At 63.2% G+C, this 57223-nt stretch carries 52 protein-coding genes, 5 tRNA genes and 1 pseudogene (1 of these 58 cut by a window edge); 29 read left to right on the top strand and 29 right to left on the bottom strand.

Annotated features, from left to right (window positions below):
• The first annotated feature begins 156 nt into the window (after positions 1-156).
• Genes J5J83_RS05885 through J5J83_RS05905 form a run of 5 tightly spaced genes read left to right on the top strand, consistent with a single transcriptional unit; the run spans position 157 to position 5487 of the window.
• On the top strand, positions 157-576 hold the full coding sequence (locus J5J83_RS05885) for a hypothetical protein (protein WP_212346552.1): 420 nt from the start codon (positions 157-159) through the stop codon (positions 574-576).
• A gap of 14 nt (positions 577-590) precedes the next feature.
• Positions 591-2537: a DEAD/DEAH box helicase gene (locus J5J83_RS05890; protein ID WP_249115899.1), complete on the top strand. Its 1947-nt coding sequence runs from the start codon at positions 591-593 to the stop codon at positions 2535-2537.
• Positions 2534-2962: an EcoRII N-terminal effector-binding domain-containing protein gene (locus J5J83_RS05895; protein ID WP_212346558.1), complete on the top strand. Its 429-nt coding sequence runs from the start codon at positions 2534-2536 to the stop codon at positions 2960-2962. Before J5J83_RS05890 ends, J5J83_RS05895 begins: the two co-directional genes overlap by 4 nt.
• Positions 2963-2982: 20 nt before the next feature.
• Positions 2983-4602, top strand: a complete 1620-nt coding sequence (locus J5J83_RS05900) for an ATP-binding protein (RefSeq protein WP_212346560.1) — start codon at positions 2983-2985, stop codon at positions 4600-4602.
• Between the two features lie 15 nt (positions 4603-4617).
• Positions 4618-5487 (top strand): HNH endonuclease, encoded by an 870-nt coding sequence (locus tag J5J83_RS05905; protein WP_212346562.1) that lies wholly within the window; start codon positions 4618-4620, stop codon positions 5485-5487.
• Here J5J83_RS05905 and J5J83_RS05910 read toward each other — a convergent pair whose 3' ends face one another.
• The 7 genes and pseudogenes from J5J83_RS05910 to J5J83_RS05940 form a co-directional block, all read right to left on the bottom strand.
• Entirely contained in the window at positions 5488-6690 is a 1203-nt protein-coding gene (locus J5J83_RS05910; RefSeq protein WP_212346564.1) for a type II restriction endonuclease, read from the bottom strand. It abuts the gene before it with no gap.
• A complete protein-coding gene (locus tag J5J83_RS05915) occupies positions 6687-7106 on the bottom strand; it encodes a very short patch repair endonuclease (RefSeq protein ID WP_249115631.1) in 420 nt (139 codons plus the stop codon). Before J5J83_RS05915 ends, J5J83_RS05910 begins: the two co-directional genes overlap by 4 nt.
• Before the next feature lie 28 nt (positions 7107-7134).
• Complete coding sequence (locus J5J83_RS05920) at positions 7135-7413, bottom strand: hypothetical protein (protein WP_212346567.1); 279 nt, start codon at positions 7411-7413, stop codon at positions 7135-7137.
• A gap of 9 nt (positions 7414-7422) precedes the next feature.
• Positions 7423-8700: a DNA (cytosine-5-)-methyltransferase gene (dcm, locus tag J5J83_RS05925; RefSeq protein WP_212346569.1), complete on the bottom strand. Its 1278-nt coding sequence runs from the start codon at positions 8698-8700 to the stop codon at positions 7423-7425.
• Positions 8701-9159: 459 nt separating this feature from the next.
• Positions 9160-9502 (bottom strand): annotated as a pseudogene (locus J5J83_RS05930) (recombinase family protein); the annotation flags it as partial.
• 160 nt (positions 9503-9662) lie between these two features.
• Positions 9663-10037, bottom strand: coding sequence for a DUF86 domain-containing protein (locus tag J5J83_RS05935; protein ID WP_212346571.1), 375 nt, complete (start codon positions 10035-10037; stop codon positions 9663-9665).
• Entirely contained in the window at positions 10034-10324 is a 291-nt protein-coding gene (locus tag J5J83_RS05940) for a nucleotidyltransferase family protein (RefSeq protein WP_212346574.1), read from the bottom strand. The genes J5J83_RS05935 and J5J83_RS05940 overlap by 4 nt, the downstream gene beginning before the upstream one ends.
• 546 nt (positions 10325-10870) lie before the next feature.
• Between J5J83_RS05940 and J5J83_RS05945 the strand changes: the two genes are divergently transcribed.
• The 6 genes from J5J83_RS05945 (at position 10871) to J5J83_RS05970 (ending at position 16725) form a co-directional block, all read left to right on the top strand.
• Positions 10871-11533: a pseudouridine synthase gene (locus J5J83_RS05945; protein WP_212352842.1), complete on the top strand. Its 663-nt coding sequence runs from the start codon at positions 10871-10873 to the stop codon at positions 11531-11533.
• A gap of 256 nt (positions 11534-11789) precedes the next feature.
• Complete coding sequence (locus tag J5J83_RS05950) at positions 11790-12218, top strand: hypothetical protein (RefSeq protein WP_212346576.1); 429 nt, start codon at positions 11790-11792, stop codon at positions 12216-12218.
• A gap of 266 nt (positions 12219-12484) precedes the next feature.
• Positions 12485-13648, top strand: a complete 1164-nt coding sequence (locus J5J83_RS05955) for a diguanylate cyclase (RefSeq protein ID WP_212346579.1) — start codon at positions 12485-12487, stop codon at positions 13646-13648.
• Between the two features lie 15 nt (positions 13649-13663).
• Positions 13664-14536: a helix-turn-helix domain-containing protein gene (locus tag J5J83_RS05960; RefSeq protein ID WP_212346581.1), complete on the top strand. Its 873-nt coding sequence runs from the start codon at positions 13664-13666 to the stop codon at positions 14534-14536.
• Between the two features lie 105 nt (positions 14537-14641).
• Positions 14642-16081, top strand: a complete 1440-nt coding sequence (locus tag J5J83_RS05965; RefSeq protein ID WP_212346583.1) for an ATP-binding protein — start codon at positions 14642-14644, stop codon at positions 16079-16081.
• Positions 16078-16725, top strand: coding sequence for a response regulator (locus tag J5J83_RS05970; RefSeq protein WP_212346586.1), 648 nt, complete (start codon positions 16078-16080; stop codon positions 16723-16725). The genes J5J83_RS05965 and J5J83_RS05970 overlap by 4 nt, the downstream gene beginning before the upstream one ends.
• A 546-nt stretch (positions 16726-17271) precedes the next feature.
• Here J5J83_RS05970 and J5J83_RS05975 read toward each other — a convergent pair.
• The 8 genes from J5J83_RS05975 to J5J83_RS06010 form a co-directional block, all read right to left on the bottom strand.
• The gene (locus tag J5J83_RS05975; RefSeq protein ID WP_212346588.1) at positions 17272-17712 is read right to left on the bottom strand and encodes an Hsp20/alpha crystallin family protein; all 441 of its coding nucleotides are present in this window, start codon (positions 17710-17712) and stop codon (positions 17272-17274) included.
• Between the two features lie 189 nt (positions 17713-17901).
• Entirely contained in the window at positions 17902-18429 is a 528-nt protein-coding gene (locus J5J83_RS05980) for a GNAT family N-acetyltransferase (protein WP_212346590.1), read from the bottom strand.
• A 5-nt stretch (positions 18430-18434) separates the two neighbouring features.
• Positions 18435-18692: an acyl carrier protein gene (locus J5J83_RS05985; RefSeq protein ID WP_212346593.1), complete on the bottom strand. Its 258-nt coding sequence runs from the start codon at positions 18690-18692 to the stop codon at positions 18435-18437.
• Positions 18682-20412 (bottom strand): AMP-binding protein, encoded by a 1731-nt coding sequence (locus J5J83_RS05990; RefSeq protein ID WP_212346594.1) that lies wholly within the window; start codon positions 20410-20412, stop codon positions 18682-18684. Before J5J83_RS05990 ends, J5J83_RS05985 begins: the two co-directional genes overlap by 11 nt.
• Before the next feature lie 79 nt (positions 20413-20491).
• A complete protein-coding gene (locus J5J83_RS05995; RefSeq protein ID WP_212346597.1) occupies positions 20492-23221 on the bottom strand; it encodes a cation-transporting P-type ATPase in 2730 nt (909 codons plus the stop codon).
• A gap of 37 nt (positions 23222-23258) precedes the next feature.
• On the bottom strand, positions 23259-23624 hold the full coding sequence (locus tag J5J83_RS06000) for a response regulator (protein WP_212346600.1): 366 nt from the start codon (positions 23622-23624) through the stop codon (positions 23259-23261).
• Entirely contained in the window at positions 23621-25636 is a 2016-nt protein-coding gene (locus J5J83_RS06005) for an MASE4 domain-containing protein (protein WP_212346603.1), read from the bottom strand. Before J5J83_RS06005 ends, J5J83_RS06000 begins: the two co-directional genes overlap by 4 nt.
• 408 nt (positions 25637-26044) lie before the next feature.
• Positions 26045-26129, bottom strand: a tRNA-Leu gene (locus J5J83_RS06010).
• A 365-nt stretch (positions 26130-26494) separates the two neighbouring features.
• Between J5J83_RS06010 and J5J83_RS06015 the strand changes: the two genes are divergently transcribed.
• Positions 26495-27340, top strand: coding sequence for an ABC transporter substrate binding protein (locus tag J5J83_RS06015; RefSeq protein ID WP_212346606.1), 846 nt, complete (start codon positions 26495-26497; stop codon positions 27338-27340).
• Positions 27341-27345: 5 nt separating this feature from the next.
• Positions 27346-29436, top strand: coding sequence for a diguanylate cyclase (locus J5J83_RS06020; protein WP_212346609.1), 2091 nt, complete (start codon positions 27346-27348; stop codon positions 29434-29436).
• Here the strand turns inward: J5J83_RS06020 and J5J83_RS06025 are convergent.
• Genes J5J83_RS06025 through J5J83_RS06035 form a run of 3 tightly spaced genes read right to left on the bottom strand, consistent with a single transcriptional unit; the run spans position 29412 to position 33741 of the window.
• Positions 29412-30554, bottom strand: coding sequence for a carotenoid 1,2-hydratase (locus J5J83_RS06025; protein ID WP_212346612.1), 1143 nt, complete (start codon positions 30552-30554; stop codon positions 29412-29414). The genes J5J83_RS06020 and J5J83_RS06025 overlap by 25 nt on opposite strands.
• Complete coding sequence (locus tag J5J83_RS06030) at positions 30554-33064, bottom strand: ABC transporter permease (protein ID WP_212346615.1); 2511 nt, start codon at positions 33062-33064, stop codon at positions 30554-30556. The genes J5J83_RS06025 and J5J83_RS06030 overlap by 1 nt, the downstream gene beginning before the upstream one ends.
• Positions 33061-33741 (bottom strand): ABC transporter ATP-binding protein, encoded by a 681-nt coding sequence (locus tag J5J83_RS06035; RefSeq protein ID WP_212346618.1) that lies wholly within the window; start codon positions 33739-33741, stop codon positions 33061-33063. The genes J5J83_RS06030 and J5J83_RS06035 overlap by 4 nt, the downstream gene beginning before the upstream one ends.
• Positions 33742-33842: 101 nt before the next feature.
• Between J5J83_RS06035 and hpnC the strand changes: the two genes are divergently transcribed.
• The 3 genes from hpnC to hpnE are packed head-to-tail and all read left to right on the top strand — an operon-like array spanning position 33843 to position 36824.
• The gene (gene hpnC / locus J5J83_RS06040; RefSeq protein WP_212346621.1) at positions 33843-34676 is read left to right on the top strand and encodes a squalene synthase HpnC; all 834 of its coding nucleotides are present in this window, start codon (positions 33843-33845) and stop codon (positions 34674-34676) included.
• Positions 34673-35506, top strand: a complete 834-nt coding sequence (hpnD, locus tag J5J83_RS06045) for a presqualene diphosphate synthase HpnD (protein WP_212346625.1) — start codon at positions 34673-34675, stop codon at positions 35504-35506. The genes hpnC and hpnD overlap by 4 nt, the downstream gene beginning before the upstream one ends.
• A 1-nt stretch (position 35507) precedes the next feature.
• Positions 35508-36824, top strand: coding sequence for a hydroxysqualene dehydroxylase HpnE (gene hpnE, locus J5J83_RS06050; RefSeq protein WP_212346628.1), 1317 nt, complete (start codon positions 35508-35510; stop codon positions 36822-36824).
• Here hpnE and J5J83_RS06055 read toward each other — a convergent pair.
• A complete protein-coding gene (locus tag J5J83_RS06055; protein ID WP_212346629.1) occupies positions 36821-37546 on the bottom strand; it encodes an ABC transporter ATP-binding protein in 726 nt (241 codons plus the stop codon). The genes hpnE and J5J83_RS06055 overlap by 4 nt on opposite strands.
• Between J5J83_RS06055 and J5J83_RS06060 the strand changes: the two genes are divergently transcribed.
• Positions 37530-38153, top strand: coding sequence for an arylesterase (locus tag J5J83_RS06060; RefSeq protein ID WP_212346632.1), 624 nt, complete (start codon positions 37530-37532; stop codon positions 38151-38153). The two genes, J5J83_RS06055 and J5J83_RS06060, sit on opposite strands and share 17 nt — an antisense overlap.
• Before the next feature lie 5 nt (positions 38154-38158).
• Here J5J83_RS06060 and selD read toward each other — a convergent pair whose 3' ends face one another.
• Entirely contained in the window at positions 38159-39199 is a 1041-nt protein-coding gene (gene selD, locus J5J83_RS06065; RefSeq protein WP_212346635.1) for a selenide, water dikinase SelD, read from the bottom strand.
• A 55-nt stretch (positions 39200-39254) separates the two neighbouring features.
• Between selD and mnmH the strand changes: the two genes are divergently transcribed.
• Positions 39255-40352, top strand: a complete 1098-nt coding sequence (mnmH, locus tag J5J83_RS06070; RefSeq protein ID WP_212346638.1) for a tRNA 2-selenouridine(34) synthase MnmH — start codon at positions 39255-39257, stop codon at positions 40350-40352.
• Here mnmH and J5J83_RS06075 read toward each other — a convergent pair.
• The gene (locus J5J83_RS06075) at positions 40301-40864 is read right to left on the bottom strand and encodes a class I SAM-dependent methyltransferase (RefSeq protein WP_212352843.1); all 564 of its coding nucleotides are present in this window, start codon (positions 40862-40864) and stop codon (positions 40301-40303) included. The two genes, mnmH and J5J83_RS06075, sit on opposite strands and share 52 nt — an antisense overlap.
• 215 nt (positions 40865-41079) lie before the next feature.
• Here J5J83_RS06075 and J5J83_RS06080 point away from each other — a divergent pair, with 215 nt between their 5' ends.
• The 9 genes from J5J83_RS06080 (at position 41080) to minE (ending at position 52081) form a co-directional block, all read left to right on the top strand.
• On the top strand, positions 41080-42681 hold the full coding sequence (locus J5J83_RS06080; protein ID WP_349251866.1) for a PAS domain S-box protein: 1602 nt from the start codon (positions 41080-41082) through the stop codon (positions 42679-42681).
• 171 nt (positions 42682-42852) lie between these two features.
• Positions 42853-45540 (top strand): bifunctional acetate--CoA ligase family protein/GNAT family N-acetyltransferase, encoded by a 2688-nt coding sequence (locus J5J83_RS06085; protein ID WP_212346641.1) that lies wholly within the window; start codon positions 42853-42855, stop codon positions 45538-45540.
• Between the two features lie 4 nt (positions 45541-45544).
• Positions 45545-46390 (top strand): D-hexose-6-phosphate mutarotase, encoded by an 846-nt coding sequence (locus tag J5J83_RS06090; RefSeq protein ID WP_212346644.1) that lies wholly within the window; start codon positions 45545-45547, stop codon positions 46388-46390.
• A gap of 108 nt (positions 46391-46498) precedes the next feature.
• Positions 46499-48832 (top strand): Tex family protein, encoded by a 2334-nt coding sequence (locus tag J5J83_RS06095; RefSeq protein ID WP_212346647.1) that lies wholly within the window; start codon positions 46499-46501, stop codon positions 48830-48832.
• A gap of 31 nt (positions 48833-48863) precedes the next feature.
• Positions 48864-49241, top strand: coding sequence for an ArsC family reductase (locus J5J83_RS06100; protein ID WP_212346650.1), 378 nt, complete (start codon positions 48864-48866; stop codon positions 49239-49241).
• Entirely contained in the window at positions 49238-50098 is an 861-nt protein-coding gene (locus J5J83_RS06105; protein WP_212346653.1) for an Hsp33 family molecular chaperone HslO, read from the top strand. Before J5J83_RS06100 ends, J5J83_RS06105 begins: the two co-directional genes overlap by 4 nt.
• Positions 50099-50201: 103 nt before the next feature.
• Entirely contained in the window at positions 50202-50978 is a 777-nt protein-coding gene (minC, locus tag J5J83_RS06110) for a septum site-determining protein MinC (protein ID WP_212346655.1), read from the top strand.
• Positions 50979-51003: 25 nt separating this feature from the next.
• Positions 51004-51819 carry a septum site-determining protein MinD gene (minD, locus tag J5J83_RS06115; RefSeq protein WP_349251941.1) on the top strand — a complete coding sequence of 272 codons (816 nt, stop codon included), beginning with the start codon at positions 51004-51006 and terminating at the stop codon, positions 51817-51819.
• Between the two features lies 1 nt (position 51820).
• Entirely contained in the window at positions 51821-52081 is a 261-nt protein-coding gene (gene minE, locus J5J83_RS06120) for a cell division topological specificity factor MinE (protein ID WP_108948226.1), read from the top strand.
• A gap of 35 nt (positions 52082-52116) precedes the next feature.
• Here minE and J5J83_RS06125 read toward each other — a convergent pair.
• Positions 52117-52201, bottom strand: a tRNA-Leu gene (locus J5J83_RS06125).
• A gap of 105 nt (positions 52202-52306) precedes the next feature.
• Here J5J83_RS06125 and J5J83_RS06130 point away from each other — a divergent pair.
• A complete protein-coding gene (locus J5J83_RS06130; protein ID WP_212346661.1) occupies positions 52307-53305 on the top strand; it encodes a J domain-containing protein in 999 nt (332 codons plus the stop codon).
• An 86-nt stretch (positions 53306-53391) separates the two neighbouring features.
• A complete protein-coding gene (locus J5J83_RS06135; protein ID WP_212346663.1) occupies positions 53392-53826 on the top strand; it encodes a DUF1178 family protein in 435 nt (144 codons plus the stop codon).
• Here the strand turns inward: J5J83_RS06135 and J5J83_RS06140 are convergent.
• The 7 genes from J5J83_RS06140 to uvrC all read right to left on the bottom strand — a co-directional run.
• Positions 53786-53998 (bottom strand): hypothetical protein, encoded by a 213-nt coding sequence (locus J5J83_RS06140; protein ID WP_212346665.1) that lies wholly within the window; start codon positions 53996-53998, stop codon positions 53786-53788. The two genes, J5J83_RS06135 and J5J83_RS06140, sit on opposite strands and share 41 nt — an antisense overlap.
• Positions 53999-54077: 79 nt before the next feature.
• On the bottom strand, positions 54078-55253 hold the full coding sequence (locus J5J83_RS06145; RefSeq protein ID WP_212346667.1) for an alkaline phosphatase family protein: 1176 nt from the start codon (positions 55251-55253) through the stop codon (positions 54078-54080).
• Positions 55254-55314: 61 nt separating this feature from the next.
• A tRNA-Gly gene (locus tag J5J83_RS06150) sits at positions 55315-55390 on the bottom strand.
• Between the two features lie 18 nt (positions 55391-55408).
• Positions 55409-55482 (bottom strand) — tRNA-Cys (locus J5J83_RS06155).
• Positions 55483-55594: 112 nt separating this feature from the next.
• Positions 55595-55670 (bottom strand) — tRNA-Gly (locus J5J83_RS06160).
• Positions 55671-55720: 50 nt separating this feature from the next.
• Positions 55721-56296 carry a CDP-diacylglycerol--glycerol-3-phosphate 3-phosphatidyltransferase gene (gene pgsA / locus J5J83_RS06165; protein WP_212346669.1) on the bottom strand — a complete coding sequence of 192 codons (576 nt, stop codon included), beginning with the start codon at positions 56294-56296 and terminating at the stop codon, positions 55721-55723.
• Positions 56297-56322: 26 nt separating this feature from the next.
• Positions 56323-57223: the 3' portion of an excinuclease ABC subunit UvrC gene (uvrC, locus tag J5J83_RS06170; protein ID WP_212346671.1), read on the bottom strand. The gene runs 917 nt beyond the window's last position; the window shows 901 of its 1818 coding nt (coding positions 918-1818); its start codon lies off the right edge, out of view — the gene reads right to left on this strand; its stop codon occupies positions 56323-56325.

The raw sequence follows: 57223 nt of genomic DNA on the forward strand, positions 1-57223 counted from the left end.
GCCCCCCCCTGCGCGCACAAGTAATTCCCCTCGCATGTGACTTTCTACCATCCACCCCCACCATCCGCATATGTACCATTCATCAAAATCAAACGAATGAGCATGTCGAAGGGGTGAATCGTTCATTCCGATGGCGTGCCGAAGGTGCGCATACGAATGGCTCGGCAGCGTTACAGGAAGCGGGACGACGGTCTCCTCGCAATCGCGGTTCGTTCGGACTGCAAGGTATCCGCAGCACGTTCCGCAGGCAGCCGCACCAACTCCATCGTCAAGTGCAAGGTCCAGTGCAAGCCTGTCCGTGTCAAGGAATTGCGCGAGTTTCATAGTGTGGCGGGAACCTTCGTCATAGTCCCCAACGGCCACACCGGCGACGCCCGCACCTTCGCCACCGAATGCCGCATCGCACCACTCGGTGGCAGGCTCTTCCTGACGATGCTGCAGCGTTTGCTGGAGATTACTACCGGGGAATGGACGACGCCGACTGTTCCCAATTTCGGTGTGAAGATGATGGCGGAAGTTGGTATGCAGGGGCCGATCCGGGGGTGCCCTGCGTCATTTCAAGCACGACGAACATGAGATAAGGTGTGCTGATGCCGGGAGAGCAACTGAAGGAAGACCAAGATCACGGAGCCTCAGACCATGGAGGTACTCCATGGAGAGTCGCGAACGGCAGGCTGCTGAACCTACGTGATGGTGTCGGCTGGGTGAAGGTCTCAGCTACTGAAGTCTGGAATGCCGTTTTCGGTAGTACCAGCGATGTACACGCTGCGCAGTCACCAGCCGACTTACTGCCTCAATTCACGTTTTCGCGGTTCCCAGCCGAACTTGCCATCGAAATTTCCGGCAACGCGCCGGACGATATCCAGATCAGGCTGATTGGCATCGGAGCAAATGGCGGCCAAGCTCCGCTGGTCGCTCATGAGAACGATCAGGTCTTCATTGGAAATGTCTGGTATCCGATCCGGATGGCTGATTACGCTGAATCGTTGGCCACACTCTCGGCACAGCGCATTACCAACGGGGCAAAAATATCCGTCGGGCAGCTGATTTGGCTCAGAACCCGTGCTCAAAGCCTAGAACTCGGGCTTATCGACTTGCTTCAGGCGTCCGATCCGGCGGAGGTGCGCGCGCCCTCGGCCATGGACACGGCAGCTTGGGGACTACAGGCGGATCTATACCCCTACCAAAAGGATGGAGTCCATTTCCTGAAACTCATCGCCGGGCAGGGGCTGGGCTGCATCCTTGGCGACGAAATGGGGCTGGGAAAGACCATCCAGGTCATCACGCTGATGCTCGCGGAAAAAACAGCGGACCGAGGGCCATCACTGGTCATTTCGCCGGCAACGCTTCTCGAGAACTGGCGGCGGGAACTCCGACTTTTCGCGCCATCTCTTGCCGTCCGGATCCATGCCGGCCCCGACAGGGCCGGCGTCGCCTCGCGCCTCACCGGCTTCGACGTTGTCGTGACCTCCTACGATACGGCGCTCCGGGATGAACCGCTGCTGTCGTCCGTCACATGGAACCTGCTCGCTCTGGACGAGGCCCAGAACATCCGGAATCCGGATGCCCGCAGGACGGTGGCGGTCAAAAGCCTGCCCCGGCGGATCTCCCTCGCCATCACGGGAACACCGGTCGAAAACCGGCTGACGGACCTCTGGTCACTGTCCGACTTCGCGCTGCCCAGGCTGCTCGGAAACCGGGACGAATTCGAGCGGCTGTTCGCCGATACGGAGGCCGGTGCGGCAGGCCTCGCACCGATCGTCGCCCCCATCCTGCTGCGCAGAAGGGTCCGCGATGTCGCCCGGGACCTGCCAGAGAGAATCGACGTGGCCCAGCCACTGTCCATGTCCCGCGCCATGGCCGAAGACTATGAACGGACGCGCCTCGAAGCCCTCGCGGGACACGGAAAATCCAGCTCGCTGGTGGCCCTGCAGCGCCTGCGGATGTTCTGCACCCATCCCGCCCTCATCGGGACCTGGCGGGACGACCCCGCAGACGGCATGCCGAAGTACCAGCGGCTGCTCGAACTGCTCGAGGAGATTTTCCAGCAGGGCGAGAAGTGCCTGATTTTCACTAGCTACACCGGCATGACGGACATCTTCCGTGCTGACCTGCCGCAACGCTTTCCGGGCTGTTTCTTCAGCTTCATCGACGGACGGGTACCGGTCCCGGCGCGCCAGCAGACGGTTGACGATTTCTCCGCGGCCACCACCGGAGGGGCCCTGTTCCTGAACCCGAAGGCGGCCGGCGTCGGACTCAACATCACCGCGGCGAACCACGTGATCCACTACAACCCCGAGTGGAATCCGGCCCTCGAAGACCAGGCGTCCGCCAGGGCCTACCGCCGCAGGCAGCAGCGCCCCGTGACCATCCACCAGATGTTCTTTGCGGACAGCGTCGAGGAACTGGTGGTCGGGCGCCTTGCCCTGAAGCGCGGCCTCGCCGAACACGCGGCGACCGGCCACGAAGGGGATGCGACCGTCAGCGAAGTCCTGCAGGCGCTGCAGATCTCACCACTTTCCGGAATCCTTGAATGACGCATACGGCAAGAATCACCAAGACACTCAGCGCCAACGACATCGGAGAAACGGGTGCGCACCAGGCAGGCATCCTCGTGCCGAAGGAGCCGGCCATCCTCTCGTTCTTCCCGTTTCTCGATCCCGACGCGAAGAATCCGCGCGTGAGCCTGACATTCCGCGAACCGGACGGAATCACCCGCTGGAATTTCAATTTCATCTACTACAACAACCGTTTTTTCGGCGGCACCCGCAACGAATACCGGCTCACCTGCATGACCCGGTACCTGAGGGCCCGCAATGCGGCCGTCGGTGACCAGGTCGTGCTTTCCAAGGATGGCGACGGCCGTCTCCACGTTGATGTGGAGCGCCCCGGTGCCCCCGCAGCAGGCGGTGATGATGACGTGCTGGTGCTCTCGGGCGGCTGGAAAGTCATCCGGATCTGAACAGGTACAGGAAACCCCACATGTCTTCCAGAAATCCAGCAGAACCCCCCTACCTCGACGTACCCCCGGATCCGGAACGGATCATCGAAGGACTAAGGGATACGGGCTACGAATTCAACACCGCCATGGCTGATGTGATCGACAACTCGATCGCAGCCGGCGCTGGCAACATCGACATCACGATCGCCATGGACTTCAGTGGCGCGGTCGCGGTTTCCGTCGCCGATGACGGCTGCGGCATGGACCGTGACGGTCTGGTCAATGCCATGCGCTACGGCTCCAGGCAGCGGGCCAACCAAGCCAGCCTCGGGAAATTCGGACTGGGCCTGAAGACGGCCTCCACCGCTTTCTGCCGGCGGCTGTCAGCCGTCAGTCGCGGCAGTGATGGCGGCGGGGTCATGAAGGCGACCTGGGACCTTGACCACATTGCCAAGGTCGGGCGCTGGGAACTGCAGCTGGTGGAGGCAGGCCGCAACGAAACCACGCTCCTGGACGCGGTTGCGAAGGGGAAGACGGGCACGCTCATCCTGTGGGAGAACATCGACCGCCTGCTCAAGACCTATGCAAAACCCGACGGAAAGGCCGCCAAAACCGCGCTCAAACGCTACGAGGACGAGCTCCGCTTCCACGTTGCCATGGTCTACCAGCGCTTCCTCGACAGCAATGATGCCCGTGCACAGGACGTCAGCATCCGCATTAACGGCAGGCCGGTCGCTCCGTGGGACCCGTACTGCCTGCCACTCACGGAAAAACCCGCCGCCGAAAAGGTCACGAAGGTGGAGACCGGGGACGGTGCCAGCGCGGCGTTCACCGTCCGGGTCTTCATCCTCCCCCGGAAAAGCGAATTCCCGGACGAGGAAACCCTGAAGGAAGCGCGTCTGACCAATGACAAGCAGGGGATATACGTCTACCGTGAGAATCGGCTGATCCACGGCCCGGACTGGCTCGACATGTACAGCAAGGAACCGCACATGACCCTGTGCCGGGTCGAGCTATCGTTTGACCACAAGCTGGATGACGCCTTCCAGGTGGACATCAAGAAGTCCAGGATTCTGCTCGATGAAGTCCTGTACGACTGGCTGCGAAACAAATTCCTTCCGGGACCACGCCGCGAGGCGTCCGAGCGCTACCGGAAGGGCGTTGACGCAGTGGTCAGCGGTACGGCGGCCCTGCTGCATGCGGTATCGAACAACGCCATCCACGCCCAGGCCGACAACCTGAAGACAGCCGAACTGGAAGGGGTGGATGGCGCCACCGGAAACGTGACCGTCTCCAACAAGAATGGTGTCACGAAGCTCCGGATCAAGCTGGTCGAGGAAAAGAACAGCGGGGAATGCCACGTCCAGCCGGTCGACAGTCTCCAGGACGGTCTGCTGTGGGAACCGGCCTTCATCAATGGCAACCAGGCCGTCCGGATCAACACGGGCCATTCCTACTATCAGAGGGTTTACATTCCGAACAGGCGATCCGGGGTGACCGTGCAGGGGCTGGACTCCCTGATGTGGGGACTCTGCGCGGCTGAACTCGGCAATGTCAGCGAAAGCAACCGGCAGAATTTCGAGGAGATGCGCTACGAGGTCTCCCGGATCCTGCGCAGGCTTGCGGATGACCTGCCAGAACCTTCCGAAGACGACCTCTGATGAGCGGTGACCTGCATGCCATTCAGTGAAGAGGCACTGGCCGGAGTCTTGGGCGTCCGCTTCCGGCTGTCCCTTTCCGGCTGTGTCGCAAACACCCCTGACGGACCACGGCAGGGTGTGCGGGCAACCGACATTCCCGAACCCAACGGGTTTGCCGTACTGGTATCCAGTGGCTGGAAAAGCCTGGAGGCCGGTTTCTTTCCCGACACCTATGCCGGCGATCTGGTGCGGGCGATGGGGCGCAGGGCCACCACGTCGCACCATCCCTTCCTTTCGCTCGCGAGTACATTCGAGGCTGCCGGCAAACGGATCAGCATGAAGGTGAACGGTTCGGTGGTCCTGCCTGAAAACGGTCTTCCGCCCCCGCCTTGGAACCAGCTGGAACTCAGGGTCCGCAAGCTGACGGACGCGACATCCGGCAATGACGGGGACCTTCAGGCCGGCGCGGAAACCGTTGCATCGGCCTGCCTGGCGCTGCTGCTGCTCCTGCTGCCCCTCGAGGAAGAGGAGCCGGCCGGACAGCCGCTGTTCGAGGCCGGCCTGCCGGAAGGCGCGTGCAGCACGGTGACGGTGAATCGTTATGAGCGCAACCCTGCCAACCGGGCCGCCTGCATTGCGGCCCACGGCGCAAGGTGCGGCATCTGCGGCTTTGATTTCGGCACGGTGTATGGCTCGCTGGCCCACGGATACATCGAGGTACACCACCGGACCCCAGTATCACGCATGGGGGGCAGCTACCAGATCGACCCCGTACGAGACCTGATTCCGCTTTGTGCAAACTGCCATGTGGCCGTCCACCGGGTGGATCCGCCCATGCCGCCCGAAACGCTCAGGGAAATATTTTCCTCCAACGGGCGACGTTCACCCACGGGCGCCGGAAAGTGATTACTGCCGCTCTTCCACCAGCTCGATGAACCCCGCCACATCCATCAGCCAAGTCTGCTGCTCTGGCAGGTAGCTGTCGTGGATAGCGCGCGGCAGCACTAGGCGGACGCCCTTGGCCTGCATCTCGTCGGTCTGGTTGCGGCTAATGCCGGGCTCCAGGGTCAGCAGGTGCTTGTCCGGGATGCGGTCGGCCTCGGCGAGGATCTGCCGCCAGCGATCCTTGCAGGAGGACTTGACTCCCAGCATGGTCAGCCGGACGGCGGACCACGCCGGATCATGATATTCAGCATGTCCTGGGAACAGGAAATCTGGTCTTGCCTTTCCTTCAGTAATCGCAGTGCGGCTATGGCGGATGCCACGTGCAGTGAATAGAAATTCGAGGTGGTTCTCCAGGGCGCTGCCGGCTCGGGATTTGCGCCGGTTCTGGACGCTAAGAGAGAAGGTGATGAAGGCGTCCACATCATCGGCGAAGCCCTGCTTCAGCCGGTCACCGATTAGATGGCGTTCGAGGGTGCGGAACAGGATTTCCTCCTGCTCCATCCAGGCCATCAGGATCCTGTCCGGATCGTCGCCCAGAGCCACGTCCCGGAGGGTTTCCCTCGAGAATGCGGAGAATTCGCGGGTTTTCGGTAAGACCCCGCCAAATCTATCCAGCATCAGCCCGAGGAAATCAGGGGCCTGCTCCTCCACCTCGACCCCGATCAGCTCCAGCACTTGGCGGGATGCAAAAACCAACCGCATCCGGTCGGCCTCTTTCTCCGTCTTGACGGCGTAGCCCCCGAAATCCAAGTCGGTGACGCCGAACAGCCACGCCACCTGGTTCTCTGCGGTGGAACCGGCCGCGGCGATTATCACCACCAGGCTGTCGTCCGGCCGGCGCCCGATGACTAACAGGTCACGCTCGTCCGCCCGTTCCGACACCTTCGTGTCGGGGTAGTACAGCCGGTATTCCGAGCGGACTGGATGCGCCTCGCGGGCGTCGTACCAAGTCAGGAAACCCGCTTCCATAACGGCCCCGGCCTCATTATCGGACAGGTATATGAACATGGCGGGAAATTCCCGGCGCGCAGTTCCCAGCATCCGCTTCAGGCCGCCGACTCCGTCAAATTCGTGCTGGTTTGAACGGTGGCGCAAGGCTTCCACTGCGCTCAGGCGCTTGTATGCAACGTCGGTGAAATATTCGGACAGGTATCCCTTCTTCATAAGCCTCCCTGGATCGTGATTTCTCCCCGGTCTCCCGGTAGCCAGTCGTCCAACTGGCGGGTAACCTCTTCCAGACCCGGCTTCCCGCGGCCCCGCAAGGCACACTCCCAGACTACCGCCACACGCCAGCCCTTGACCCGGAGGGCAAGGACAGTCCGGGCGTCGCGTACCCGATTAGCCCCGATCTTGGCTTCCCAGAATTCCCGGTTGTTCGACGGCAGGCGAAATAGGGCGCAGTCATGGCCGTGCCAATAGCAGCCATGCACGAACACCACAGCCCGGTGTTTTGGAAAAACCATGTCGGGTTTTCCAGGAAGCCGCCCGTCATTGAGAAGATATCGGAACCCGCGCGCGAACAGCGCTTTCCTGACGGCCACCTCGATTCTCGTATCCTTCCCGCGGATGCCGGACATCATCCGGCTTCGCGTGGCACGGTCTACTACGTCAGCCATCAAGTTCGTTGCCGCAGGCCTTCATGTATATCGGGTAGGCCGCTTCGTATACCCGGTCGCCGAGCAAGGAGAATAGCTTTCCCAATATAGAACGGACCTCCTCGGCTTCAACTTCCGAGAACAGCGGGTGCCAATCACGCACACGGTAAACCTCTGCCGGGTCATCGTCGGGGTGAAAGAGAAGGGCGCCTGTATATAGGTCGGAAAACCACGCTAGCGCGCCATCAAACGAAGCCTCCCGCAAAGCGGGAATTCTGGAGACCGGACCCATGTTTGCACCTCATGCGGTTGCATAGATTAACCGGAGCTCGGGCTCCTGATAGTCGGCAACAATGCTTGGCTGCATCAACTTCGCGACGTGCGTCATCACGTCAACAACGACTGAATTGCCGAATTGCTTGTAGGCCCGGGTATCAGATACGGGGATCCGGAAGGTGTCGGGGAAGCCCATCAGGCGTGCGCATTCCCTAGGAGTCAGTCTTCGCGGGTTGAGGCCCTCCTGATGAACGAGGATCTCTGACCCGTCCTTATAGTAGCGCGCAGATAGCGTACGCGTGACGCTATCCGGAAAAACAAGGCCGAAGCCGAAGCCGTTGCCCTTTGCCCGATGCTTCTGGGCATAATCCTGCAGGTACTGCCAGAGCTTTGTCGTCAGCGTGTACTTGTCCTGAACCTTCCTGTTTTCATGATCGAAGTATTTCTCGCCATCCCATTCCAGACGGGGCTCAGTGCCATCGCCGCGATGGAGAATATCCTTCAGGGTCCGGTGGCCTTTGGGCGGGAGCAGCTGAGCGTCCCAGTCGAAATTGGCCCCGAGGTCGCGGCGGAACCCCACGATGAGGATACGTTCGCGGTGCTGGGGTACGAAGTGGGCGCCGTCAACGATTTTGGGGGAAATGTCATAACCCAAGCCTTCCAGAGAACGCTTAATAACATCAAAGGTTCGCCCCCTGTCATGTGACGTCAGATTCTTCACATTTTCGAGGAGGAAGGCGCGCGGCTTTTTCGCCTCGATGATGCGGCAAATATCAAAGAAGAGCGTGCCCTGTGTTTCGCAGGCGAATCCATGCGCGCGTCCGAGAGCATTTTTCTTCGACACTCCCGCTATGGAGAATGGCTGGCAGGGAAAACCCGCAAGCAGCACATCGTGGTCTGGGACTTCATGGGCAGGTATTTGCGTGATATCGCCATTGATCGGGTGTGCGTCTCCACGGAAATTCTCGGCGTACGTCTTCTGCGCGTAACTGTCCCATTCGCTCGTAAAAACGCATCGACCGTCAATCTGCTCAAAGGCCTTACGAATGCCCCCGATTCCGGCAAACAGGTCGATGAAACGGAAGGCTCCTTCTCGTTCGACAGTTTGGTCAAATGGTAGCAACCGCTGCAACGCATGAACGATGTAGCCCGGGGGCTGGGCCTGCCGCGCCTCCCAGCGCCGGATAGTTCGGGTGGTAACGCCCAAATGAAGGGCAATAGCTGCCTGCGAATGGTGGCGGCGAGCTGCGGTGAGGTAGTCGAAGGCGGCATCGTGATCCGCGGTGATGAGGAAGGTGGTCATGGGCTGCCCTGGGAATTTTTGCGGACATTACGCCCTTTTTTTGCCCCAGTAAATAGAGAATCAGGAAGAGCGAGGTCGATCCATTGGCAAGGAAACCTCGTGGTTGTCCCGTCGCACCAAGACCATGGTAATCGTAATTCTGTCGCAGCAAGGAACTCCCCCGACAAGCTGTGAAGGCCTGCGGTAAATGCCTTGGGCGCGGTCAACGCTGCCGGAGGAGGAGAAGGGGCCGTTCCGTCACGATGGACTGCGCGCCAGGTCGAAATGGACAGGCGCCATTCCGTGGGTTACGACAACGTTGCACCTATCGGAGCGATTCAAGTTTCAAGTGTGTCGTCATGGGTGGCGGGAGTATCCCATATGACGTGCCGCGGCTGCGTGAAGGTTTACCGAACTTGTGCCCGACATCTTTTATCGGAGTTAACATAATACACATTATGGTTGTTTTAGCAGCTTGGTTGCCTCGATCTTACTTTCGGTCATCTTCGGCTTGCGACCGCCCTTGCGGCCGAGCCGCCTCGCGACTTCCAGGCCAGTACGGGTGCGCTCGACAGTCAGTTCGCGCTCCATCTCAGCGAGGCTCGCCATGACGTGGAAGAAGAACCGGCCAAGTCGCCGTCCGGGCAACAAGTGTGTCGCCCTCGCGCAGCATTTCGAGCGTCTTGTCCAAGCCGGGCCGATCTGCTCGCGTGCCACTCACCTTGTCCTCGAAGACCATTTTACATCCGGCCCTGATCAAGGCTTCGCGTTGCAGCTCCAGGTTCCGACCCTGCGTCGAAACGCGCACATAGCCGATCAACATGGCTTTTCACGCGCCCGGCCGATGTGCCCAAGAACTGTCTGCATGACTTCTTCATGGGCATACGACCTGACGTTGGAGTCGTCCGTACGTCCAATCCATCCTGTTCGACAAAGCAACGGCTTGCCATGACGCATGAGAATGATTTTCGTCAAGGCGCCGCTCACCCGAAATCGGCCGCCTCGTCGTCGTCGGCCTGGCGCACGATAGGCAGTTGCTCGAGCAATGTCGGCAGCCATTGCTGCACCGTATCCCACACTACATCGAGGTTTATGTCGAAATAGCCGTGAGCCATGCGGTTACGCATGTTGCGCATGCTGCGCCACGGCACGTCGGCGTGCATCTGGGTGAATTCAGCATAACCGTCCATCACCTTTGCGGCGGCTTCGCCGATGATAATGAGGTTCATGATGACGGCTTGCTGGGTGCGCTTGTCACCCAGGAATTCGTCCTTAGCCATTCCTTCCACGAAGCTGCACGCATCGATTGCGGCTTGCTGGATGTGGTCAAGGTAATCGGGCAGGCGATTCTCGCTCATACCGGCAGTGCCTCCGCGAGCACCTTGGCCCTGAACTTTGGCGGCAGATCGCCGGGTGTCAGTAAATCGACGTCCACGCCGAGCAGCGACTTCAGCTCTTCCTCCAAATCGCCCAGGTCCAACAGCGTCGCACCAGGCAGCGCATCGACCAGCAGATCAAGATCGCTGCCATCCCGGTCGGTGCCATGCAGAACCGAACCGAAGACGCGCGGGTTGGCGGTGCGGAAGCGACCAACCACTTCACGCACTGCGCTTCGCTTCATGTCAAGCACAACAGACGGTCGCATGGATACCCAATCTTATCGAAACTCACAGAGATAATATGCAATCAAGAATAGCGCTTCAAGAACTATTATCGAGGATCAAAATACTCTGATTCCCAGTTTCGCGCCCGTTGCCTTGGCGGGTTTTCTTGGGGCGATCGCCAAGGAACATGTTCGCGTGCTGCACGTCACGATGGCCGCCGGCAAGTCCCCGCCCCCCTTCGACTTCATCGGCCAAATCGGCTTCGGCAAGTCTGTGGCCATCCCGCTTGCCTGAGCGCCATCCAGAGGCGTGAGCATGAAGACCCGTATTCAGGCGCTCGTCTCCTTCCGGGCCGCGCACGATAAGCGCATCCGCCCCGAAGCCGCGCTGCCGCTCTACCACCTTTTTCTCGCCGGCCCGACCTCACGCGCGGAGTTTCAGCAGATGGCCGGCCTGGGCGAACGTACTGCCCGCGCGCTTCTATCGCACCTCATCGAAACCGGCTTGTCTGGCGCCGCCCGGAATTGCTTGAGAACGCACTTACGGGGACAATCCGCGTCCGAACAAGTCGACTCCAACCGCGCTGGATGCACGCCCAAGCCTACACGCCACCGCCACACGCGCCGTTGAACTACCTCTACAGCGACAGCGACCTCGTCGTGACGGAAAAACCGTCGGGTCTGTTGTCGGTGCCCGGGCGCGGTGCGGACAAGTCCGACTGCCTGATCTCGCGGGTGCAGCTCGACTATCCCGACGCCCAGATCGTGCATCGCCTCGACATGGAGACGTCCGGCCTCATGGTGCTGGCCCGCCACGCCGAGGCGCATCGCCGGCTCAGCATCCTGTTCCAGGACCGCATCGTGAAAAAGCGCTACGTCGCCGTGGTGGATGGATTGCTGGCGGCCGATCGAGGCACGGTCGAACTTCCCCTCATCACCGACTGGCCAAACCGGCCGCTGCAGAAGGTGGACTTCTCGATCGGCAAGCCTTCCACCACGCATTATCGCGTGATGTCGCGTGACTTTAGGCTGGAGGCGACGCGGGTCGAACTGTCGCCGTTCACCGGGCGCAGTCACCAGTTGAGGGTGCATTTGCTGGCGCTGGGCCATCCGATCCTGGGAGATGCGTTATATGCAACGGCGCCGGCAAGGGCAAAAGCAGGCCGCCTGCTCCTGCACGCAACACGTCTTGAATTTCCCCATCCACTCGGCGGCGATCGCCTGAGCTTCGACTGCCCCGCATCTTTCTGACGTCCCGGACCCGGATGTCGGAGTCCGTGACCGCACCCCGCGCCAGCGACAACGCACCCGTAAGTCGTGATCTTCGGTCGTCAATTTGACAGAGACCCTGCCCCCCCGTGTGCGCACGAGTATGAAGTCAGTTCCTCCGCGGATAACTTATGTATTTCTGGCACGCCGCGTAATCGATGCGTCGCATTGAGCTTCAGGGATTTTATTGGTGTTTCCGCATCGAACACCGGACGAATCACATCGAGGAGGAAGAACTGTGGACAGGACCGAAACCAAGGTGCGTCACCCGATCATTCAGCAGATGGCGCTAACTCAGGCACTGGCCCGAGCCGAATGGGATGCGGCCCAACGCATTCTGAACATCCACCACGCCGGGGTGCGCCGACTGATGAACCTGCCCAGTGGCCTGGGAAAAAATGAGAAATACACCGCGCGTGGTGACATCGCAGAGCTGACGGGCTGGTGGGCCGATCTGTATCGGCAATCGATCGCAAACACGATGGAAGTCTCGGCTATCTCGATGAGTACCCTGAGCGAGATACAGACCGTAATCATCAAGAGTAGCCACGAGATCATTCCCCTGCTCCAGGGAGAATGGCGCGACGAGGTCGAGCATCTGAGTCGGGCCATGGCCTCCACGATGCCGGCCGGATTCATGCCGGCACATCACGCCAAGGCCGCCTGACCTCCGCCAACGAGCCCGGAGGAAGAGCAATGAACCAACTTCGATCGAGTGCGATCAATGTGTCGCATTCGCCCTCAGGCATATCCGACAGGGCGCAGGCATGCGCTGGCGACAATTTTCCCCCGCTCACAGATCAGGCCGTGCTGCTAGCCAGATCGTGCGGCACGATCGAATTTTGCACCGGGCCGGCCCGGCAACTTCTCAAGTCAACCGAGCAACTCGAAGGCAGGAATCTGGCCGACCTACTGCCGGGTATGCCCCTCCAAGTGAAGACTCCCGGGTACAACTGCGCCTACCTCGCCTTCAATCATCCACCGGGCAGCTGGCATGGCCTCACGGTGAGTGGCACGCGCGGGGAAACGATCCGCCTCGCAGCGTCCTTTCTCATCATCCCTGTGGGCCAGAGCAGCTGCATCCTGATTGGCCTGCGTCCGGCGGAATGCGCGTCGCCCGCCGAAGAGCACTTCCAGCGCTTCCTGACCTTACTGGAAGGCAGCGGCGAAGCCGTCATGGTGACCGACACGCAGGGGATCGTAGAGTACGTCAATCCGACCTACGAACGTATCAGCGGCTGGCAGCGCCACGAACTCGTCGGCCGTCGACCTCCGCACGCAGCATTCGCGGCGACAACCGGTGGGTCCGACACTGGCAACCCGATTGGCGATTCCCTGCGCACAGGGAGGGTGCGCAATGGCCGCATCCGGTACCTCGACGAGCGAGTGCGCCCCTTCAGCGACCGCGCCGGCCGCGTGACGCATTACGTGCGCACCGTACGCGACGTGAGCCGTCGAATCGCCCACGAGCTTGCACTACAGCGCCGCGCGAACTTCGATAACCTGACTGGGATCGCCAACCGCCACCTGCTGATCCAGCGCCTGAACCAGGAAATCTCACGCGCGGGCCGCACAAACGGCGCCTTTGCCTTGATCTGCGCCGACATGGACCGGCTCAAGGCCATCAACGATACTTTTGGACATGCTGTCGGCGATGCAGCGATCCGTGGCGTGGCCGCGCAATTGGTCCGCTGCGTGCGCGAAATGGACACCGTGGGCCGCTTTGGGGGCGACGAGTTTCTGTTGATCATCCCCGGCCTGCACCTGCACGACGATGTCGATGCTCTGCTCGGCAAACTGGTTGCCTCGGTCCGGGACATCCGCGTGGATACCCCCTCACCTCCGACGCTCGCCGTGAGTGCCGGTGCCGCGGTGTTCCCCTGCGATGGTCAAAGTGCCGAGCTGCTATTGCAGGCAGCCGACGCGGCGATGTACAAGGCCAAACGTCTCGGTGGCAATCGATACTGGCCGTGCATTGCGCCGGCACCTATCGCCGTGCCCGCGCAGGCCGACGGGCTGACCGTACGAAGTCTGTACGCCGTGCCGGTGCCACCGCCGACCGTTGCCGCGACAGCGCATCGGCATGCTGGCCGATGATGGGGCTCGACACCGATGCGGCAGGAAACCACTGTCATACCCTTTGCCCAGAACGGTCTGGGCGAGAAGATGGACGGACCGGACGATGCCACGGACCTGCTCCGCCAAATCAGCCACGGGCGGATCAGCGCCGGTGCGCTGGCCCGATTCGTAGGGCTGCCGCTCGCCCCTGCCCCGCACCCCGAATGGACCCGCTTCATGTGCCGCCGGTTGCGGCACGGCGATATCCCCGTCCGCGCGGGAGACCCGTGCCAGCATCTCTACGTGGTCATCCGTGGCAGCTTCTGCACGCGGACGATCGATGCTGCGGGCAAGGCGCGCGTCATCGCCTTCGAGCGCGCCTCAGATACGCTCGGGCTGGACGGGCTCGCGTCGGGTCGGTACACGACCGAATCCATCGCCCTGGAGCTGACTGACGTGGCTGTAATCCCGCTCGCAGGTCTGGCTCGCCCGGGGTATGAGGGCGCCGCCCTGCGCACGTTCATCTACCGGCTGCTGGGACGCCAGATTCTCCGCAACCAGGCCATGATGGCCATGATGGCCGCTTCGCGAGCAGTCACACGCCTTGGAGCCTTCCTGTTCGACTGGCATGCGCGCAGCGATGCGTCCCTTCGCTTTGCTCTGCCGATGCGTCGCACGGATATCGCCTCGCTTCTCGGTTTGAGCAAGGAGACGGTGAGTCGCACCTGTTCGACGCTTGACCGCACTGGAATCGTTGTCATGCGCCGACAACGTGTCACCGTGCTCGATCGCGAGGCGCTGCACCGCACTGCAACCGGGGCAATCCCGTCTGGTGCCACCCGGTCGCCGGTCCGGCGCACGTCGTCTTCCGCCCCTGCACATGGAGTCTTCGCGGCCGATGATCTCGTCCTCTTGCACCGAGATTGATCTGGCTCACGAATGACGTTGCCGACACTCGCTAGGATAATACCTGCGCTCGCTGCCAACGCCGGACTGGGATGCGGGCCGGTAGCGCGAACAGGGGAGGCCGTCATGACCCACGAACTGAGCGATGATCTGCTGCAAGTGTTCAATGCTTCGGTCGATGCCATGCTCATCGCCGACACCAGCGGCGGCATCCGCAGGGCGAATCTGGCCCTGGCCAGACTGTTCGGTCTTGCCCAGCCGCTGCCGCCCGGACTCACCGTGAATGACCTCATCCCCGAGCGTCTGCGTGCCCTCCATGCACGCCACACGGCCGCCTACGCCCGAAACCCTGAGGCCCGACCGATGAACATCGGTCGGCTCCTGCACGCGCGTCGTGCCGACGGCAGCGAATTCCCGGCCGAGGTCAGCCTCAGCCCCCTCCCCGGCGGCAGGGTGCTGGCGACCGTACACGACGCCAGCGCGCGCATCGAGGCCGAAGCGCGCACGCGGCAATGGGCGCAGCGCTATGCCAGCCTGCTCGGGGCCATTCCCGACATCGTTGTGGAGATGGACCGAGAACATGTGCTGACATGGGGCAATGCCGCCGCATATCACTTCTTTGGCGACCATTTCGTCGGCCAGCCCATCGCCCGCTTCCATACCGAACACCAGTCCATACCGGATATGTGCGCCGAGTACGAAGCCTGGTTCAGCCGCAGTGACGGCCAGCGCCGGCTCTTGTCCTGGTGCTGCCACCGCCTGACCAATGAGGGCAGAACATCCGGTCACTGTTTGTGCTCGGCACGGGACATGACCGAACGCCATCGCGATGCAGACGCACTTCGCGCATTGCGCATACAGATGCGCCATCTGCACGCCCTGCAGATCGCTGGCCAGACCGCGCGCAAGATCGCGCACGACCTCAACCAGCCTTTGAACGCCGTCTCCGCCTATGCCACCGCCGCCCTGCGCCTGCTGGGCGACGGTCAGGACGAGCACACGCGCCTGCGTGAAGCCCTCGAGGGCTGCAGCGAAGAGGCTGATCGTGCGGGCGCAGTGATGCATGAATTGATGAACTTCCTCGAGCGTGACGGCCTGAAGCCGGCGCCGGTCGACTTGCCTCTGGCGATCCACAATGTGGTGAAGCTGTGCCATGACGATGGCTACAGGGACACCCGCTTCGATGTCGACATTGCGCCTGACCTGTGGCCGATCGTAGGCGACCAGCGCCAGATCGAAAGCGTGGTTCACAGCCTGATTACCAACAGCGTCGAGGCCCTCCGTATCGCCGGCGTCGACCTGCCGTCGATCCGCGTCGAAGCACGCAATGACATCGCGCATCAGGCGGTACAGATTTCGCTTAGCGACAACGGGCCGGGGCTGGACGCACAGGTCGCAGCGCAGGCTTTTTCTCCGTTCTTTACAACCAAACGGCAGGCAATGGGGCTAGGCCTCACCATCTCCCGCGCGCTGGTCGAAGCCGCCGGAGGAGAGCTGTGGTACGACCCCGAGGCTGGCCCTGGCGCAACCTTCCGCTTCACCGTGCCAATTGAGGCACCGACATGAACACGCGTTGCATCTGCGATCCTATGGTGTTCATCGTCGACGACGATGCCGGCGTTCGTCGCAGCCTGCGCATGTTGATGGAAAGCGCCGGCCACACTGTGGCCAGCTTCGATAGCGCCGAGGCCTTCCTCAAGGCCTGCCGCCCCGACTGGCGTGGTTGCGTCATCCTCGACGTCCACCTTGGTGGCATGAATGGCCCGGCCCTGCACGCGCTCCTCACTGCACGCGGAATCACCCTGCCGATCATCTACCTCACCGCGCACGGCGACGTGCCTGGCGCCGTGCAGGCGATGCGCCGCGGCGCAGTCGACTTCCTCCTCAAGCCGGTACGCGGTCAGCACCTGCTCACTCAAGTGGAAACTGCCTTGGCGAGCCAGCATATGGCCGATCTGACACCTGCGCCTCCAGCGCCGCTGGGCAAGCTCACGCCGCGGGAAGTTGAAATCGCCGAGCTGGCATTTGCGGGGCTTACCAACAAGGAGATCGCGCGTCAGCTGAGCATCAGTCATCGCACCGTCGAATACCACCGCACCCAGATCCTGCACAAGACTGGCACAACGTCCTTTGTCCAACTCGCTTCACGACTGACGCTGCGCCACGAGCCCGATCATGCGCGTACGCCGGGCGACCCACCGGGTCCTTAATGGTGTCTCAGCAAGAAGCTGGTCGACACGCTTGCCCACCAAAGGACGCCACCGGGTTGGGCACTCCACACACCACTTGGGGGTCACCTTTCCGGCAGCGGTCGCAAGCCCGCTCCTGCTCCTGGCGCACCGCAGCCTGGACCGCGGCAGATGGAACCGGGCCGGCCGATGGTGACCGGGGCGTGAGCCCCCGGAAACAGCACGACATGACGCACTGGCAGAACGATGAGCGCATCAGGCGGGAATGCCTGTTCGGACGGTGTCGGCGCCGCCTGCATCTCGATATCCTGCGGGGGGGCGTCCTCTTGGTTGCATCGCTCGTCATCAGCCTCCCGGGAGCCCCCATTGCCTCGCTCCAGAACCAGACATGCGGATCCTAGTCCCGCATCGCGACCTCCTCGAACGCCCAGATATCATAGAGGGCAGGCGCGAGCGCTGACGTAACGGGGGCAGTCGTCGCGCACAAAGAACCGTCGACTTGACACCCCCATCAAGCGCACCACCCACCCCCTGACGTCCAGGCGCAGACGCTTGATCCAAAAGACCTCAGTCGACCTTCACTTCAAGGGCCCGCGCCTTGGACTCGCCGGTCTTGGGCAGGCGGATATCGAGCACGCCGTCCTTGAAGCTGGCCTTGACTTGCTTGGCGTCAACATTCTCGGGTAGAGAGAAGGTGCGCGAGAAGCTGCCATAGGCGCGTTCGATTCGATGGAAGCGCTTGCCCTTCTCCTCCTTTTCGCGGTGGCGCTCGCCACGCAGTGTGAGCACACCGTTGTCAACGGTGACATGCACGTCTTCTTTCCTCACGTCTGGCAGTTCGGCCTTGACCTCGAACTCCCCTTCGGTCTCAGCAACGTCAACGCGCGGCGACCAGTCCTCGGCCGAAATGGCCTCGCTCGCGCCCAGGCTCAGGGGGCCAAAGGAGCGGGTCAGGCGGTCGAACAGTTGCTCCATTTCACGCATGGGTTCCCATTTCACCAGTGCCATGTTGATTCTCCTGCGCGGGGATGCCGCGAAAGGGTTGGCGGCGGGACCCCGCAATATGCCCTCCGTCAACCGGGCCAGAAAGGGTGGCCTCACACCCATCCTAGTCCCTCACCCCGGAAGAGAAAGCGCTGCGCGAACAAGGGTTGACGAATGTCACCGTGTCATCTCGTCGTACGCCTGTTCGGGTGTCTACAATGTCCGCACGAGGTGTACGGTCTCTCGGTCGTCAGGATCACGGCGAATGGTAAAACCGAGCTGGCGGGCAAACTTGAGCATCTTGTCGTTGGCAGCCAGGGCAAAGCCCTCCATTAACGTGAGACCGCGCGTGCGGGCGACGTCCATCAGGTCGAGCATCAGCAGTCCCGCAACACCGCTCCCTTGCCATGCGTCATCGACGGTCACTGCGAACTCGCAGCTGCTGCCGTCGGGGCTCACCACGTAGCGCGCCACGCCGATTTCGAGCTCCTGCCCATCACGTATCACCGTAGCCACCAAGGCCATGTGGCGCTGGTAGTCCAGCTCGGTTAGATAGCGCAGTTTGCCGGGCGGCAACTCATTGAGCGTGCCCATGAAGCGTGCGTAGCGCGAGGCCTTGGACAGGTGCCGGACGAAGTCCTGCTCCATGACTGCATCCTCCGCGCGAATCGGCCGGATGGTCACCTCTGTGCCATCGAAAAGGTAGCGGGTGCGGATCAGTTCGGCCGGATAGTCGCCCACGGCATCTACTCCCGCTCGCCGCCGAGGTGTGCGACCAGATAGTCGACGATCTCGTCGAGTGTGCCCAAGCGGCCGTAGTCGCGTCCGGGGATGTCCAGGCCGAAGCGCTCGTGCAGGCCGACGATGACGTTGAGCCAGTCCATCGAGTCGAGATCGATCTGGCGACGCAGCAACCGGTCGGCACGGATCGCCGTCAGATCGGCCTCCGGGGCAATGCGGGCCAAGGTTTCGTGCACGCCGGCGCGGATCTCGTCACGGTTCATTCGGCACCTCCGCATGTTCGAGCATCGACAGGTCGCCTTCGGGCAGGCCCAGTGCGCGCGCCCGCAGCAGGCGGCGCATGATCTTGCCGCTGCGCGTGTGCGGCAAAGCGGCCGCGAAGGTGATGCGCTTCGGTGCCATCACAGCCCCCAGATGGGTCCGCGCGTGGGCAAGCAGCGTACGTGCCAGCGCCTCGTCCAGCGTTGCGCCGGCGTGGCCGACAACGACCGCTTCGACACGCTCGCCGCAAGTCGGATCGGGCAGACCGATCACCGCGGCCTCTGCCACCGCGGGGTGCGCCATGAGCACCCGTTCGACCTCGCAGGGCCCGATCAGGTGCCCCGACGATTTGATCACGTCGTCGGCGCGACCGAGAAACCAGTAGTCGCCCCTGGCATCGCGCCGCACCAGGTCACCGCTCAGATACAGCCCATCGGCGAAGCAGGCGCCATAGCGATCGTGTGCACCGAGGTAGTCGCGGAACATTGATGGCCAGCCGGCCACAAGTGCCAGCTCGCCCGTCGCCTCGGGGGTGTCAATCACCGTAACGCCGCCACCCGACTTGCGATGCACCACGCGGGCCTCGATTCCCGCCAGCGGGCGCCCCATCGCACCGGGCGTCACCTGCCGCGCCGGGATGTTGGCAAGCATGATCGCGCCGGTCTCGGTCTGCCACCAGTTGTCGTGGAACGGTCGCCCGAGCACCCGCTCACCCCATCGCACCGCGCCCGGATCTAGCGGCTCGCCGCAGCTGGCCGCCACGCGCAAGCCCGTCGGCCGGGGGAGTTTGACGCCGGCGGCATGGGCGCGCATCAGCAGGCGGATCGCGGTCGGGGTGCTGTACCACACGCTTACCCTCGCCCGCTCGAGCACCTCGAACCAGCGCCTCGCGTCGAAGGGACCGGCATCGACCACCACCGTGGCGCCATGCAGCAAGGGCGCAAGGATGCCGTAGGCCGTACCCGTGACCCAGCCCGGGTCGGCGGTGCACCAGAAGCGGTCGGCCGCGTGCAGGTCGAGCGCCTCGCGCGCGGAGGAAAAAAGGTTGAGGCCGACGCCATGGCCATGCAGCACACCCTTCGGCGTGCCAGTCGTGCCGCTGGTGAAATGCAGCAGGGCCGGATCGTCGGGCCCGGTGGCGATGCCGGGCGGGGTATCGTCGGCAGCGGCGAGCGCCTCCACCAGATCGATGGTGCCCGGCAGTTCCTGCTTGTTGTCCGCCTCGCGCACCAGCAGCACTTGACGCAGGCTTGGCCATTGCGCGCGCATCGGCGCGAGCTTGTCGCGATAGCACGGCGCGTCGGTCACCAGCACGGCCGCGCCGCCAAGCGCCAGACGCACACGGATCGGCTCGGGCCCGAAGGCGGCAGATAGTGGCGCCACCACGGCGCCGGCCTTCAGGGCACCGAGCACCGCCACATAGAGAGCCGGGCAGCGCTCCAGCAGCACGAACACGCGTTCGCCCCGCACCACGCCCAGGGCCCGCAGGCCGTTGGCAAACCGGTTGCTGCGGTGTGCCAGTTCGGCATAGGAGATATCCTGCATCCCCGCGCCGTCCGGCGTCACGAAGGACAGCGCCGTCATCTTCGCCCAGGGGCCGCACGCATGACGATCCGCCGCCGCCACGCCCAGGTTCATGACTCCCAGACCATCCATTCCGAGCCCGGTACGTGCAGCTACCCATGCGTCCGGCACAAGCCGATCGCCTGCATCGCGACTCATCAAGGTCTCCCCATCGCCGCTCTCCCGAAAGAGGACGCTTGCATTCTCGCCCAAGACGGCATTCCTGCAATGACATTGCTCAATTGATCGTGCCCGTATCGACCGTAGTCGTCGGCCGGGCGTGGCGCCGTGCGATCCACTTGCGCAGCTCCTCGAGTCCGAATACCACGCACGGCGCGGCGGCAATCATCGCCCACACGCCCGGCGCCAGCGTTGCGGTGGAAAACAGCGACTGCAAGACTGGCAAATGCGTGATCGTCACTATGAACAGCACTTCGAACACGATTCCGCCCACGATCCATGCGTTGAAGCGTCCGAGACCCGATAGCGCACTCTGGCGACTGGTTCGGCAGGCCATCACGTTGCCGATCTGGCAGAACACCACCATGGCCAGGAAGGCACCGGCCGCCTGGCGCTGCAGCAGGTCCTCGACGGCCGCACCCTGCCCCCAGTGCCAACCGCCGGCATCAAGCACAACGAAGAACACCGTGAAGGCGAGCGCCGACTCGATCAACCCGATGAAGCAGTAGCTGCGCAACACCGTGTGCGCATCGACCAGATGGTCCTCGCGCGGGCGCGGCGGGCGCTGCATCACGTCAGCTTCGGGGGGCTCGTTGCCGAGACCGATGGCTGGCAACATGTCGGTGACCAGATCCACCGACAGGATCTGGATCACCGACATCGGCAAGGGCAAGGGCAGCAGGACGTAAGCGATGAAGGGCAGGATCTCGGGCACGTTGCTCGTAAGGATGTAGGTGATGAATTTGCGGATGTTTTCGTACACCGTGCGCCCCTGCTCGATCGCGCCCACGATGGTGGCGAAGTTGTCATCGAGAAGGATGATGTCTGCTGCCTCCTTGGCGACGTCGGTGCCGCGCGCGCCCATGGCGATACCGATGTCTGCACGCCTGAGCGCAGGCGCATCGTTGACGCCGTCGCCGGTCATCGCCACCACCTCGCCCATCGCCTTCAGGGCGTCGACGATGGCCAGCTTTTGCTCCGGCGCAATGCGCGCGAACACGAGCTCTTCTGTACGCAGCGCCTCGACCAGCGCCTCGTGCGACATCATCGCGAGCGCCTCGCCGTCGACCACCTGCGGATTGCACACGATGCCAAGCTGGCGCGCGATGTAGCTCACCGTCTCGCCCTTGTCGCCGCTCATCACCAGCACACGGATGCCGGCGCTGTGGCAGGCCGCGACCGCCGCAGGTACCTCAGGGCGTGGCGGGTCTACCATCGCTACGAGCGCGGCGAAAACCAGCGGCGGCCTCTCACCAGCGGCACCGGGCAGGCTGTCGGCCAGCGCAATGACGCGCAGCCCCTGTCCGGCATAGCGATCGGCTTGCGCACGCAAGTGTTCGCGCGCATCGGCGCTCAGCGCGCACGCGCCATCGAAGCCGTGAATTGCGCAGCAACGCTCGAGAATCACCTCGGGGGCCCCTTTGGTAGCAAGGTACAGACTTCCGTCCGCCCGCCGCCAGACGGCCGACATGCACTTGGTCTCGGCATCGAATGGCGTGATCGCCACTGGCTCGTAGCCTGCGCGTAGCGCCTCAAAGCCGCTGTTCGTCTGAGCGAACTCGGCCAGCGCGCAATCTATTGGGTCGCCAGTGAAGCGCAATTCGCGCCCATGCGATGCGCCGCGAACCGCGAGTGCTTCATTGGCCAGCGCCATGATGCGCAGTGCCGTCCCCTGTGGCGCGCCACTGGTGTCTAGCGTCTCCACATGCAGCGCGTTGCGGGTAAGTGTGCCCGTCTTGTCAACGCAGATCACAGTGGTGCTTCCCAGCGTCTCGACAGCCATGATGTCCTTGATCACAGCGTTCTGCCGCGCCATGCGCACCGAGGCCTGTGTAAGCGCTAGGGTCACGGTGGGCAACAATCCTTCAGGCACGTTGGCGACGATGATGCCGATGGCGAACACCAGATTGACCCAGAAGGGGTTGCCGAGAACCACGCCGATAGCGAAAAAGACCACGCCGATGGCGAAGGCCAGCAGTGTGATCCAGCGCACGAAGCGCTTCAGTTCCCTCTGCATCGGCGTGAGGTCGCGCCTGACCTGTTGCGACAACGCAGAGATGCCGCCCAAGCTAGTCGAGCGCCCGGTCCGGGTGACCAGCACGCGGGCACTGCCGCGCAACACGGTGGCGCCCGAGCGAACCAGACAAGCCGTCTTGACCGTTGCCTCAAGCGCGCACTTTGCCACCGGCTCAGACTCGCCGCTGAGCACCGATTCGTCCACCAGCAGGCCGTTGCTCTCCAGCAGCACTCCGTCGGCACAGAATCTGTCACCCTCCTGGACCAGCAGTGCATCGCCGGGCACCACCTCTTCCGCGTCGATCAGTACGCGGCGACCGTCGCGCACAACCGCCACGGTGCGAGGAATGTAGTCGAGGAAAGACAACATGACCTGTTCGACACGGTAGTTCTGGGCGAAGCTGACCAGCGCATTGAGCACCACCACAACCGCCAACGCCCCGCCGATCAGCGCGTAGCCCTGCCCAGGGCTGAGCCGGTCGGCCAGCAACGCGAACACTGATGCAGCCATGAGCAACAGAGGGAACATGGCAAGGAATTCTCGTGCCAGCATGACGAAGGGTGAGCGCGGACGGTGAAAGCGCAGCCGGTTGCGGCCGTATCGCGCCAATGCCCTCGCGGCCGATCCATGATCCAGGCCATCCGCGCCACAGCCCAGCGCGGCGAACAATGCCTCGCGCGGGTGTCCCGGCGCGTCCATGCAGGGTATGGAGGCCCCCCCGGGGCTGGCGCCGCCATCCCAGGCTGCCGTATCGCGGGTTCGGAGCATCATGTTAGGGGGCGCATGGCGATGGTCTTGCGGTGTGAGATCAGGGGGCCATCAAGGCCCTCACCTTGTCTAGCAACACCGAGCCCGCGACCGGCTTGGTGCAGAGTTCGGCTGCACCGGCATCGCGCGCTGCAGCCATCGACTCGCTGTCATGGAGGCCACTCAGATAGAGCACGGGCATCGCGTTATGAAGACGTTTCAATTCCTGTAGAAGGCCAACGCCACCCAGGCCTGGCATATGCCCGTCAACCACGACACAGCCGCGCATGCCTGGCTCGAAGACCGCGAGAAACGCTTCAGCGTCAGGATAGTCGCGCACTGCTAGTCCGGCGGCCTCGAACATCCAGCCAAAGGCCTTGCGCACGCTTGCATCGTCGTCGATAAGGTGAACAGTCGGTTCGCTCATGGTGCAAACGGAAGTGTGAGATGAAAGACGGCACCGCCGTGGGGAGGTGACTCGGCCCACAGACGACCACCATGGCTCTCGACGATGGCGCGGCTCACCGCAAGTCCCATGCCCAGACCACGCGACTTGGTGGTGAAGAACGGATCGAAGATCCGGTCCACCACACCCGGGTCGAGGCCGGATCCAGAATCGGCGACGCTCAGCTGCGCGCTACCGCGATCGTTGCGGGTCGTCACGGTCAGCCGGACCTCTCCATCGCCACCTGCGTCGAGCATCGCTTCGATGCCGTTGTCGATCAGGTTGCCAAGGACCTTTTCGATACGCAGGCGATTGGCCAGCACCGGCGGCAGACCAGCCTGCAAATCGAGGCCGATCGCATAGTCGGTAGCCGCGTGATGATGCCGATAACTGTCCACGAGGGTGGTAACGAGTTCGTTGAGGTCGAGCGGATCGACAGACATCTTGCCCTGATTGATGAAACTCACCATGTCTTCAAGAACCGCTCCAGCCCGCAAGGCTGCCTGACCGGACGCTTCCACCATCTCGCAGAGGCGCCGGGTCGACCAGTGACCACTTTCGAGCATGAGCTTGGCAGCCTTTGCCGCCGCGCTGACGGCGCTGAGCGGCTGGTTGAGTTCGTGCGCCAACGCGGCCATCGTCTGGACCGCCACCTGGAGTTGCGACAACCGCGCCATTTCCCGGCTCAGGGCATGAACCTTGTTTTCTGCAAGTCGTCGGGAAGTCACATCTTCGATGACCGCGATGAAATAGTCAGGTCTTCCATGCATATCACGCACCAGCGCAGCGGTGATACGCAGCCACGCTAGCGAGCGGTCGGCGCGCACGTAACGCTGCTCTTGTGTTTCGCGATCAACCTCTCCCGCAAGCATTCGCTGCCGCCAGAGCTCACCGTTGGCAGCATCGTCGGGATGGAGGAGATCCAGAAAATCCGGCCATGTCTGCAGTTGCGCAACGCCGCCAAGGACTTCCTGCAGGCGTGCATTGATTCGTAACCATTTCCCTTCAAGGCTGAGATGTGCGATTCCCACTGGTGCCTGTTCGAAGATGGCCTCGAAGTGCCGTTCGCTGTCACGCAGGCGCTCGATGGCCCAGCATCGCTCGCGGTCCCGCATCGCCAATACCTGGCGGTAGAGCGTGCTGTTCTCCAGCAACAGCATGGTCAGGACAAGTAGCGCTGCCACGAGGCCGAACACCTGACCGGCGTACCAGCCCAGATCGAAACGAGCGTGGTTCAGGGACGCGGCCAAGCCTACATCGAAAAACCAGGCACAAACAATCACGATCAACCACAAATCAAGCCGCGATTGTCGGCGCCGCCACACCAGGCCGACCAGTGCCAGCACGCTGAGCAACCAAGTGACATGAGAAACTGCGGCCTTGGCCGGCGCATCCTGATTACCCTGCATGATCACCGGCAAGAACGGCTCAAACACCGTGCAGAGCAACGTCACTCCAGCAACGAGTGCCACGACCCCGGCCAGCATGGCCGGCGCCATCCATCCCGACGCTCTCGTGTCACCGCCAATCATTGCCTGGTCGCGTGGATCGACGAAGCAATAGCCGAGCACAAACAAAGGAAAGATGGCATGCCAGATGAAGTACAGCCAGGCGGCGGTCTGCGCGCCCGCCCCAAGCAAGCCGGCCGGTGCAAAGAGCCCGGGGGAACTCAACAGATGCACGACGGCCATGAAGGCACTGAAAAAATACCCGGCCGCCAGGATCAGCAGCGCGAGGGAGTGCTGAGTACGATTCTGACCCAGAATCAACACTCCCGTGACCGCCTCGCTGGTAATCAGCGCGGACTGCAACACTGGCAGGAAGGGCTCCAGTTCGCCGAGTGGATGTTTCGCAAAAGGCACTGCGACCGCGAACAGCCCCCCCATGAGGGCAACGATCACCAGTACTGTGCGCTTGTGGCGGGACGTGGCCGGCGTATTGAACAGCGTCATCGCGCTTTCCGCCTTCAGCTCATCCTCTGCATTGACGATCACGCGATGATTCAATCTCCGCTTCGCATCATGCACGCTACTCATCGCGGATCTCTCTGCGGCAATAATCGTAATATTAGCGATTACAGAACTTCGCACGAAAGTACTTCGAGGGTTGCTCCCGCCTGAGCGACGGAAGCAATCTCATCAAGGCAGAGAGTTAGATGTCCTGCTCACCCGGTTCATGGTGGAACCGTTCGCTCGACTGGTCAGTCGAGTGCATTGGGAAAGGATCACGCTCATTGCAAGGCATGGTCGGCTGCGTATTAGCCGCGGGTCCGCTCAGCTGCTGTGAGGATCAGCGCAGCACGGACCTGCTCCATGATGAGTTTGGCGGCTTGCACAAGAATTGCCCGCATGGACAACATGAGCGCCATATTCAAAAGAAGGTGATCGCCGCGTGGTCACTGCTGGTGCGAGGGAAGAGACTCGAACTCTCACGCCTTGCGGCGCTGGAACCTAAATCCAGTGCGTCTACCAATTCCGCCACCCTCGCACACGCCGCACTTTATCGCGGTCGCGAATTATACACACCTGTGTCGGATATGGGCTGACGCTAGCGTCTCCCTTGACCGCGCCTTATGCGGCATGAGAGGCTCTCGCGACCCTAAAGAAAACGTCTGGCTCCGCCGTCAATTCAAGGGGTATGGATTGATCCGGAAGCCCGTGTCATGAAGCAGGATCCCCGCGTCGGCCGCATGGGGAGGTAGACCGTGATGCCGACAGATCGAGCAGAACCCGAAAATCCAACCGCTTTCTTTCCGGTCATGATCCCCGCCTGAAATGCGCCTTTGCTGGCAGTTCTTCATCCTGTTGCCAACCCTCCTTTGCGCCCTCGTGCTGCCGACCACGGCGCGAGCGATGGATATTGCGATCGTGCTTTCGCAGTCGGGGGGCGCGCACAGGGTGTTCGCCGAAACATTGCGCGTCGTGGCGACCGGCATCCCCCACACCCTGCGCGACGCGGGCAGCGTCGACACAGGGGTGAATCCGGAGCGACTGCGGCAGGCAGACCTCATCATTGCGGTGGGGGCACGCGCAACGCAGGAGGTACTGCCCGGCGTAAAAAAGCCGGTCCTGTCGGTGCTGGTCAGCCGCGCGCAGTACCAAAGTCTGAGCGAGTCCTATCCGGACGCGGTCTATGCCGCCATGGTGCTCGACCACCCGGCCAGCCGACACATGCGACTGGCAAGCATCGTGGCACCGAACATCAAACAGATTGGCCTGCTCGTAGGGCCGGACAGCGTCGAGCTTGAACAAGGCTTCGTCGCGGCCGCGGCCGATGCGGGCGTACGCCTGACACCCAGGAGAGTCGGTTCGCAGGAGGAGTTGCTGCCGCAACTCGAGCAACTGCTCCAGGTCAGTGATGCACTGTTGATGATTCCCGATCCGCTGGTCGCCTCCCAGGCCGCCGCCCGCACCATCCTGCTGACCAGTTATCGCTATCGAAAGCCGATTCTCGCGTATTCACAAGCCTACGTTCAGGCCGGTGCGCTGGCGGCCGTGTTCAGTGCGCCGGACGATGTTGCACGAGACCTCGCCGACTGGCTCCGGAGCAAAAGTCCGGCAAACCTGCAAAAAGGCACGGAACTGCAACCGCAACGCTTTTCGGTCGCGGTCAACCGGCAGGTTGCGCGCGCCCTTGGCATGGATGTTCCAAGCGACGAGATACTGGCAGAGCGGGTCGCCGGCGGGGCGCGGAGATGATTCGAATGAACAAACTCTCACTCAGGCAGCGCCTGCTGATGGTCGGCTTGCTGCCGGCCGCGCTGCTTGCTGCGTGCATTACATCGCTGGTGCTGTGGCGCGGGACCAGTGCCATGGATGCCGCGCTCAATGATCGGGGTGTGGCGATCGTCAGCTTCCTCGCACCGGCGGCAGAATACGCGGTGATTTCGGGCAACCGGGACACGCAGATGAGTCTGCTGCAGGCCGTGCTGGAGCAGGCGGACGTCACCGGCGCAGCGCTCTACGATCGCGACGGCGGACTGCTTGCGGTGAGCGGACGACTGCGTCTCGTCCATGCCGGACAGGTCGTCGGCAGCGATCGACCGCAAATTATCGCGCGCGGTGAGTCGCGTCTCGGCTATGCGGCGCCGGTGGTGTCGGCACCGCTGATCATCGATGACGTGTTCGATCCACAGTCACGTGCGGGCCGGCGGGATCGGACAGAGACCATCGGCTGGGTCTACGTCGAACTGAGCGACGATGCACTCCTGGCGCGCAAGAACAACATCATCCTGCTTGCGATCGGTGTGTTCGTCGCCGGTCTGGGGGTGGCGGGCTTCATCGCCTCCCGTCTCGCCTCGGCGGTCGGCAAACCGCTCGCCAGTCTGGTTGACGCGGTACGCAGGATTGGAGAAGGCGAGTTGGACGTTTCGGTCGCGGATGATGCCCCCAGCGACGAATTGCGTCATCTGCAGCGCGGCTTCAACAGCATGGCACGCTCGATCTCCGTATCGCATCAGGAGATGCAGCACCGTATTGACGAGGCCACGTCCAAGCTCGCGTTCCAGGCGCTGCACGATCCGCTCACCGGCCTTCCGAACCGGCGTGCCTTCGAGCAGACACTCGAGAGCGCGGTCGAGCGTTCTCGCCGCTCCGGCGATCATGCGACCTTGTGCTTCATCGATCTGGATCGCTTCAAGATCGTCAACGACAGTTGCGGCCATGCGGCGGGCGACGAACTGTTGCAGGAAATCGCGCAAATGATCAAAAGCCGGATCCGAAGCGGCGATCTGATCAGCCGGATCGGCGGCGACGAGTTCGCCCTTGTTCTGCACGACTGCACGCCCGAGGATGCCAGGCGGCTGGCCGAGAGCCTGCGCGAAGCGGTCTCGTCGCTGCGCTTCGACTGGAATGGGCGCAGCTTCACGGTTGGCGCGAGTATCGGACTGGTACGCATTGACGGTCGAAACAACAGCGCATCCGACCTGCTCGTCGCCGCCGATCTGGCCTGCTATGCGGCCAAGAAAAGCGGGCGCAATCGGGTAGAGGAGCATACTGTCGATGCAACAGGCGGCATCAGACGGCACACCGACCTCCCGCAGCCGAAAAATGCGGCGGCCCTGACCCTGCCCTACGACGAGTTGGTGCTTTTTCACCAACACATCCGACCGATCGCGGGCGAACTGCAATTCGAGTGGGTTGAGATCCTCCTGCGTCAGCGCGATGCCAGCGGCGTGCCCGGGTCCGCTCAACCACTGCTCTTCAGTCTGAGCATGGACGAAAGAGGGCTCGAACTCGACCTGTGGATTGCGCGCCATGCCTTCCAGTCGCTCGGCGCCGCGAACCCTGCTACGCAAATCAGTCTGAACCTGAGCGCCTTTACCGTCTTGCACGCCGAACGCTATTGGCCCCTGCTGCATGAATACCTGGGAACCACCGGCACCGCGGCGGAGCGGATCGTTCTCGAGTTTCCTGCCCGCCTTGCAGAACAATGGCCGTCCGAGTGCGGGCGTTTTGTCGACGTCGCGCGAAAATCGGGCGTCAGGATCGCCCTGGAAAAACTCGATGGCAGTTCGACGACCCTGTTGCCCACGCTGCGGCCCGACATCGTTAAGGTCAGCCTCAAATCACTGGTCGAGTCATTCGGTCTCGAGGCGGGTTGCAACCTTGCACAGGCGCTGTGCGGCATGGCGAACGCGTTGGCCATTCCAGTCGTCGCCTCCGAGGTCGAGGACCCCCTGCTGCGGGATCTGCTGGGCAATTACGGTTTCACCTATATCCAGGGCAACCTCGTGTCCGAGGCGCTTGCCCTCGCCAAGGACAGCGCGGATCACATCTTCAATGGATCCGCGTAACCGGTCATTTCCAGATAGCCCCTGCCAATCTCTCTCGCGCTTGCGCCGGCTTCGAACACACGCACGGCCCCTTCCCAGTAAATCGCGCCGGTGGACCGGCGACTGTCGAGTTCCTGGTCATCCATCATTGGCGCGATCCGCACCCGGCGCGCCGGCTGCGCGCCCTCCGCTGCAATCTCCAGCTCCATTTCGACCGGATAGGTGGCACCCGAGCGCGGCGAACGCCAGCTGCGTCGCACGCTGAAGTGCAAGGCATCGGGAGCAAGGATCCGGACACGGCCGTCGGGCATACGCAGCGTCCCGCCAGCCCAGATCTGCGCACCGTCCAGGTTGCGCATGCGAAAAGCCATCAAGGCTCCGCCATCGTCCAGGTTGATGCCGATCCAGTCCCATCCGCTCGCGTCCGGGGGCATGATCTCGCTCGACCATTCATGGTCCAGCCACGCCTTGCCGGACACCACATGCTGCGCATCCTGCAGACGGAGTTGCCCCTCGGCCTTCAACTGCGGCCGACTGTAGTAGTAGCTGGCGTGTTCAGGTGCCGACGCTTTGCGGCTGAATCCCGCGTCGCCGTTGAGCAATGGCTCGCCGTCAGGCGTCAGCTCGAGATCGAACGCAAACGTGCCGGCTTGAACGTGCGCCCGATAGTGTCCTGGCGCCCCCGCAGGCGCGGACCACGCCAGGCGCCAGTCGTGCAGCTTTACGTCGGTATTGCCGGCATCCGCCGCGACCAGCGGCGGCAGCACGCGCTCGGCGCGCTCGGCATGAAACAGTCGTCCATTTGCCGGGTCGGCGAGCGCTGCATGCGCGAGGATCAACTGCTGCGGACTGAAACGACTGCTGCCGGTGACATCGAGCGGCGGCCGCACGCGAAAAAAGGTCAGCTGGAAGCCACGTTCGCGCCCTGCTTCGTCACGCAGCCAACCGGTCACGTACCACCACTCGGTTCGATAGCCTGGATGGGCGCCGTGATCGCGCGGAAACGAGAGCGCCCGCCCGGCAATAACGGGCGGGTAAGACATCACGCCGACGCCCGCTCCACCGAAAGCGGCCGGTGTCTGCCACAAAGCAAGCCACAGCAATGCGGCCGCGAGGATCCCGCGCGTGTCACGCCCCATCACCAGTCCTCCCGCACAGCCAGCACGGCACGCTGCCGCATCGCGCGATAGCCCGCCAGGCGCGCCACCAGCGCCGCCAGCCCCACAAGGCCGAGCGAAAACAACAACAGCCCCGAGAACGGAACATGGATATCCATGCTCCAGTGAAAGCTCTGGCGGTTGACCACCTCGATCAGGACCCAGGCGATGCTGCCGCCGGCAATCAGCCCGACGCCAACCCCGACCGCTGCGCATAAAGCGCCTTCGACGGCGATCAGCATGCCAATATCACGCCGACCCAGGCCGATATGGCGCAACATGCCGAATTCGCCGCGTCGCGCCATGGTCAGCGCAGCGAAAGTGGTCGCAATGCCAAAGAGCCCGATCACGATCGCCACCGCCTCCATCAGGTAGGTGACGACGAACGTTCGGTCGAAGATCTTCAGGCTTACCGCCCGGATCTCACCCGGTAAGGCGATCTCCACCGTCTGCGCCCCGAACAGGTCGCGCAGCGCAGCGGCGACGGTGTCGGCCGATGCCCCGCGAACAAGGCGGATGGCGACATCATTGATCCTGTCATCACCGCTCAGGCGGCGATAGGTGTCGAGATCGACCACGACCGCGCCGTTCTGCCGCGCATAGTCCCGCCACACTCCCCCCACGCTGAACTGCACGGCCTGGCCGTCGAACGGAATCGTCATCGCGTCACCGGGTGCCAAATGCAGCAGATCCGCGACAGCCTCGGAAATCCATACGCCCGGCAGCGCCGACGCATTCTCGTGCAGGCTTCCGGACACCAATGGCAGTCCCCATCCACGGCTCACCGAGCGCGCCAGCAGCGTCACCGGCGGACGCCCTTCGATCAGACGCAGATCGACCGCCCGCACCGGTTCGACGAAATCCACGCCAGCGTTGGCGCGAATCCGCGCAAGTGCGTCGGCATCGAGGAAACCGCTCGCGCCGGCACTGGACGCGCGCAGGTAGAGATCAGCCGGCAGGACGCTGACCAGCCAGTCGTCGACGGAGACGCGAAACGAGCTGACCATGATCGCCATCGCACTGGCCAGTGCGACACTCGCGACCACCCCGGCACCGGCCACGATCGACTGCCCGGGCGCCGCCGCAAGGCGTGCATGGGCCAGGCGCCAGATGACCCCACGCCCGCCTGATGCGACATGCATTGCGAGCGCCGTTGCGGACGGCAGCGCAAGTACCGCCGCCGCGAGCGCAAACGCCACCGCAACATAGCCACCAACAGGGATTCCGGCAATCGGCGGCGGCAGGCAGGCGACAGCGGCGAGCGCAATGCACGCGACTGCGCGGCGCAAGCGCGAGCGGCCGAGTGCGTGGACGGCAGTGTCTGCAGCACCCGCCCTGAGCCCCGATGCCGGTGCCATCGAAGCGGCCTCACGTGCAGGCAGCCACGCCCCGGCGAGGCCGGCGATGACACCGAGCGCAAGATAGCCGGCAATGAGCCAGGGTGAAAACTGGAGCGTCGGCCGGGTTGAGGCGAAATACCCCGCGCCAAGATCGCCACCGATCAAGACGAACGCCATCAACGCAAGCAGATGACCCAGCGCCACACCGGCGATCCCGCCAGCAAGGCCGGTGACCCCGCCTTCGGCCAGCAGCCCGCGCATCAGCGTGCGCCGCGCCATGCCAAGGGCCCGCAGCAGCGCGAACTCGCGACGCCGCCGCACCACCGCCAGCCACTGGGTCGAAAACACGAGAAAGCCCCCGGTCAGCAGCGCAATCGCAGCCAGCATGCTGAGGTTGACCCGATAGGCGCGGGTGAGCGCCGTGGTTTCGGACACTGGCGCATCGGGTGGCGCGATCGTGATGCCCGCGGGCAGGAACGCCCCCAGCGACGCCCTCGCCTGCGCACGATCCACGCCCGGCGCCAGCTGGATGTCGATCCGGCTCAGGCGCCCGAGCATGCCGAAGGTTTCCTGCGCAGCGGCGATGTCCATCACCGCGAGCGACTGCCCGACCCCGGCACCAGGTACCATGCCCGCCACCCGCAGCGCGGTCTCGTGTACGCCGGATTGCACCGTCAGCACGGGCTGCAGCGGCGAGTCGAGCACCGTCTGTTGCGCCGCGGTGCTCAGAAACACCGCGTCCGGCGCCAGCGCGGCAAAACGCGCATCGTTCGCGGTCGCGCGCGGCATCAGTGCAGGCTGGACCGTAGCAAGCCGAAACACATCGATGCCATACAGACGCAGCGTCGTCGCCCTGCCCGGCAACCTGGCCTCGATCTCCACCACCGGACTGGCCTCGGCCACCTCGGGCCGCCGTGCCAGCGCAAGGTATACGCCCTCGTCGAAGCCGGCTCGCCCGCCCCTGACCTGGAGATCGGCCTCACCCGCCAGCGTGCGCATGCCACGACCGAACTCATCCAGTGCAGCGTCATGAATCAACTGCACGGCCAGACCCAGCGCCACCCCGAGGGCGATGGCGAGCAGCGACAATGCGCTCGCCAGCCGACGGCGCGCGAGACTGGCCACGAACAGCCGCAGGATGGAGCGGGTCATGCGGAATATGCCATCGCCGGCGACAGACGCATGTCCTTGAGCTCGAGCACGCGATCGGCCCGCTGCGCAGCAGCCCGCGAATGGGTCACCAGCACGCCGGCGGCTCCGGCTTCCCGCACGCTGGAAAGCAGCAGATCGAGTACGTCCGCGGCACGGGCCGGATCGAGGTTGCCGGTGGGCTCATCGGCAAGGACCACGGAGGGGCGATGCACCAGCGCACGGGCAATGGCAACGCGCTGCAACTCGCCCCCTGATAGATGCTGAGGCCAGTCGTCCGCCCGCGGCCCCAGGCCGACCCGCTCGAGCATGCGCGCTGCGAGCCGATCGGCCTCAGCCCCACCCCTGCCCTGCAACCACAGGGGCACTGCCACGTTGTGTCTCAGGCTGAGATGCGGAAGGACGTGAAAGGCCTGAAAGACGAAACCGAAGTGGTCGCGACGCAGATGCGACAGCGCGTCGTCGTCGAGCCCGGCAAGTTCGGTGTCGCCGACCCGTATGCTGCCGCTGTCCATCGTTTCCAGACCCGCCATGCAGTTGAGCAGGGTCGACTTGCCCACGCCCGACTCTCCGATGATCGCCACGCACTCACCAGCTGCGACCTGGAGATCGAGCGCCCTGAAGAGCGCGCGGGGTGGATGGCCTGCAATCGTTTTATCGAGTTGTTCGATTCTGAGCATGGAAACGAGACCAGGGACAATGCGGAAAGTGCCGGCAGGGCGTCTTCGCTTATACTCCGCCCGCGTCTTCCATGCCAAATCCGTGCCTCCGGTGCGATTCGATGCCCGTCGATCACTACGAAAACTTTCCGGTTGCCTCATTGCTGCTGCCTGCGCGCCTACGTGAGCCGGTAGAGGCCATCTATGACTTTGCACGCAGTGCCGACGATATTGCCGACGAAGGCGACGCGTCCGCGGTGATGCGCCTCGCGCGCCTCAATGATTATCGCAACGCCCTTCACGCCACCGAACGCGGCGATCCTGTGGCCGACCCAAGCCTGGCGCCCATGTTCGCCCGCCTGGGCAAGGCGATCCGTGCATTCGATCTGCCGGTCCAGTTATTTCGCGACCTGCTCGATGCCTTCAGTCAGGATGTCGGCAAGACGCGCTATGCCGACTTTCCCGAACTGCTCGACTACTGCCGCCGATCGGCGAATCCGGTGGGACGCCTGCTCTTGCACCTGTACGCTGCGGCAAGCCCTGACAACCTGCAGCTGTCGGACAGGATCTGCACCAGCCTGCAATTGATCAATTTCTGGCAGGATGTCGCGCTCGACTGGCACAAGCAGCGCATCTACATTCCGCAGGACGATCTTGCCCGCTTCGCCATTACCGAGTCCGACATAGCGGCGACCGTGTGCGACCAGCGCTGGCGTGACTTGCTCGACTTCGAGGTGCAACGTGCGCGCACCATGATGCTCGAAGGCGCCCCGCTTGCCCGCCGTCTGCCAGGACGGGTCGGTTGGGAGTTGCGGCTCGTGGTCGCCGGCGGCCTGCGCATTCTCGACCGAATCGAAGCAGCGGATTTCGATGTATTTCGTCAACGCCCGACACTGGGCAAGGCCGACTGGGCGCGCATCGTCTGGCGCGCCCTGTGGCAAGAGAAGAAACAATGAACCCTCACGACTATTGTCAGGACAAGGCCGCAAAGAGCGGTTCGAGCTTCTACTACAGCTTCATGTTCCTGCCGCCGCAGCGCCGTCAGGCGATCACCGCACTTTATGCGTTCTGCCGCGAGGTCGACGACGTCGTGGACGAATGCCACGATATCTCGCTCGCTCACACCAAGCTCGACTGGTGGCGCCAGGAACTGGGCCGCGTGTTTGGTGGCACGCCGACCCACCCGGTCGGCCATGCGCTGCAGGACGTCATCGCAAGCTTCAATCTGCCGCAGGAACAGCTGCTCGAGATCATCGACGGCATGGCGATGGACCTGCAGCAGACGCGCTACCTGGATTTCAAGGGCCTTCAACTCTACTGTTACCGGGTCGCCAGCGTGGTCGGGCTGCTGGCGGCGGAAATCTTCGGCTACACCGACCGCCAGACGCAGAAGTACGCCCACGATCTGGGGATGGCTTTCCAGCTCACCAACATTATCCGCGACGTCGGCGAAGACGCGCGCCGCGGCCGCATCTATCTGCCCATCGAAGACCTGCAGCGCTTCAACGTGCCCGCAAGCGACATTCTCGAGGCCCGCTACTCGGACAATTTCCGCCAGCTCATGGCCTTCCAGGCCGAGCGTGCGCAGCAGTTCTACGAGCAAGCCTTTGCAAATCTGCCCGCAGTGGATCGCAAGAGCCAGCGCCCTGGACTGGTCATGGCCGCGATCTACCGCACTTTGCTCGACGAGATTGCCCGCGACGGATTCAAGGTACTCGACCGCCGCACCTCACTCACCCCGCTGCGCAAGGTGTGGCTGGCCGGGTGGACGTGGATGAAGGGCTGACATGGCGGCCGTACCCGCAGTCGCCGTGATTGGCGCCGGCTACGCCGGGCTTGCATGTGCCGTCGAACTTGCGCGCCATGGCATTCACGTCACCGTTTTCGAGCGATCGCACGCGCTGGGCGGACGGGCCCGGGTGGTGCGCAAGGATGGACACGAGGTTGATAACGGCCAGCATATCCTGATCGGCGCCTATACGGAACTGACGCGGCTGCTGCGCCTGACCGGGGGCTCGCCGAAGCAGCTCGAACGTCTGCCACTGACCCTGCATGTGCCGGGCAAGCTCCACCTCAAGGCGGCACCGCTGCCTGCGCCGCTGCACCTGGCTGTCGGCCTGTTGCTGGCACGCGGCCTGGCGTGGAAGGATCGCGGCGCGATGCTGCGCATGATGCGCTGGCTGAAGAAGTCGGGCTTTCGCGTGCCGCCCGGCATGAAGGTGGAGGCGATGCTCGCGCTCACCAATCAAACCCCGACGCTGCGCCAGCTGGTGTGGGAGCCGCTGTGCGTCGCCGCGCTCAACACGCCGGTCGCCGAGGCCTGCGCCCAGGTCTTCGCCAATGTGTTGCGCGACAGCCTGGGCGCCTCGGCGGACGCGAGCGAAGTGCTGATCCCGCGCATCGATCTGTCCGAGCTGTTTCCGGTCGCCGCGGCGCGGTACCTGGCCACGCGGCGCGGCAGACTCCGCACCGGCAACGCGATCAGTGCGATCCAGCCCGGCGATGACGGTTTCCGCCTCGAAGGCGACCCGGGCAGCCAGCCCTGGTCGCAAGTGGTCATTGCCACCGCGCCCTATCACGCCGGTGCATTGCTGGCCTCCACCGGCGCGTGCGACCGGCTGGCAGCGCAGATCGATGCCTTGCCGCACGAGCCGATTGCAACCGTCTATCTCGCGCTTGGCGCAGGACAGAGCTTGCCGGAAGTCATGATCGGACTGGCGGAGGGGCCGGCACAGTGGGCCTTCGATCGCGGGCGCTGCGGTGGCGAGCCAGGTCTGATGGCCTGTGTGATCAGCGCCCACGGCGCGCACGAGTCGCTGTCGCAGGATGAACTGATCCTGGCCGTGCTCGCGCAGCTAGAACGCGAACTTGGTCGCCGCTTGCCGGCGCCGCAGTGGTCGCAGGTCATCGTCGAAAAGCGCGCAACCTTCGCCTGTCGCCCGGGCCTGTTGCGCCCGGGCATACGCACGCCGGTGGCGGGATTGTGGTTGGCGGGCGACTATATCGACTCCCCCTACCCGGCCACACTGGAGTCCGCGGTCCGCGCCGGTGTCGCCTGCGCAGAGGCCGTTCGTGCCCGCGCCGATGGCGGCAGAAAAGGCTAGTCTGCGATCGCGGTGTCCTGCGGCACTTCTTTCAGACGCCCCTCGGTCATGCGCAGCACACGACCGCAGCGTCGAGCCAGCATTTCGTCGTGGGTGACGAGAATCAGCGTGGTTCCTGCTTCGCGATTCAGTGCGAACATGAGATCGATGATCGACTTGCCGGTTGCCGCATCGAGGTTGCCGGTGGGTTCGTCGGCCAGCAGCAGGCGCGGGTCGGCAGCAAAGGCGCGCGCGAGGGCAACGCGTTGCTGCTCGCCGCCGGACAGGTGCTTGGGATAGTGCGACACGCGCTTGCCCAGCCCCACCCGATCGAGCCAGGACAGCGCCCGTTGTTCAGCGTCGGCGTAGCCGGCCAGTTCCAGCGGCAACATCACGTTTTCCAGTGCAGTGAGCGCCGGCAGCAGCTGGAAAGACTGGAACACGAAGCCGATCGACTCGCCGCGCAAGGCCGCGCGGGCATCCTCGCCAAGGCTGAACAACTCCGTCCCGAGGATGCGCACGCTGCCACTGACGGGAACATCCAGCCCTGCGAGCAATCCGAGCAAGGTCGATTTGCCCGATCCGGACGCGCCGACGATGGCCACCGATTCGCCTGCCCCCACCGCGAAGCCGACGTCCCGCAGGATGTGCAGTTCACCCTGCTGGTCGGCCATCGCTACACTCTTGCACAACTTGTCCACCTCGATGACCGGACTGGAGAACTCAATGCCGCTGCGATCCATGCTGACCTTCCTGCTTGTTCTGTTTGCCGGTGCTGCTCAGGCAGCAACGATACTGGTTTGGGGAGACAGCCTCTCGGCCGGCTACGGTCTGAAACCGGACGAAGCCTGGCCTACCCTGTTGCAGACGCGTCTCGAGGCCGAAGGGTTCCGCCATGATGTCGTCAATGCGAGCGTATCGGGTGAAACCTCGGCGGGCGGACGCTCGCGCCTGCCCGCCGCGCTGAAAGCGCACCAGCCGGCAATCGTCATCATCGAACTTGGCGCCAACGACGGCTTGCGTGGCCTGCCGCCAAAGCTTCTGGAACAGAATCTGGAGGCGATGATTGCGGACGCCCGCCAGGCCGGCAGCAAGGTCCTGCTGATCGGGATGCAGATGCCGCCGAACTACGGACCTGCCTACACCCGCAGCTTTGCCGCAGCCTATGCCTTGGTATCCACCGCCACCGGCGTGCCGCTCGTGCCCTTCCTGCTCGAAGGGTTTGCCGATCGACCAGAGATGTTCCAGGCCGACGGCATCCATCCGCTTGCGCAAGCCCAGCACACGGTGCTCGATACCGTGTGGCGCGGCCTCGAGCCGCTGCTGGGCAGCCGCAGCGCGAAACGCTGAGCAGCTCAGTCGATGACCACCTGCGGCGCACCTTCGCCCATTTTGCCGATGACCTGCCCTGCGTTCCCTTGCTCGGCGGCGATCAACGATAGCACCGCATCGACCGACGCTGGCGCGCACGCGATCAACAAGCCGCCGGAAGTCTGCGGATCGGTCACGAGCTTGCGTTGCCATTCCGGCGCCCCCGACCTCATCTCGACGGACTCACCATAGCTGTTCCAGTTGCGCGCCGAGGCACCGGTTGCCACCCCATCGCACACCAACTGCCGTGCTTCGGGTATCACCGGCAACTGGTCGAAATTCACCACTGCGCGCAATCCGGCACCGCGACACATTTCCAGCAGATGCCCGGCCAGCCCGAAGCCGGTTACATCGGTCATGGCATGCACGTCGTCGATTTCGGCGAGGCGCGCGCCCACGCGGTTGAGCGTGGTCGTCCACCGGATCATCTCCGCATAGCCTTCGGCACTGAGCAGGCCTTTCTTCAGACCCGCCGACAGCACGCCGATGCCAAGCGGCTTGCTGAGGATGAGGACGTCACCCGCCTGCGCACCCGCATTCGTACGCACCCGCGCGGGATCGACGACGCCGATGCCTACCAGCCCATAGATGGGCTCGAGCACATCGATCGAGTGTCCGCCGGCGATTGGAATACCCGCCTCGCGACAGATCGACGCCCCGCCCTCGAGAATGTGCCCGATCACCTCGCCTGGCAGCTTGTCCAGGGGCATGCCGACAATGGCAAGGGCGAAGATGGGCGTCGCGCCCATCGCGTACACGTCCGACAGCGCATTGGTCGCAGCAATCCTGCCGAAATCGCGCGGGTCATCGACGATCGGGGTGAAGAAGTCGGTCGTCGCGACGATGGCCTGGCGGTCGTTGAGGCGATAGACCGCCGCATCATCCGCCGTCGCCGTGCCCACGAGCAGGTCGGGCGGCAGCAGCCCGGCCGGCATGCGCGCCAGGAGTTCGCTCAGTACGCCGGGGGCAATTTTGCAGCCACAGCCGCCGCCGTGGGAGAATTGGGTAAGTTTGATCTGATCCATGACCTGAGGGAGCGCGTGACGGCCCGCCAAAGCGCTGCCGCCGCCGCAACAATACATGCAGAAAGGCGTCGCGACCGTAGCACAGCTGGAAGACTTTGACGAGATCATCGACGTCAGGACGCCTGCCGAATTTGCCGAAGACCACGTCCCGGGCGCCATCAATCTGCCCGTGCTCGACAACGAGCAGCGCATCATCGTCGGTACCATCTACAAGCAGCAGTCGGCCTTCGAGGCACGTCGCGTCGGCGGCGCGATGGTTGCCGAAAACATTGCCCGTCATGTCGCCGGTCCGCTCCGCGACAAGCCAAAGAATTGGCGACCGCTCGTGTATTGCTGGCGCGGCGGCCAGCGCAGCGGTTCGTTCGTGACCTGGCTGCGCATGATCGGCTGGGACGCACACCAGTTGAGCGGCGGCTACAAGCGCTTTCGCCATCTGGTGATCGAGCATATCGAGACGCTTGCGCCGCAACTTCAGCTGCGCATGATCTGTGGTGCGACCGGCAGCGGCAAAACCCGGATTCTGGAGGCGCTGGCACGGCATGGCGCACAGGTGCTCGATCTCGAAGACATGGCGGCACACAAGGGATCGGTGCTCGGCGCCCTGCCCGACCGCGAGCAGCCGACACAGAAGGGATTCGAGACCGCGCTCGACGATCGCATGCGCCGGCTCGACACCACGCGCCCGGTCTTCGTCGAAGCCGAGAGTCGCAAGATCGGCCGCCTGCACCTTCCCGATCCGCTGATCACCGCGATGCGCGCCGCACCCTGCCTCCGCGTCGAAGCCAGCCGCGACGCACGACTTGAATTCCTGGTGCGCGACTACGCCTATCTTGGCGAGAACATCCCTGCGTTACGCAAGAACATCGAGCGGCTACGCAGTCTGCAGAGCAACGAAACGCTCGAGCGCTGGCACCAGCTGGCCGTGGCCGGCGACATGCCTACCCTGTTCGGCGAGCTGATCGACCTGCATTACGACCCGCTCTACAAGCGCTCTCAGGGCGGGAACTTTCCCGGACTCGCGACCGCCCCCTGCTTCGAGACAGACGACTTGTCACCGCCAGGGATCGACCGGATCGCACAACAGATCCTGGCGAGCCTGGATCAGGGTAGCGTCATCGCCGCGTCCGTCCCGCGCACCGCGCAGATGCGTTGAATGGCGGCGGGGCGTGGCACGGAGACGATGCCTTGCTCGAAGGCCACGACCTGCCAGCCGTTCATGCAGCGCTGCAGCAACTCGCCCGGCGCAAGCAGGAAATCCGGACTCGAGGGTCTGCCGAATTGCGCGTTTCCATGCATGAAGGTCTCATAGATCAGCACGCCGCCGTGACGTACCGTATCCAGCAGGGCCTCGAAGCGCGGTCGAAACAGGTAGTTCGTCACCACGACCGCATCGAACTGGCGACCTGCATAGATCCAGTCGCCCGCCTCCAGATCGGCCTGCGTCACACGAACACGTTCGATGCCGCTCAGCGCGCGCAGCGCGTCCGCATTGCGGTCAACCGCTTCGACACGACATCCGTGCTGCGCGAGCCAGCGTGCGTGACGGCCGCTCCCGCAGGCAAAATCGAGCACCTCCCCGCCATCACGAATCAACGCACTGAAGCGCTGCACCCAGGGCGAGGCGGCCGCGGTTTCATGATGCGCATCGGGCGCCCGAAATTGCATGCTTTGATCGAATTGGGTCATGGTTTACTCAGGAAGGCATTATCATGCGGGCCATATACCGGAAGCAGTATCGGTTGGCGCCCTTATTCTAGCGAGGGAGCGCGGCCGTGTGCGGGAGCATTGATGGGGCATATCAGAGACTTGGAGACTCCGGTCCGCGATTTTCGTCAGACATGTCGGACAGGGCGTAGGCAATCTGGCCTGGAGTTCCGGGTGTGAATACCGTCAGTTGGGGCAGTGTGCTACTGGTCGTGTTCGTTGCACTGTGGTTCGGTGCAAGGGCGCTCCGCGCGCGGGCCCAAGCCTCCACTGCACCGGCCGTCAGTCCCCCCCCATGCCCGGATGACGCGTCTCTTCTGGCCTTGCTCGAGCTCGGATGCGACTGGCACTGGACGACCGATGCCTCATATCGGCATATCGCGGTCAGTTCAGGCTTCAGCACCAGCACCGGCATTGATACGTCGACGTTTTATGCCGGCATGCCTTGGGAGATCGCAGGCCTGGAGGCAGGCGAACGGGAACGCGCGAGTTATCGGCGCCATCTGGAGCGTCGGGAGCGCGCGCGAATCGTGCTGTCGCGCCGTGGCGAGAGCGGTAAGCGCTCCTATTTCGAGATCAGTGCCCGTCCCATCGTACGCGACGGGCAGTTCATCGGCTATCACGGCATCGGCCGCAACGTGACCCGACGGGTCGACGCCGAGCGTGCCCTGGTCGAGAGTGAGCGGCGCTATCACGATGTCGTCGAGTCGGTGAATGAAGTCATCTTCCAGACCGATATCGAAGGCCGTCTGAGCTTTCTCAACGGGGTCTGGCTGCACCTGACGGGCTATCGAATCGATCGCAGCCTCGGCAAGCCATTGGCGGATTTCCTGCACCCGGACGACCGTCCGGCAGTGGAGAAAATGCTCGCTCAGGTCATGAACGGGCAAACCGCCGAATGCACCTGTCAAACCCGGCTGCGCACGCGCAACGGCGAAATCCGCTGGATCGAGGCCTCTGGAAGGCCGCTGGAGGCGCAGAACGGGAACTTCCGCGGGATCGCCGGCACCCTCGACGACATTTCCGCACGCAAGGTTGCCGAATTGACCCTGAAAAACATCAACCAGGAGCTGGAGTCCAGGGTCAGGATCCGCACGGCCGAGATGGAGGCCGCCAATCGTGAGCTGGAGACCTTCTCGTATTCGGTGTCCCATGACCTGCGCGCGCCCTTGAGGGCAATCGACGGCTTCACCCGCATCCTAGAGGAAGACCTGGCGGACCGGCTGGACGCCACGACCAGCGGGCACCTCGAGCGCATCCGCCGCGCCACCCGCCGTATGGCGCATCTGATCGATGCGCTCATCGAACTGGCGCGCCTGACCCGGCAGTCGGTGCGCAAGGAAGCGGTCGACCTGTCCGAAATCGCCCTGCAAATCATCGACGAGATCCGCTCCGAGGATCCTCTGCGCGAGGTCGAATTCGAGGTCACCCGCGACATCATCGTCAACGCCGACCGTGTACTGGTGCGGGTAATGCTTGAGAACCTGCTGCGCAACGCGTGGAAGTTCTCGGCCGGGCGATCCCCGGCACGAATCCGTGTCGGCGTCGAAATGGAGGGAGATCACCGTGTATTCTGCGTCGAAGACAATGGTGCCGGGTTCGACATGGCGTTCGCGTCGAACCTGTTCCGCCCCTTCAGTCGCCTGCACAACAGCGGTGAGTTCGACGGCACCGGCATTGGTCTCGCCACCGTACAGCGCATCATCGAGCGTCACGGCGGCACGATCCGGGCCGAGGCGACACCCGGGAAGGGTGCCCGCTTCTATTTCACGCTATGAGGAAGAGGATTTTTCATGTGGTCCCATGAAATAGTGCGCGCCTGCGGGAAAACCCTCACGCGGCGCGTTGTGCACTGCAGTATAATGCCGCCATCAACGATGGCACGCCCGTAGTAGCTGGATCCGCAACTTTGCGCCGGTGGTGCCAATCCCTAAAAGGGCAGCCCGTCCATGAACGAAAAACACTATCTGTCTCCGCTGCTTGAGCCGCGTTCCGTTGCCGTCATCGGCGCCAGCGAACGAGAAAGCTCGCTCGGAAATGTCCTCATCCGCAACATGCTCGAGGCCGGTTTCAAGGGAAAGCTGTTTGCAGTCAATCCCAAGCACGATACCGTCCATGAACTTACCTGCTATAAATCGGTGGAAGATGTCCCCCAGCGGCTCGACCTTGCGGTGATCGCGGTGCGCGCCGAAAAGGTCGCCTCGATCATCGATAGCTGCGGGCGCGCGGGCGTGAAGGCGGTGATCGTGCTGTCTTCCGGATTTTCCGAGGCCGGCCCCCGCGGGGCGCTCTACGAACGCCATGTCGTCGAAGCCGCGCGGCGACACAAGATCCGCCTGCTCGGTCCGAACTGCCTGGGCATCATGCGCCCCGATCTCGGGCTCAACGCCACCTTCGCCCATGCGTCGGCGAGCAAGGGCAGCATCGGCCTGATCTCACAGTCGGGCGCGCTCTGTGCGGCCATCCTGGACTGGGCCAAGCCCAACAACGTCGGGTTCTCGGCCGTGGTCTCGCTGGGAACCTCGAGCGACATCGATTTTGGCGAGGTGCTCGAGTACATGATCTCGGACCCGCGCACCGAGAGCATCTTCCTCTACGTCGAGGGCATTCGGGATGCACGCCGCTTCATGAGCGCCCTGCGCGGCGCTGCTCGGGTCAAGCCAGTGCTGCTGATCAAGGCCGGACGCCACCCGGACGTGTCGCGCGCGATCCTGTCGCATTCGGGTGCCCCCATCGGCGACGACGCCGTGTTCGATGCCGCATTGCGACGCGCCGGCGTGATTCGCCTGTATAACTTGGGGCAACTGTTCGCCGCCGCCAACGCCCTGTTCTCGCATTTCCGCCCACGCGGCAATCGTCTGGCCATCATCACCAACGGCGGCGGACCCGGTGTCATGGCGGCCGACCGTGCAATGGACATCGGCATTCCCTTGAGCGAACTTTCCGATACCACGATGGAGAAGCTGAACGCGGCCCTGCCGGCAGGCTGGTCGCGCGGCAATCCGATCGACATCCTCGGCGATGCCGGGCCTGATCGCTATCGCAAGACGCTGCAGGCGGTACTCGATGGCCCCAATGTCGACGGGGTACTGGTCATGCTGACTCCGCAGGCCATGACCAGTCCGACGGAGGTGGCGCAGATGGTCATCGAGCTCGAGAAAACCGCAGACAAGCCGGTGGTGACTTGCTGGATGGGTGAAGAGCTCGTTGGCGACGCCCGGCGGCTGTTCATTGAAGCCGGGATTCCCACCTTCCGCACGCCCGAGCCGGCCGTTGAACTTGTTGGTCACATCTCGTCCTACTATCGCAACCAGAAGCTGCTGATGCAGGTGCCGGCGTCGCTGTCGCACCTGTCGCCGCCGTCGGTCGAAAGTGCGCGGCTGGTCATCGAAACCGCTCTCAGTGAGCGGCGCAAGACGCTCAACGAGATGGAATCGAAGGCCTTGCTCGCCGCCTTCCGCATTCCGATCGCGCAAACCGTGGTCGCCCGTTCGGCCACGGAAGCGATGGTGCTTGCAGAAGAAATCGGCCTGCCGGTGGTCATGAAGATCGATTCCTCGTCGGTGATCCACAAGTCCGACGTGGGCGGCGTGCGGCTTAACCTGACCAGCCTGGCGATGGTCCGCTCGGCCTACCAGGAAATTCTGGAAGCGGTAAAGAAGAGCCAGCCCGACGCGGTGATCAACGGCGTCTCCATCGAACCCATGATCCAGAAGCGCAATGGGCGTGAGCTGGTGATCGGCGTTCGTCGCGATCCGGTCTTCGGACCGGTCATCACTTTCGGTGAAGGCGGCAACCAGGTCGAGGCCAACCGAGACATCGCCGTTGCCTTGCCGCCGCTGAACGGGTTCCTCGTTGCCGACATGATCCGTTCGACCCGCATTGCGGTGCGCCTGGCCGAATTCCGCAACCTGCCGGCGATCGACATGGATGCCCTCGAGCTCGTGCTGCTGCGCGTATCGGAAATGGTGTGCGAGCTGCCGTGGATCACCGGCATGGACATCAACCCGCTGATCGTCGATGAGAACGGCGCAGTGGCGGTGGACGCGCGCATCGTGGTCGACAACGTGTCGCCCACTGCCGATCGCTACGATCATATGGCGATTCACCCCTATCCGTCCCACCTGATCAGCCAGTGGACGGTACCCGATGGCACAGTGGTGACCATCCGCCCGATCAAGCCGGAGGATGCCGATCTCGAAGTCGAATTCGTGCGCAACCTGTCGCAGGAAACGAAGTACTACCGTTTCATGAACACCATGCGTGAGTTGCCGCCGGCAATGGTCGCGCGACTGACCCAGATCGACTACGACCGCGAGATGGCGTTCCTGGCCACGCTCGAGGAAGACGGCGTAGAGAAGGAGATCGGCGTCTGCCGCTACGCGGTCAATCCGGACGGTGAATCCTGCGAATTTGCAGTCGTCGTCGCCGACGACTGGCAGCACCGGGGACTGGCGCGCAAGCTGATGGGCGTTCTCATCGAGACGGCACGCAACCGCGGCCTGCAGTACATCAACGGCGTCTTCCTCGCGAACAACGACCGCATGCTCAAGTTTGTGTCGAAACTGGGCTTCATTCTGACCAACGATCCCGAAGACAGCACGGTCAAGGTCGGCGTGTTGCCCTTGCAGGACTGAGCCCATGAGCGCAACGATCAGGGAGATCGAATTCAACGGCCTTCCGGCGCTCGAGCTCGAAGCCTCAGGTGCGCGCGCAGTGGTGAGTCTGTTCGGCGGCCATGTGCTGTCGTGGACCCCGGCCGAAGGCAAGGAATGGCTGTATCTCAGCGAACAATCGGGCTTTGACGGTCGCACGCCGATCCGCGGTGGCGTGCCGGTCTGCTTTCCCCAATTTGCCGAACGCGGGCCACTGCCAAAACACGGCTTTGCCCGCTCCAGAATGTGGTCGCTGTCAGAACAGCGCTGCGGTGACGATTTTGCCCTCGTCGTGCTGCGCCTCCATGATGACGACGCGACGCGTGCGATATGGCCCTTTGCCTTCAGTCTGGAACTCACGGTGTGCATCGAGGATAACCGGCTGGATCTTGAACTCGAGATCGCCAATACCGATACGCGCGTGTTTTCGTTCACGGGTGCCCTGCACACCTACCTGCGCGTCAGCGAAGTCGAAGAGGTGGCGGTGGAAGGCCTTTACGGCTTCAACTACATCGACACGGCAAATGCCGACGCCGTCCGGCGCGAGAGCGGCGAACGGGTGATGATCGAGGCCGAAGTCGATCGCATCTACTGTGGGGTCACGCGGCCTCTGCTGGTGCGCGACGCCCGACGTAGCCTCGGGGTCAACGCCGAAGGTTTTCCCGATGTCGTCGTCTGGAACCCGTGGGAAACGAAGTGCGCGGCGATGCCCGACATGCCCGACAGTGGCTTTCGGCGCATGCTCTGTACCGAGGCAGCGGTGGCCGAGAAGCCCGTCGAACTGCCGCCGGGGCAGCAATGGTGGGGCAGACAGACCCTGGTTTCGCTCTGAAGGCCAGAGGGGCAATTCGCCCCTCCCCCTTGTCCCGCAGCGATGCTTGTTGCACCATCGCGCCCTTCATGAGAACCATTGCGTCGTGCCCGCCACGACGACCCTGACATGCTCCCCCCCATCGAACATCGTATTGCCGAAGAGATCGGCGTCACCCCCAGACAGGTCTTTGCAGCGGTCAGACTGCTCGACGAAGGCGCGACTGTGCCCTTCATCTCGCGCTACCGCAAGGAAGTCACCGAAGGACTGGATGATACCCAGCTACGCACGCTCGAAGAGCGTTTGGGCTACCTCCGCGAACTCGAGGATCGCCGTGCGGCGGTGATCGGGTCGATCGACGAGCAGGGAAAACTCACGCCCGAGTTGCGACTCGAACTGGAGCACGCCGACACCAAGCAACGGCTCGAGGACCTGTACCTGCCGTACAAGCCCAAGCGCCGCACCAAGGCACAGATCGCGCGCGAGGCTGGTATTGCGCCGCTCGCCGAAGCGCTGCTGGCCGACCCGAACCTGAGTCCGGAAACCGAAGCGGCGAAGTTCCTGAATGCGGACGCCGGCTTCGCGGATGTGAAGTCGGTGCTGGACGGCGCGCGTCAAATCCTGATGGAGCAATTCGCCGAGGACGCCACGCTGCTCGGCGAATTGCGCAACTACCTGCATGATTACGGCCAGGTACGCTCCACCGTCGTCGAAGGCAAGGAGCTCGAAGGCGCAAAATTTCGCGACTGGTTCGACTTCCATGAACCGATCGCCAGCATGCCGTCGCACCGCGCACTGGCCCTGCTGCGCGGACGCAATGAAGGGGTGCTGCGTCTCGGGCTCGACGTCGAGCGCCCCGACCCGGACGCTCCGCACCCGTGCGAAGGCCGCATTGCGGTGCGGTTCGGCATCCGCAACCAGGGGCGTGCCGCTGACCGCTGGCTGGCGGACACCGTGCGCTGGACGTGGAGCGTCAAGGTGTCGCTCCACCTCGAACTCGAATTGATGAACGAGTTGCGTGAACGTGCGGAGGAAGAAGCCATCCGCGTCTTCGCCCGCAATCTGAAGGATCTGCTCCTGGCAGCACCGGCAGGCACCCGCAGCACGATGGGGCTGGACCCCGGCATCCGCACCGGGGTCAAGGTCGCCGTTGTCGACGCGACCGGCAAGCTGGTCGATACCGCCACCATCTACCCCTTCGAGCCGCGCCGCGACCGCGAATCGTCGCTGGCCGCGCTGGCCATGCTGGCGAAGAAGCACCGCGTGGAACTGATCGCCATCGGCAATGGAACGGCTTCGCGCGAAACCGATGCGCTGGCAGCCGAACTCATGCAACGCCATCCCGAACTGGCCCTGACGCGGGTCATGGTGTCGGAAGCCGGCGCGTCGGTCTATTCCGCCTCGGAACTTGCCGCAAGGGAGTTTCCCGACATCGATGTCAGTCTGCGCGGCGCGGTATCCATCGCCCGTCGACTGCAGGACCCGCTGGCCGAACTGGTGAAGATCGACCCGAAGTCAATCGGCGTTGGCCAGTACCAGCACGATCTCAACCAGGGCAAGCTCGCCAAGAGCCTCGATGCCGTAGTCGAGGATTGCGTGAATGCCGTCGGGGTGGACGTAAATACTGCCTCTGCGCCGCTGCTGGCGCGGATCTCCGGCCTGAACACGACGCTTGCCGCCAACATTGTCGAGCACCGTGATACGAACGGCCCGTTCCGCAGCCGATCCGAGTTGAAGAAGGTCGCCCGGCTCGGCCCCAAGACCTTTGAGCAGGCCGCCGGCTTTCTGCGCATTCCCAGTGGCGACAATCCGCTTGACGCGTCCTCGGTCCACCCTGAAGCCTACCCCGTGGTCGAACGCATCCTGGCCCGCGTGCAGAAAAGTGTACGCGAGCTGATGGGTAACGGCAGCGTGCTGAAGTCGTTGAAGGCCGCCGAATTTACCGACGAACGCTTCGGCCTGCCAACCGTCGTCGACATCCTCGGCGAACTCGAGAAACCAGGTCGCGATCCCCGCCCGGAATTCCGCACCGCAAGTTTCCGCGAAGGCATCGAAACGCTGAAGGACCTGCAACCGGGCATGCAGCTCGAAGGTGTGGTGACCAACGTGACCAACTTCGGCGCCTTCGTCGATATCGGGGTGCACCAGGATGGTCTGGTGCACATCTCAGCGCTGTCGAACACCTTCGTCAAGGATCCGCACAGCGTGGTGAAGGCCGGTCAGGTGGTCAAGGTCAAGGTGCTCGAGGTGGACATCGCGCGCAAGCGCATCGCGCTGACCATGCGTCTTTCGGACGAAATCCAGGCGCGCAACGACGGCGGTGCATCGCGCCAGGACCGGCAGCAAACGCCGCGAAACGCTGGGCGTCCGAATGCCTCAGCGCCCCCCCGCAGCAAGCAGCCCGAACGCAGCACTGGCAACAACGCATTTGCCGATGCATTTGCGCGCGCCCGCGGCAAGTGAGTGTTTCGAGCGTGCACAAGGAGATCGCAGAATGGACGCTGTAACGGTGATCTACGGCATCAGGAATTGCGACACGATGAAGAAGGCCATTGCCTGGCTGTCCGAACGGGGTGCTGACTACCGTTTTCACGACTACCGGAAGGACGGTCTCACGTCGGCAAAACTCCACGACTGGAGCAAGGCACTGGGCTGGAAGACCTTGATCAACACGCGCGGTACGACCTGGCGCAAGCTGTCGGCCGAAGAGCAGGCCGTCGATACCCAGAGTGCCGCCGTACAACTGATGCTGGCTCATCCGTCCCTGATCAAGCGGCCCGTTGTCGAAACGGCTTCCGGCCATTTGCTTGTCGGATTCGACCCGGCGCTTTTCGCCAGCTTCATCAAACCGTCCGGAACCAGCGAACAATGAGCCTCCTTCCCTCAAGCTACGTACAACGCTTCCTGCTCGAAAAGCTCGATATCCGTGGAGCAGTCGTGCGCCTCGACGACGTCTGGAAGGCAATGCAGAGCGGACGCAATTACCCGGCGCCGGTCGCGCGCCTGCTCGGCGAAATGACTGCGATTGCAGCTGTGATCACCGGCAATCTCAAGCAGAGCGGACGCCTGACCTTCCAGGTTCAAGGCCATGGTCCGGTCAGGCTGCTTGTCGTCGACTGCAATGCCGAACTGAACATGCGCGGCTATGCGAAAGCCGAGGGCGAAATCCTCGGCGACACGCTGGGCGAACTCGTCGGCGACGGCAGACTGCAACTCTCGCTCGATATCCCGGGCATGGATCAGCCCTATCAAAGCCTGGTTCCGCTCGAAGGCGACAGCATCGCCAGCGTCTTTTCCCACTATCTGGCGCAGTCCGAACAGCAACCTGCGGAACTGTGGCTGGCCTGCGACGAATCGGCCACCTCGGCGCTTTTCGTGCAGCGCCTGCCGGGCGCTGACGCCAGGGATGCGGACGGCTGGTCGCGGATCGTCCAGCTCGCGCAGACCGTTCGTGCCGATGAACTGCTGTCGCTGTCACCGCAGGTCCTGCTCGGTCGCCTGTTTGCCGAAGAGGATGTTCGCGTCTATCCCGCGCGCCCTGTCACCCATCACTGGCCACCAGAACCCGAAAAAATCGCCACCATGCTGCAGGGGCTTGGTGAGACCGAAGTGCGCGCCGTGCTTGCAGAACAGGGCGAGGTGCTAGTGCATGACGAACTCTCCAATCACACTTACCGCTTCGACGAAGACGACGTCGATGCGATCTTCCGCCCCCCCACCCTGCACTGAGCATCGACGCTGCGGACATGCGCGTCAGTCGTATTTCCGCAGCATTCTTGCTGTATTGGCCCTTGCTCAGTAAACTCGCGCGATTAAACGGTAAACTCAGTTCATGACCACGTCCGCGCCCAACCGATCAATCGAGTTTCGCAATACGACGCTCGGTGCAACCATCGCGCTCCTTCGGGAGACTGAACCCGTGGGCCTTGCCGACTCACTGCACAAGATGCTGGGCGGCATGCCGGACTTCTTTAACGGCGAAGCCGCCATCCTGGATTTCTCCGCCATCAGCGCGCCCCCCGCCCGCATCGACTGGGCGGGGCTGCTCTCGCTGCTGCGTCGCTACCAGCTGCAACCGATCGGCGTGCGGAACCTGCCCTCGGAGTTGTCCGCCGGCGCAAGGCAGGCCGGGCTCGCGCTGCTCGACAATCTGGAGCTTCGCGAACGGTCCGCCGGGGATACGCCGAAGCCGGCGCCTGCAGCGGTCGCGCCTGCACCGAAAGCCGAACCGGTGGTGCCCCCCACGGCAACACCGCAGGCTAATACCGTATTTGTCGAACGTCCCTTGCGCTCGGGACAACAGGTCTATGCCCGTGGCGGGGATGTGGTCCTGCTTGCCGGTATGAGCAATGGCGCCGAGGTCATCGCCGACGGCAGCATCCATTGCTTCGGTCCGCTACGCGGACGCGCTCTCGCCGGCGCCCAGGGAAACGCGGCCGCACGCATCCTGGCCACCAATTTCGGGCCCGATCTGGTTTCCATTGCCGGCGTCTATCGCACCTTCGAGAAAGGTATCCCCGAAGCGTACGCCGGACGTGGCGCGATGGTGCGATTGAGCGCCGCGGGAACGGCACAGAACATTGAAATCGATCCGCTTCAGCTCGACTGAACCGGCAAACATACATGAAGGGGAAATCGTGAAAGTCATCGTCATTACGTCCGGCAAGGGTGGCGTAGGAAAAACCACCACCAGCGCGGCCTTTTCATCGGGCCTGGCCTTGCGCGGTTTCAAGACCGCCGTCATCGATTTCGACGTCGGCCTGCGTAATCTCGACCTCATCATGGGCTGCGAGCGTCGTGTCGTGTACGATCTCGTCAATGTCGTCAATGGCGAAGCCAAGCTCAATCAGGCCCTGATCAAGGATCGTCACTGCGAGAACCTGTTCATTCTTCCGGCTTCGCAGACCCGCGACAAGGACGCCCTGACCGAAGAAGGGGTAGAGAAGGTCCTGCACGATCTCGAGCACATGGGCTTCGAGTACGTGGTCTGCGACTCGCCCGCAGGCATCGAGCGTGGCGCCGTGATGGCGCTCACCTTTGCCGACGAAGCCATTGTCACCACGAACCCTGAAGTGTCCTCGGTGCGCGACTCAGACCGCATTCTCGGCATTCTGCAATCCAAGTCCAAGCGCGCCCGCGAAGGTGGCGAACCGGTGAAAGAGCACCTGCTCGTTACCCGCTACTCGGCCAAGCGTGTTGACGACGGCGAAATGCTCTCATACAAGGACGTCCAGGAACTGCTCCGCGTGCCGCTGATCGGCGTAATTCCGGAGTCGGAATCCGTTCTTCATGCTTCCAACCAGGGCACACCGGCGATTCACCTCAAGGGCTCCGACGTCGCCGAAGCCTACAGTGACGTCGTGGCGCGATTCCTCGGCGAAGAGCGGGCCTTGCGTTTCGTCAATTACGAAAAGCCCGGTCTGATGAAGCGCCTTTTCGGAGGCAAGTAACATGTCTCTCCTCGCTCGCCTGTTCGGCGAAAAGAAGAAAACCGCCGAAATTGCAAAAAACAGACTGTCCCTGCTGATCGCGCACGAGCGCAACGGGGGCCCCGCCCAGCCCGATTTCATGCCGGCGCTGCAGCGCGAACTCATCGAGGTGATTTCGAAATACGTTTCGGTCAACCCCGATGACATCAAGGTGCAGCTCGAAAAGCAGGACAACTACGAGGTGCTGGAGGTCAACATCGTCTTGCCCGAGGCCGGGCGCTGAAGGTGACCGATCGACTGCGGCCGACGCATCGGCGCTGGTGCCCGGAACGGGACTTGAACCCGTAAGCCATGCGGCGGCAGATTTTAAGTCTGCTGTGTATACCAATTTCACCATCCGGGCCGGCCGCGGATTTTCTCATAGTCGCCCCGGACTGCACAGCCCCGGGTCGCCGCAATCGCGCAGCTCCGACACACCCAAGGCGCAAGGCAGAGTGACCGACCCATCATGCTGACGGAAAATGAGGCGTATGAACTGCTCGGTCTGACGATCGATGCCGATTCCGCCAGCATCAAGAACGCGTTCCGGCGACTTGCGATGCGCTGGCACCCGGACCGCAACCCCGATGCAGATGCGCTGGAAATGTTCAAGCGCGTACGCGCGGCCTACGCCAGGCTGACGGAACGTGAGTCGAACGAGACACGGACAGCGGAAGACGATGATCCCGCACCGGCATCACCCAGCCGGGCGGACGATCTTTTTCAGGATCTTGAACTCGATCTCGAAGAGGCGTTCCACGGCTGCGAGAGGACGGTGTCGATCCCGACCCGGACGATCTGCCGCTCGTGCGACGGGCGGGGTGAGGTCGAACTTGCGCATGGCCGGCTGTGCGCACACTGCCACGGGTCTGGGCGTGTTCGCTCCGCGATCGGACTGGACGCCTGCCCGGCCTGCGACGGACGCGGCTATTCCAGACGCGCGCCGTGTCCGGACTGCGCTGCGTCGGGCGCTGTGCCGGGCGAGCGGCGGCTGCACGTTCGGGTGCCAAAGGGCATCTTCAATGGTGAAGAGCTGCGCCTCTCGGGCGAAGGAGAGCGTGCCGCGACAACGAACGCGCAAGCGGGTGATCTCAGGCTGCGGGTGCGAATTGCGCAACATCCGCTGTTCAGCCTCGACGGCCGCGATCTGGTGATCGAACGCCCGGTGAGCGCTTTCCACCTGCTCTCGGGAGGACCGCTGCACACGCCGCACCCGGCCGGCACGTTCACGGTGGACGTTGTCGCCGGACAACCGACCCCGCAGGACATCCGTATCGAGGGCCGTGGATGGCCCGCGCGCGGCAAGCGTCCGGCGGGCGCCTTCGTCATCCGCCTGCGCCCGCTGTTCCCGGCCGAGTCGGGCACCACGTTGAATGCGCTGTATCGCAAGATCGATGCAGAAGTCCAGCGCGAGCTCGGCACATATCTGCCATCATTGCAGCAATGGGAAGCACAATGGCTTGACTGAGCGCGCGGTGCCTTTCAATCTCACCCCTGTCGCGCCGGAAATCCCCCTCACCACCCCGGCACTGTCCTATTGCCAGACTAACCATCGTGATTGTCATCGACCTTTGCTGCAACCTGAATCACCGCTTCGAAGGCTGGTTTGCTTCGGCCGCGGCATTTGACCGCCAGCGCGATCAAGGACTGATCTCATGCCCTGTCTGCGGCAACACAGAGGTGCGCCGCCTTCCCAGTGCGCCCTATGTGCAGACAAAAACATCGCCAGCACCATCGGTCGCGCGGCCCTCTTCCTCTGCGCCCGCCGCAGACCCGAACCAACTCGCACTGATTGCTGCCTCCATCCGTCAGATGGCTCGGAACGCAGAAGATGTGGGGGATGATTTTCCCACAGAGGCGCGGCGTATTCACCGCGGCGAGCGCGAAGCCCGCAATATTCGCGGCGCCGCATCAGGTGACGAACTGAGCGAGCTGATCGACGAGGGCATCATGGTGCTGCCAGTTCCCCCGGATGAGGATCTGCACTGAAGCCGGCAGCGACCTCCGCACATTCGTCGACCACGAAGCACAGGGAGCCACCCAAATCGGCCAGCGGTGACCACTCGTGCTCCAGGCGCCACAACGCGCGCGCCAGCCACCCGGCCTCGTCGCGCCTGTAGCCCCGCGGCGCGGCACCATTGTTCAATGTCATCTCGCTCATGTTTGCCTCCGTGTTGGAGACGAGCATAAGAATGCCGCATGACCGCAGGATGAATGGCACTTGACTGTAAAGTGACAGCTCAGGGTCGAGCGACGATCAGCGGCACCCACATTTCGTCACCACTCAACCCGCCGTGCACACCACGCATTCGGTGGTCCTTTTCGCCCACCATGCGGTCGCTGATCGTCCAGCCGGGTTCCATCAACAACGCATGCGTCCCGCAGTGGGAGGAGAGTTGTAGAGAAGGCTTGCCGGGCCCGAACATCCCAGCTTCGATCAGGCGCTGCGAAGGCTGGACCACCGCACGCCCCCTCAGGCGCGCCGTTGCCAGGGCCAGAAAGTCGTCCCCTGCCCCCTTCCTGACCCTGCAGAAAGCGACTCTTCGTTCGCCGAACAGCGGGGACGCCAACATCCGCGAGAGCTCGGGCAAGTACGCCAGCCGCAGATGCTTGCGTTCCGGTGCATCGACAAAACCGTGGTCAGCCGTCAGCAGGACGGTAACCTCCTGCCCTGCGAGCTGATCGAGCAAGCGGGCAAAAAGGCGGTCCACACGGTGGAACTCGGCGATTGCCTGATCCGAATGCGCGCCAAAGCGATGACAGACGGCGTCGAAGCGCGAATAGTAGGCATGAAGGAATTGCGGTGCCGAGCCGTTTTGCGCCAGCGCATCCACAATTGCAGGCACAAAGCCGTCCGGCCTGGAGAAAGCGTTCAGGACGGCGCCGCGACCGTGGCGGCGGGAGAAGGCAGAGAATGCGATGTCCGCGGGTGCGACAACTGCAACTGGCAGCCGGCAGTCGCCGTACATGGCGGCATAGGGAAAGAGTCGCTGTGCAAGAAACGGCGCACGCAGCGCACCCGAGCCGCGACGACGCAGCGGCAGGGGCGTCACGACGCCACCGAAGCGACGATCGTGGATGTGCCAGCCGGTAAGCCCGTGCTGCACGGGAGAGAGCCCGGTCTGCAGCGTGGTCACGGCACTTGCCGTTGTGCTTGGAAACACCGATGTCAGGTGCCGGAGCCGATGCTGCAACAGCGTACTTCCCGCCCCATGACGCTGCAGGAATACATCGCCCAACCCATCGATCACGACCAGGACAAGCGGCCCCGTGGGCGGCGCATCTACGAAGGGCAGCGGCACGGCTTCGGGCGCATGCAGCCATGCCCGCAGGTCGCGCGCCAGTCCGAACAGTCCGCCACCCTGAAAGTCCGGCAATACCGAGTTGCGCGGAAGCAAGAACGGGGGATGTTTCATTATCGGCACCCTGAATGCGAAAAACCGGACAAGTGTGAATCACTTGTCCGGTTCTGCATACTGGAGCGGCAGAAGAGTCTCGAACTCTCGACCTATACCTTGGCAAGGTATCGCTCTACCAACTGAGCTACTGCCGCTCTGAAACCTTTACTACCTGGAGGCGCGAGCCGGAGTCGAACCGACCTACACGGATTTGCAATCCGGTGCATAACCGCTTTGCTATCGCGCCTTTCATTCATTGGTCGGCGCCGTTTCCGGTGCCAGAACCCGGACACTCCGGACTCAAAATTCTTGGAGCGGCAGAAGAGTCTCGAACTCTCGACCTATACCTTGGCAAGGTATGGAGCGGCAGAAGAGTCTCGAACTCTCGACCTATACCTTGGCAAGGTATCGCTCTACCAACTGAGCTACTGCCGCTCTCGAAAGACCGCCATTATAGACAAGTATTTTTGTCTGTCAAATCTTTTTTAACGATCCATGTGTTTGGCCAGGCGGGGCATTGCACGGTGCAGGTAATACCCCATCGACCACAGCGTCAGTGCTGCTGCCACATAGATCAGTATGCTGCCCACGAACGCCATGTCCATCGACAGCAGGGGCGCATTGTATAGCAGCAAGGGAATGGCTGTCATCTGCGCGGCCGTCTTCAACTTGCCGACATAGGCCACCGCCACGCTTGCCGATTCGCCCACCCGCGCCATCCATTCGCGCAAGGCCGAAATGGTGATCTCGCGTCCGATGATGATCACCGCAATGATCGCATCCACGCGAGCGAGTTGCACCAGCAGGATGAGCGCCGCCGCTACCATCAATTTGTCGGCCACCGGATCGAGGAAGGCACCGAATGCCGAAGTCTGTTTGAGCGCGCGCGCCAGATAGCCGTCAAACCAGTCGGTCACCGCAGCAACGATGAAGATGGAGGTCGCGACCAGATTCTTCTGCACTGGCCCCAAGATCGCGTCGGGCAGGTAAAAAACGCCGACGAAAAGCGGGATCAGGGCAATTCGGGCCCAGGTGAGTGTATTGGGAATGTTGAGTGACATGCAGGGCCGTGGTTACGCCGGAATGATCAGTGCAAGGCCGAGTATATCTGCTCGGCAAGTTTGCGGCTGATGCCATCGACCCTGCACAAGTCCTCGACCGTTGCATTGCGCACCCCATCGAGCCCGCCGAAGGCCGCCAGCAGGTTGCGCCGCCGCGAAGGCCCCACGCCGTCGATGTCGTCGAGCCTCGAACCGATGCGCGCCTTTCCGCGTCGCGCCCGATGCCCCGAAATGGCAAAACGGTGAGCTTCGTCGCGAATTTCGATGATCAGATGCAGCGCCGAGGAGGCGCCACCCAGTGCCAGTCCGTCGCGGCCGTCGGCAAAGATCAGGGTTTCGAGTCCGGCCTTGCGCCCCTCCCCCTTTGCCACGCCGACCATCGCCACCGCCTCCAGGCCGACCTCGGCAAGAATGGCTGCGGCGGCACTCACCTGCCCCTTGCCGCCATCGATCAGGATGAGGTCAGGGCACACTCCCTCGCCCGCAGCAACCTTGCCGTAACGCCGCTCGAGCACCTGGCGCATGGCGGCAAAGTCGTCCCCGGGCGTGATGCCGTCGATATTGTAGCGCCGGTACTCGGCGCGCTTCATCGCGCCCGCTTCGCACACCACGCAGGACGCCACCGTCGCCTCGCCCATGGTGTGGCTGATATCGAAACACTCGATGCGGTCGGGGGCTTCGGGCAGGCCCAGCACATCGCGCAGAGCATCGAGACGCTGCTCGATACGGCCGGCATCCCGAGCACGTCCCTGGATGGCAATACGTGCGTTCTTCTCGGCCATGTCCATCCACGCTTTCTCGCCTTCGTAGCGAGCAAGCACGACAGCCGGCATGCGCTCTGTGATCTCCGCCAGCATCGCCTTCACCTCGGGCAATGCAAGATTGACGACGATCCGCCCCGGTATCGGATGTTCGGCGTAGTGTTGC

This window comes from Azoarcus sp. L1K30 (assembly GCF_018122735.1).
Lineage (GTDB): Bacteria > Pseudomonadota > Gammaproteobacteria > Burkholderiales > Rhodocyclaceae > Parazoarcus.

Bases quoted from the DNA above. Each gene is read 5' to 3' on its own strand.
- J5J83_RS05885 (WP_212346552.1), top strand. From the start codon at position 157: ATGGCTCGGCAGCGTTACAGGAAGCGGGACGACGGTCTCCTCGCAATC.
- J5J83_RS05890 (WP_249115899.1), top strand. From the start codon at position 591: ATGCCGGGAGAGCAACTGAAGGAAGACCAAGATCACGGAGCCTCAGAC.
- J5J83_RS05895 (WP_212346558.1), top strand. From the start codon at position 2,534: ATGACGCATACGGCAAGAATCACCAAGACACTCAGCGCCAACGACATC.
- J5J83_RS05900 (WP_212346560.1), top strand. From the start codon at position 2,983: ATGTCTTCCAGAAATCCAGCAGAACCCCCCTACCTCGACGTACCCCCG.
- J5J83_RS05905 (WP_212346562.1), top strand. From the start codon at position 4,618: ATGCCATTCAGTGAAGAGGCACTGGCCGGAGTCTTGGGCGTCCGCTTC.
- J5J83_RS05910 (WP_212346564.1), bottom strand. From the start codon at position 6,690: ATGAAGAAGGGATACCTGTCCGAATATTTCACCGACGTTGCATACAAG.
- J5J83_RS05915 (WP_249115631.1), bottom strand. From the start codon at position 7,106: ATGATGTCCGGCATCCGCGGGAAGGATACGAGAATCGAGGTGGCCGTC.
- J5J83_RS05920 (WP_212346567.1), bottom strand. From the start codon at position 7,413: ATGGGTCCGGTCTCCAGAATTCCCGCTTTGCGGGAGGCTTCGTTTGAT.
- dcm (WP_212346569.1), bottom strand. From the start codon at position 8,700: ATGACCACCTTCCTCATCACCGCGGATCACGATGCCGCCTTCGACTAC.
- J5J83_RS05935 (WP_212346571.1), bottom strand. From the start codon at position 10,037: ATGAGCGAGAATCGCCTGCCCGATTACCTTGACCACATCCAGCAAGCC.
- J5J83_RS05940 (WP_212346574.1), bottom strand. From the start codon at position 10,324: ATGCGACCGTCTGTTGTGCTTGACATGAAGCGAAGCGCAGTGCGTGAA.
- J5J83_RS05945 (WP_212352842.1), top strand. From the start codon at position 10,871: ATGCACGCCCAAGCCTACACGCCACCGCCACACGCGCCGTTGAACTAC.
- J5J83_RS05960 (WP_212346581.1), top strand. From the start codon at position 13,664: ATGCGGCAGGAAACCACTGTCATACCCTTTGCCCAGAACGGTCTGGGC.
- J5J83_RS05965 (WP_212346583.1), top strand. From the start codon at position 14,642: ATGACCCACGAACTGAGCGATGATCTGCTGCAAGTGTTCAATGCTTCG.
- J5J83_RS05970 (WP_212346586.1), top strand. From the start codon at position 16,078: ATGAACACGCGTTGCATCTGCGATCCTATGGTGTTCATCGTCGACGAC.
- J5J83_RS05975 (WP_212346588.1), bottom strand. From the start codon at position 17,712: ATGGCACTGGTGAAATGGGAACCCATGCGTGAAATGGAGCAACTGTTC.
- J5J83_RS05985 (WP_212346593.1), bottom strand. From the start codon at position 18,692: ATGAACCGTGACGAGATCCGCGCCGGCGTGCACGAAACCTTGGCCCGC.
- J5J83_RS05990 (WP_212346594.1), bottom strand. From the start codon at position 20,412: ATGAGTCGCGATGCAGGCGATCGGCTTGTGCCGGACGCATGGGTAGCT.
- J5J83_RS05995 (WP_212346597.1), bottom strand. From the start codon at position 23,221: ATGATGCTCCGAACCCGCGATACGGCAGCCTGGGATGGCGGCGCCAGC.
- J5J83_RS06000 (WP_212346600.1), bottom strand. From the start codon at position 23,624: ATGAGCGAACCGACTGTTCACCTTATCGACGACGATGCAAGCGTGCGC.
- J5J83_RS06015 (WP_212346606.1), top strand. From the start codon at position 26,495: ATGGATATTGCGATCGTGCTTTCGCAGTCGGGGGGCGCGCACAGGGTG.
- J5J83_RS06020 (WP_212346609.1), top strand. From the start codon at position 27,346: ATGAACAAACTCTCACTCAGGCAGCGCCTGCTGATGGTCGGCTTGCTG.
- J5J83_RS06025 (WP_212346612.1), bottom strand. From the start codon at position 30,554: ATGGGGCGTGACACGCGCGGGATCCTCGCGGCCGCATTGCTGTGGCTT.
- J5J83_RS06030 (WP_212346615.1), bottom strand. From the start codon at position 33,064: ATGACCCGCTCCATCCTGCGGCTGTTCGTGGCCAGTCTCGCGCGCCGT.
- J5J83_RS06035 (WP_212346618.1), bottom strand. From the start codon at position 33,741: ATGCTCAGAATCGAACAACTCGATAAAACGATTGCAGGCCATCCACCC.
- hpnC (WP_212346621.1), top strand. From the start codon at position 33,843: ATGCCCGTCGATCACTACGAAAACTTTCCGGTTGCCTCATTGCTGCTG.
- hpnD (WP_212346625.1), top strand. From the start codon at position 34,673: ATGAACCCTCACGACTATTGTCAGGACAAGGCCGCAAAGAGCGGTTCG.
- hpnE (WP_212346628.1), top strand. From the start codon at position 35,508: ATGGCGGCCGTACCCGCAGTCGCCGTGATTGGCGCCGGCTACGCCGGG.
- J5J83_RS06060 (WP_212346632.1), top strand. From the start codon at position 37,530: ATGCCGCTGCGATCCATGCTGACCTTCCTGCTTGTTCTGTTTGCCGGT.
- J5J83_RS06055 (WP_212346629.1), bottom strand. From the start codon at position 37,546: ATGGATCGCAGCGGCATTGAGTTCTCCAGTCCGGTCATCGAGGTGGAC.
- selD (WP_212346635.1), bottom strand. From the start codon at position 39,199: ATGGATCAGATCAAACTTACCCAATTCTCCCACGGCGGCGGCTGTGGC.
- mnmH (WP_212346638.1), top strand. From the start codon at position 39,255: ATGCAGAAAGGCGTCGCGACCGTAGCACAGCTGGAAGACTTTGACGAG.
- J5J83_RS06075 (WP_212352843.1), bottom strand. From the start codon at position 40,864: ATGCAATTTCGGGCGCCCGATGCGCATCATGAAACCGCGGCCGCCTCG.
- J5J83_RS06085 (WP_212346641.1), top strand. From the start codon at position 42,853: ATGAACGAAAAACACTATCTGTCTCCGCTGCTTGAGCCGCGTTCCGTT.
- J5J83_RS06090 (WP_212346644.1), top strand. From the start codon at position 45,545: ATGAGCGCAACGATCAGGGAGATCGAATTCAACGGCCTTCCGGCGCTC.
- J5J83_RS06095 (WP_212346647.1), top strand. From the start codon at position 46,499: ATGCTCCCCCCCATCGAACATCGTATTGCCGAAGAGATCGGCGTCACC.
- J5J83_RS06100 (WP_212346650.1), top strand. From the start codon at position 48,864: ATGGACGCTGTAACGGTGATCTACGGCATCAGGAATTGCGACACGATG.
- J5J83_RS06105 (WP_212346653.1), top strand. From the start codon at position 49,238: ATGAGCCTCCTTCCCTCAAGCTACGTACAACGCTTCCTGCTCGAAAAG.
- minC (WP_212346655.1), top strand. From the start codon at position 50,202: ATGACCACGTCCGCGCCCAACCGATCAATCGAGTTTCGCAATACGACG.
- minE (WP_108948226.1), top strand. From the start codon at position 51,821: ATGTCTCTCCTCGCTCGCCTGTTCGGCGAAAAGAAGAAAACCGCCGAA.
- J5J83_RS06130 (WP_212346661.1), top strand. From the start codon at position 52,307: ATGCTGACGGAAAATGAGGCGTATGAACTGCTCGGTCTGACGATCGAT.
- J5J83_RS06140 (WP_212346665.1), bottom strand. From the start codon at position 53,998: ATGAGCGAGATGACATTGAACAATGGTGCCGCGCCGCGGGGCTACAGG.
- J5J83_RS06145 (WP_212346667.1), bottom strand. From the start codon at position 55,253: ATGAAACATCCCCCGTTCTTGCTTCCGCGCAACTCGGTATTGCCGGAC.
- pgsA (WP_212346669.1), bottom strand. From the start codon at position 56,296: ATGTCACTCAACATTCCCAATACACTCACCTGGGCCCGAATTGCCCTG.